Source organism: Pseudomonas sp. YY-1 (assembly GCF_002843095.1).
GTDB lineage: Bacteria > Pseudomonadota > Gammaproteobacteria > Pseudomonadales > Pseudomonadaceae > Aquipseudomonas > Aquipseudomonas sediminis_A.
This window is the reverse complement of the sequence record NZ_PJLX01000001.1, coordinates 225,729-282,835: the sequence shown is the minus strand read 5'-3', so window position 1 is coordinate 282,835 and position 57,107 is coordinate 225,729. Positions and strand designations below refer to the sequence as shown.

At 61.4% G+C, this 57,107-nt stretch carries 49 protein-coding genes and 1 pseudogene (2 of these 50 cut by a window edge); 25 read left to right on the top strand and 25 right to left on the bottom strand.

The genetic code is table 11. The features are described 5' to 3' along the window. The 3 genes from CXP40_RS01335 to CXP40_RS01325 all read left to right on the top strand — a co-directional run. On the top strand, positions 1-1,090 hold the 3' portion of the coding sequence (locus CXP40_RS01335) for a DNA polymerase Y family protein (protein ID WP_106732283.1). The gene continues 320 nt to the left of window position 1, outside the view; the window shows 1,090 of its 1,410 coding nt (coding positions 321-1,410); its start codon lies off the left edge, out of view; it ends in the stop codon at positions 1,088-1,090. Then, positions 1,087-4,155 carry an error-prone DNA polymerase gene (locus CXP40_RS01330; protein ID WP_106732282.1) on the top strand — a complete coding sequence of 1,023 codons (3,069 nt, stop codon included), beginning with the start codon at positions 1,087-1,089 and terminating at the stop codon, positions 4,153-4,155. The genes CXP40_RS01335 and CXP40_RS01330 overlap by 4 nt, the downstream gene beginning before the upstream one ends. A gap of 346 nt (positions 4,156-4,501) precedes the next feature. After that, entirely contained in the window at positions 4,502-5,755 is a 1,254-nt protein-coding gene (locus CXP40_RS01325) for an OprD family porin (protein WP_106732281.1), read from the top strand. Between the two features lie 33 nt (positions 5,756-5,788). Here CXP40_RS01325 and CXP40_RS01320 read toward each other — a convergent pair whose 3' ends face one another. Beyond that, positions 5,789-7,288 carry a PLP-dependent aminotransferase family protein gene (locus CXP40_RS01320; protein WP_106732280.1) on the bottom strand — a complete coding sequence of 500 codons (1,500 nt, stop codon included), beginning with the start codon at positions 7,286-7,288 and terminating at the stop codon, positions 5,789-5,791. 124 nt (positions 7,289-7,412) lie between these two features. Between CXP40_RS01320 and CXP40_RS01315 the strand changes: the two genes are divergently transcribed. Next, complete coding sequence (locus CXP40_RS01315) at positions 7,413-8,618, top strand: NAD(P)/FAD-dependent oxidoreductase (protein WP_106732279.1); 1,206 nt, start codon at positions 7,413-7,415, stop codon at positions 8,616-8,618. A gap of 46 nt (positions 8,619-8,664) precedes the next feature. Here CXP40_RS01315 and CXP40_RS01310 read toward each other — a convergent pair whose 3' ends face one another. The 4 genes from CXP40_RS01310 to CXP40_RS01295 form a co-directional block, all read right to left on the bottom strand. Continuing rightward, positions 8,665-9,528, bottom strand: a complete 864-nt coding sequence (locus CXP40_RS01310) for an AraC family transcriptional regulator (RefSeq protein WP_099524113.1) — start codon at positions 9,526-9,528, stop codon at positions 8,665-8,667. 205 nt (positions 9,529-9,733) lie between these two features. Then, the gene (locus CXP40_RS01305) at positions 9,734-10,237 is read right to left on the bottom strand and encodes a hypothetical protein (RefSeq protein ID WP_106732278.1); all 504 of its coding nucleotides are present in this window, start codon (positions 10,235-10,237) and stop codon (positions 9,734-9,736) included. A gap of 164 nt (positions 10,238-10,401) precedes the next feature. Next, on the bottom strand, positions 10,402-11,295 hold the full coding sequence (locus CXP40_RS01300) for a chemotaxis protein CheV (protein ID WP_106732277.1): 894 nt from the start codon (positions 11,293-11,295) through the stop codon (positions 10,402-10,404). Positions 11,296-11,351: 56 nt separating this feature from the next. Further along, positions 11,352-12,374 carry a zinc-dependent alcohol dehydrogenase family protein gene (locus tag CXP40_RS01295; RefSeq protein ID WP_024308289.1) on the bottom strand — a complete coding sequence of 341 codons (1,023 nt, stop codon included), beginning with the start codon at positions 12,372-12,374 and terminating at the stop codon, positions 11,352-11,354. Between the two features lie 217 nt (positions 12,375-12,591). Between CXP40_RS01295 and CXP40_RS01290 the strand changes: the two genes are divergently transcribed. The 5 genes from CXP40_RS01290 (at position 12,592) to CXP40_RS01270 (ending at position 21,292) form a co-directional block, all read left to right on the top strand. Beyond that, the gene (locus CXP40_RS01290; protein ID WP_106732276.1) at positions 12,592-13,506 is read left to right on the top strand and encodes a LysR family transcriptional regulator; all 915 of its coding nucleotides are present in this window, start codon (positions 12,592-12,594) and stop codon (positions 13,504-13,506) included. Positions 13,507-13,689: 183 nt separating this feature from the next. Continuing rightward, positions 13,690-14,928, top strand: coding sequence for a multidrug efflux RND transporter periplasmic adaptor subunit MexE (mexE, locus tag CXP40_RS01285; protein WP_106732275.1), 1,239 nt, complete (start codon positions 13,690-13,692; stop codon positions 14,926-14,928). A 27-nt stretch (positions 14,929-14,955) separates the two neighbouring features. Next, positions 14,956-18,135 carry an efflux RND transporter permease subunit gene (locus CXP40_RS01280; RefSeq protein ID WP_106732274.1) on the top strand — a complete coding sequence of 1,060 codons (3,180 nt, stop codon included), beginning with the start codon at positions 14,956-14,958 and terminating at the stop codon, positions 18,133-18,135. Further along, positions 18,132-19,520 (top strand): efflux transporter outer membrane subunit, encoded by a 1,389-nt coding sequence (locus CXP40_RS01275; RefSeq protein ID WP_106732273.1) that lies wholly within the window; start codon positions 18,132-18,134, stop codon positions 19,518-19,520. The genes CXP40_RS01280 and CXP40_RS01275 overlap by 4 nt, the downstream gene beginning before the upstream one ends. 446 nt (positions 19,521-19,966) lie before the next feature. Beyond that, entirely contained in the window at positions 19,967-21,292 is a 1,326-nt protein-coding gene (locus CXP40_RS01270) for a sigma-54 dependent transcriptional regulator (protein WP_106732272.1), read from the top strand. 9 nt (positions 21,293-21,301) lie between these two features. Here CXP40_RS01270 and CXP40_RS01265 read toward each other — a convergent pair whose 3' ends face one another. The 8 genes from CXP40_RS01265 to CXP40_RS01230 all read right to left on the bottom strand — a co-directional run bounded on the left by CXP40_RS01265 (position 21,302) and on the right by CXP40_RS01230 (position 28,686). After that, positions 21,302-22,516, bottom strand: coding sequence for a hypothetical protein (locus tag CXP40_RS01265; RefSeq protein WP_106732486.1), 1,215 nt, complete (start codon positions 22,514-22,516; stop codon positions 21,302-21,304). A gap of 67 nt (positions 22,517-22,583) precedes the next feature. Next, positions 22,584-23,318, bottom strand: coding sequence for a hypothetical protein (locus CXP40_RS01260; protein ID WP_106732271.1), 735 nt, complete (start codon positions 23,316-23,318; stop codon positions 22,584-22,586). A 32-nt stretch (positions 23,319-23,350) separates the two neighbouring features. After that, positions 23,351-24,034 (bottom strand): C39 family peptidase, encoded by a 684-nt coding sequence (locus CXP40_RS01255; RefSeq protein WP_106732485.1) that lies wholly within the window; start codon positions 24,032-24,034, stop codon positions 23,351-23,353. Between the two features lie 71 nt (positions 24,035-24,105). Further along, positions 24,106-24,918: a hypothetical protein gene (locus CXP40_RS01250; RefSeq protein ID WP_106732270.1), complete on the bottom strand. Its 813-nt coding sequence runs from the start codon at positions 24,916-24,918 to the stop codon at positions 24,106-24,108. A gap of 47 nt (positions 24,919-24,965) precedes the next feature. Then, positions 24,966-25,541, bottom strand: a complete 576-nt coding sequence (locus CXP40_RS01245; protein ID WP_106732269.1) for an adhesin — start codon at positions 25,539-25,541, stop codon at positions 24,966-24,968. A gap of 1 nt (position 25,542) precedes the next feature. Next, on the bottom strand, positions 25,543-25,932 hold the full coding sequence (locus CXP40_RS01240; RefSeq protein WP_106732484.1) for a hypothetical protein: 390 nt from the start codon (positions 25,930-25,932) through the stop codon (positions 25,543-25,545). 384 nt (positions 25,933-26,316) lie between these two features. Further along, positions 26,317-28,164: a diguanylate cyclase gene (locus CXP40_RS01235; RefSeq protein ID WP_106732268.1), complete on the bottom strand. Its 1,848-nt coding sequence runs from the start codon at positions 28,162-28,164 to the stop codon at positions 26,317-26,319. 99 nt (positions 28,165-28,263) lie between these two features. Further along, positions 28,264-28,686, bottom strand: coding sequence for an MAPEG family protein (locus tag CXP40_RS01230; RefSeq protein WP_106732267.1), 423 nt, complete (start codon positions 28,684-28,686; stop codon positions 28,264-28,266). 273 nt (positions 28,687-28,959) lie between these two features. Between CXP40_RS01230 and CXP40_RS01225 the strand changes: the two genes are divergently transcribed. After that, positions 28,960-29,313, top strand: coding sequence for an MmcQ/YjbR family DNA-binding protein (locus CXP40_RS01225; protein WP_106732266.1), 354 nt, complete (start codon positions 28,960-28,962; stop codon positions 29,311-29,313). Here CXP40_RS01225 and CXP40_RS01220 read toward each other — a convergent pair. Further along, positions 29,299-30,021, bottom strand: coding sequence for a cold shock and DUF1294 domain-containing protein (locus CXP40_RS01220; protein WP_106732265.1), 723 nt, complete (start codon positions 30,019-30,021; stop codon positions 29,299-29,301). The genes CXP40_RS01225 and CXP40_RS01220 overlap by 15 nt on opposite strands. Continuing rightward, on the bottom strand, positions 30,018-30,848 hold the full coding sequence (locus CXP40_RS01215) for an undecaprenyl-diphosphate phosphatase (protein ID WP_099524084.1): 831 nt from the start codon (positions 30,846-30,848) through the stop codon (positions 30,018-30,020). Before CXP40_RS01215 ends, CXP40_RS01220 begins: the two co-directional genes overlap by 4 nt. A 249-nt stretch (positions 30,849-31,097) precedes the next feature. Here CXP40_RS01215 and CXP40_RS01210 point away from each other — a divergent pair, with 249 nt between their 5' ends. Genes CXP40_RS01210 through CXP40_RS01195 form a run of 4 tightly spaced genes read left to right on the top strand, consistent with a single transcriptional unit; the run spans position 31,098 to position 34,522 of the window. Next, the gene (locus tag CXP40_RS01210; protein ID WP_106732264.1) at positions 31,098-32,732 is read left to right on the top strand and encodes a methyl-accepting chemotaxis protein; all 1,635 of its coding nucleotides are present in this window, start codon (positions 31,098-31,100) and stop codon (positions 32,730-32,732) included. 7 nt (positions 32,733-32,739) lie between these two features. Next, positions 32,740-33,354, top strand: coding sequence for a hypothetical protein (locus CXP40_RS01205; protein ID WP_099524081.1), 615 nt, complete (start codon positions 32,740-32,742; stop codon positions 33,352-33,354). Positions 33,355-33,404: 50 nt separating this feature from the next. After that, complete coding sequence (gene pnuC / locus CXP40_RS01200; RefSeq protein WP_106732263.1) at positions 33,405-33,974, top strand: nicotinamide riboside transporter PnuC; 570 nt, start codon at positions 33,405-33,407, stop codon at positions 33,972-33,974. Next, complete coding sequence (locus CXP40_RS01195; RefSeq protein WP_106732262.1) at positions 33,971-34,522, top strand: AAA family ATPase; 552 nt, start codon at positions 33,971-33,973, stop codon at positions 34,520-34,522. The genes pnuC and CXP40_RS01195 overlap by 4 nt, the downstream gene beginning before the upstream one ends. Here CXP40_RS01195 and CXP40_RS01190 read toward each other — a convergent pair. Together CXP40_RS01190 and CXP40_RS01185 are read right to left on the bottom strand one after the other, a co-directional pair. Continuing rightward, on the bottom strand, positions 34,490-34,957 hold the full coding sequence (locus tag CXP40_RS01190) for a DUF3429 domain-containing protein (RefSeq protein WP_106732483.1): 468 nt from the start codon (positions 34,955-34,957) through the stop codon (positions 34,490-34,492). The genes CXP40_RS01195 and CXP40_RS01190 overlap by 33 nt on opposite strands. A gap of 69 nt (positions 34,958-35,026) precedes the next feature. Continuing rightward, a complete protein-coding gene (locus CXP40_RS01185; RefSeq protein WP_177429607.1) occupies positions 35,027-36,238 on the bottom strand; it encodes a sigma-54 dependent transcriptional regulator in 1,212 nt (403 codons plus the stop codon). A 227-nt stretch (positions 36,239-36,465) separates the two neighbouring features. Here CXP40_RS01185 and CXP40_RS01180 point away from each other — a divergent pair, with 227 nt between their 5' ends. The 4 genes from CXP40_RS01180 (at position 36,466) to CXP40_RS01165 (ending at position 40,343) form a co-directional block, all read left to right on the top strand. Beyond that, positions 36,466-38,340 (top strand): di-heme-cytochrome C peroxidase, encoded by a 1,875-nt coding sequence (locus CXP40_RS01180; protein WP_106732261.1) that lies wholly within the window; start codon positions 36,466-36,468, stop codon positions 38,338-38,340. Between the two features lie 33 nt (positions 38,341-38,373). Then, positions 38,374-39,567, top strand: a complete 1,194-nt coding sequence (locus CXP40_RS01175) for a catalase family protein (RefSeq protein WP_106732260.1) — start codon at positions 38,374-38,376, stop codon at positions 39,565-39,567. A 181-nt stretch (positions 39,568-39,748) separates the two neighbouring features. Then, a complete protein-coding gene (locus tag CXP40_RS01170; protein WP_099524068.1) occupies positions 39,749-40,015 on the top strand; it encodes a hypothetical protein in 267 nt (88 codons plus the stop codon). A gap of 100 nt (positions 40,016-40,115) precedes the next feature. Then, positions 40,116-40,343 (top strand): DUF1272 domain-containing protein, encoded by a 228-nt coding sequence (locus tag CXP40_RS01165; protein WP_099524066.1) that lies wholly within the window; start codon positions 40,116-40,118, stop codon positions 40,341-40,343. A 50-nt stretch (positions 40,344-40,393) separates the two neighbouring features. On the opposite strand, the gene nfuA is transcribed toward CXP40_RS01165, so the two are convergent. The 3 genes from nfuA to CXP40_RS01150 form a co-directional block, all read right to left on the bottom strand. After that, positions 40,394-40,978, bottom strand: a complete 585-nt coding sequence (nfuA, locus tag CXP40_RS01160; RefSeq protein ID WP_099524064.1) for a Fe-S biogenesis protein NfuA — start codon at positions 40,976-40,978, stop codon at positions 40,394-40,396. Positions 40,979-41,048: 70 nt separating this feature from the next. Further along, positions 41,049-42,068, bottom strand: coding sequence for an acyltransferase (locus CXP40_RS01155; RefSeq protein ID WP_106732259.1), 1,020 nt, complete (start codon positions 42,066-42,068; stop codon positions 41,049-41,051). Positions 42,069-42,247: 179 nt separating this feature from the next. Then, positions 42,248-44,524, bottom strand: a complete 2,277-nt coding sequence (locus tag CXP40_RS01150; RefSeq protein WP_106732258.1) for a fatty acid cis/trans isomerase — start codon at positions 44,522-44,524, stop codon at positions 42,248-42,250. Between the two features lie 152 nt (positions 44,525-44,676). Here CXP40_RS01150 and metH point away from each other — a divergent pair, with 152 nt between their 5' ends. Continuing rightward, the gene (metH, locus tag CXP40_RS01145; protein ID WP_106732257.1) at positions 44,677-48,387 is read left to right on the top strand and encodes a methionine synthase; all 3,711 of its coding nucleotides are present in this window, start codon (positions 44,677-44,679) and stop codon (positions 48,385-48,387) included. 152 nt (positions 48,388-48,539) lie between these two features. Beyond that, entirely contained in the window at positions 48,540-48,875 is a 336-nt protein-coding gene (gene osmE, locus CXP40_RS01140; RefSeq protein WP_099524055.1) for an osmotically-inducible lipoprotein OsmE, read from the top strand. A 232-nt stretch (positions 48,876-49,107) separates the two neighbouring features. On the opposite strand, the gene CXP40_RS01135 is transcribed toward osmE, so the two are convergent. Further along, the gene (locus CXP40_RS01135) at positions 49,108-49,401 is read right to left on the bottom strand and encodes a DUF1883 domain-containing protein (RefSeq protein ID WP_074914993.1); all 294 of its coding nucleotides are present in this window, start codon (positions 49,399-49,401) and stop codon (positions 49,108-49,110) included. A gap of 139 nt (positions 49,402-49,540) precedes the next feature. Between CXP40_RS01135 and CXP40_RS01130 the strand changes: the two genes are divergently transcribed. The 5 genes and pseudogenes from CXP40_RS01130 to CXP40_RS24165 all read left to right on the top strand — a co-directional run bounded on the left by CXP40_RS01130 (position 49,541) and on the right by CXP40_RS24165 (position 53,641). Then, entirely contained in the window at positions 49,541-50,566 is a 1,026-nt protein-coding gene (locus CXP40_RS01130; RefSeq protein WP_106732256.1) for a DUF5924 family protein, read from the top strand. A gap of 15 nt (positions 50,567-50,581) precedes the next feature. Beyond that, complete coding sequence (locus tag CXP40_RS01125) at positions 50,582-51,631, top strand: RNA methyltransferase (protein WP_106732255.1); 1,050 nt, start codon at positions 50,582-50,584, stop codon at positions 51,629-51,631. A gap of 126 nt (positions 51,632-51,757) precedes the next feature. Beyond that, complete coding sequence (locus CXP40_RS23880; RefSeq protein WP_256579202.1) at positions 51,758-51,910, top strand: hypothetical protein; 153 nt, start codon at positions 51,758-51,760, stop codon at positions 51,908-51,910. A gap of 3 nt (positions 51,911-51,913) precedes the next feature. Beyond that, positions 51,914-52,783: pseudogene (locus CXP40_RS24170) on the top strand (cache domain-containing protein); the annotation flags it as partial. Between the two features lie 30 nt (positions 52,784-52,813). Further along, complete coding sequence (locus CXP40_RS24165; RefSeq protein ID WP_371916922.1) at positions 52,814-53,641, top strand: methyl-accepting chemotaxis protein; 828 nt, start codon at positions 52,814-52,816, stop codon at positions 53,639-53,641. Between the two features lie 183 nt (positions 53,642-53,824). Here the strand turns inward: CXP40_RS24165 and CXP40_RS01115 are convergent, their stop codons facing one another. The 4 genes in view from CXP40_RS01115 to CXP40_RS01100 are tightly spaced (at most 49 nt apart) and all read right to left on the bottom strand, a layout consistent with a single transcriptional unit that may run on beyond the window. Next, on the bottom strand, positions 53,825-54,901 hold the full coding sequence (locus CXP40_RS01115) for a polyamine ABC transporter substrate-binding protein (RefSeq protein WP_106732254.1): 1,077 nt from the start codon (positions 54,899-54,901) through the stop codon (positions 53,825-53,827). Positions 54,902-54,950: 49 nt separating this feature from the next. Further along, on the bottom strand, positions 54,951-55,292 hold the full coding sequence (locus tag CXP40_RS01110; protein ID WP_106732253.1) for a cupin domain-containing protein: 342 nt from the start codon (positions 55,290-55,292) through the stop codon (positions 54,951-54,953). Positions 55,293-55,326: 34 nt separating this feature from the next. Beyond that, on the bottom strand, positions 55,327-56,733 hold the full coding sequence (locus CXP40_RS01105; protein ID WP_106732252.1) for an FAD-binding oxidoreductase: 1,407 nt from the start codon (positions 56,731-56,733) through the stop codon (positions 55,327-55,329). 45 nt (positions 56,734-56,778) lie between these two features. Next, positions 56,779-57,107 carry the 3' portion of an AraC family transcriptional regulator gene (locus CXP40_RS01100; protein ID WP_106732251.1) on the bottom strand. The gene runs 493 nt beyond the window's last position, so 329 of the gene's 822 nt are visible here — the last part of the coding sequence; the start codon falls outside the window, past its right edge — the gene reads right to left on this strand; it ends in the stop codon at positions 56,779-56,781.

Genomic DNA, 57,107 nt, shown 5'->3' with positions numbered 1-57,107 from the left:
ACAGTCCAGTCTGGGGCTGTTCGGCCCATGGCCGCGTTTCGAAGCGCGCTTGCGCGCCGAGCTTTCGGCGCTGGCCTTCCAGCACCGGATTGCCGTCGCGCCGAATCCGGCAGCGGCCCGAGTGCTGGTCAATGTCGGTGATGGACTGATGGCCAGTGATGGTCAGGCGCTCATGCAGATGCTCGCCCCCTTGCCAGTGGATCGGCTCGGGCTTTCTCCTGCAGCAACCACGGCCTTCAATCGCATGGGGCTCAGGCAGTTGCGGCAGCTGTTGGCGCTGCCACGTGACAGCCTGGCCAAACGCTTTCCTGCCGAAGTGCTACGTCATCTCGATACCTTGTCTGGCCAGCGTCCGCTAGCGCTGGACTTCTTCGTGCCTGCGGATGTTTTCGATACCCGTATCGAACTGAATTTCGAGGTGGAATCGCATCAGGCGCTGCTGTTCCCGTTGCGCCGACTGACAGCCGATCTGGCGGCTTACCTGGCCTGCCGTGACAGCGGCGTGCAGCGTTTCACCCTGCATCTGGAACACCGCGCGGGTGCCGATACGCAGATACAGGTGGGTCTGCTCAGCGCCGAGCGTGATCCCGGCATGCTGTTCGAGCTGACACGAGGCCGTCTGGAGCATCAGCAGCTGCCAGCGCCGGTGCTGGCCGTGCGGCTGGAGGCACGTGAATTGCCGGTCTTTACGCCGCAGCATCAGCAACTGTTCGATGAGCGACCACAGCAGAACCAGCCCTGGGAGCAATTACGCGAGCGGCTAAGGGCGCGCCTCGGTGATGACGCCCTGCATGGCCTCGGTGCCAGAGCCGATCATCGTCCCGAGCGTGCCTGGATCAACGACTCGACCAGCCCCTTGCTGCCTCCTTGTGGCCCGCGGCCAGGCTGGCTGTTGAGCGAACCCCAGCCGTTGCGCGAGGCCTCACTGCGCATCCTCTCCGGCCCGGAGCGCATCGAGTCCGGCTGGTGGGATGGCGAGGATGTGCGCCGCGACTATTACGTGGTGCAGACCCGTGCTGGGCAGCGCGGCTGGGCGTATCGGCCAGTCGGCAGTGATGGGCCGTTGCTGCTGCACGGCTGGTTCGCATGAGCGATTACGCCGAGCTGCATTGCCTGTCGAACTTCAGCTTCCAGCGCGGTGCGTCCAGTGCGCAGGAGTTATTCGAGCGTGCGGCAAGGCTGAACTATCGCGCCTTGGCGATCACCGATGAGTGCACCCTGGCTGGCATCGTGCGCGCCTGGGAGGCCTCGAAGAAAACCGGGGTAAAGCTGATCGTGGGCAGCGAAGTAAGGATCGAGCAAGGACCGAAGCTGGTGCTACTAGTCGAGAACCTGACGGGCTATCAGGTGCTATGCGGCCTGATCACCCGGGCGCGGCGCAGGGCGGCAAAAGGTACCTACCGATTGCTGCACGAGGACCTCGTGGCGCCGCTCGATGGCTTGCTGGCCATCTGGCTCAGCGAGGGTGAAGTCAGCGCCCTGCCCTGGCTTCGCGCGCTGTTTCCCGAGCGCCTGTGGCTAGGCGTTGAGTTGCATCGCGGCCCTGACGATACCGCGCGCCTGCAGCGCCTGCTCGAGCTGGCAGGCGATCACGGCCTGCCGGCTGTGGCCTGTGGCGACGTGCACATGCATGCCCGCGGCCGCCGCGCCCTGCAGGATTGCATGACTGCCATCCGTCATCATCTGCCCGTGGCCGAGGCTGGCGCCCATCTTTTCGCCAATGGCGAGCGGCATCTGCGCCGGTTTGATGAGCTGGCCGAACTGTATCCGCCCGAGCTGCTCGCTCAGAGTCTGCGCATCGCCGAGCGCTGCCACTTCGATCTCGACCAGCTGGAGTATCACTACCCGCACGAGCTGGTGCCGGCCGGTCATGACCCCACCTCCTGGCTGCGTGTTCTGGTGGAACGTGGCGCCGCCGAGCGCTGGCACAAAGGCGTGCCGGCCGCCGCCCGCGCGCAGATCGAGCACGAGTTGGCACTGATCGCCGAGCTGGAATACGAAAGCTACTTCCTGACCGTCCACGACATCGTCCGCTTCGCCCGTGAGCAGCACATCCTCTGCCAGGGCCGGGGTTCGGCGGCCAACTCCAGCGTCTGCTTCGCGCTCGGCATCACCGAGCTAGACCCTACGGAGAGCCGGCTGTTGTTCGAGCGCTTTCTCTCCCGCGAGCGCAACGAGCCGCCGGATATCGACGTCGATTTCGAGCACGAACGGCGCGAGGAAGTCATCCAGTACGTATTTCGTCGTTACGGTCGAACGCGGGCGGCGCTCACGGCCGTGGTCAACACCTATCACGGCGCCGGGGCGATACGCGACGTCGCCAAGGCTCTTGGTTTGCCGCCTGATCAGGTCAACGCGCTGGCTGACTGCTGTGGCCGCTGGAGCAGCGGTCCGCCAGCGCCCGAGCGTCTGCTGGAGGTGGGTTTCGATCCGCAGAATCCACTGCTCAGGCGCGTGCTGATATTGACTGGCGAGTTGATCGGCTTCCCTCGCCATCTGTCGCAGCATCCGGGCGGTTTCGTCATTTCCGAGCACGCCCTCGACACACTGGTACCGGTGGAGAACGCGACCATGGCCGAGCGCACCGTCATCCAGTGGGACAAGGACGATCTGGATATGGTCGGCCTGCTCAAGGTCGATGTGCTGGCACTGGGCATGCTCAGCGCACTGCGCCGTTGTTTCAACCTGATCGAACGCTACCGCGGCACGCAGTGGACGCTGGCCACCTTGCCCAAGGAAGACCCGGCCACCTACGCCATGATCAGCCGCGCAGATACCATCGGCGCCTTCCAGATCGAGTCCCGTGCGCAGATGGCAATGCTGCCGCGCCTGCGCCCGAACACCTTCTACGACCTGGTGATCCAGGTGGCCATCGTCCGTCCGGGGCCGATCCAGGGTGACATGGTGCATCCCTACCTGCGTCGACGAAACGGCGAAGAACCGATCGATTATCCCTCTGATGAACTCAAGCCAGTCTTCGCGCGCACGCTCGGCGTGCCGCTGTTTCAGGAACAGGTCATGGAGCTGGCCATCGTCGCCGCCGACTACACGCCCGGCGAGGCGGATGAACTACGCCGCAGCATGGCCGCCTGGAAACGCCATGGTGGCCTCGAACCACATCGTCAGCGACTTACTTCGCGCATGCTGGAGAAGGGTTACACGCAGGCGTTCACCGAACGGATCTTTCGCCAGATCGAAGGCTTCGGTAGTTACGGTTTTCCCGAGTCGCACGCAGCCAGCTTCGCCCTGCTCGCCTATGCCAGTTGCTGGCTGAAGTGCCACGAGCCCGCTGCCTATGCCTGCGCTCTGGTCAACAGTTGGCCGATGGGCTTCTACAGTCCGGATCAGGTGCTGCAGGATGCACGGCGGCATGATGTCGAGGTGCGCCCCGTGGACGTGCGCTACAGCGACTGGGATTGCAGCCTGGAGCCCGATGAACATGGTGAGCCAACCATCCGTCTGGGGCTGAGGATGATTCGTGGCATGCGCGAAGACGACGCGCGCCGTATCGAACAGTCGCGCCAGTGCGGCGCATTCCGCGATGTCGAAGACCTCAGCATACGTGCAAGCCTGGATGCATCGGCGCGCGAGCGATTGGCCGATGCAGGCGCGCTCTCCGGCCTGGTTGGCCACCGCTACCAGGCGCGCTGGGCGGTTGCTGGCGTCGAGGAGCAACTGCCACTGTTCGCAGGCGTGTCTGCGTCGGGTGAAGAAATCCTGAATCTATCTGCTCCATCGCCAGGAGAAGATCTACTGACCGACTATGCCACCCTCGGCACCACGCTCGGTCCGCACCCTCTGGCCCTGCTGCGCCAGGAATTACGCACCCGGCGCTGCAAAAGCTCGCGGGAACTACAGGCAGTCGAGCACGGCCGACCTGTCAGCGTTGCCGGTCTGGTGATCGGCCGGCAAAGGCCGCAAACAGCCAGCGGGGTCATTTTCGTCACCCTCGAAGATGAGTTCGGTCTGGTCAATGTGGTCGTCTGGCACGACCTGGCCGAGCGGCAGCGCCGCGTTCTGGTGCAGTCGCAAATGCTGCAGATCGATGGCCACCTGGAGACCGTCGACGGCGTACGCCACGTGATCGCCGGGCGCCTGACGGATATGACGGCATTACTGACAGGGCTGGATATACGCAGTCGGGACTTTCACTGACCGTCACCAGAACCACCACTTACGCCATACCAACAAAGGCGAGCACAAAAAAAGGCCGCACTGGATCACCAGGCGGCCACAAGTCTTCTTAACCAAAGGAGATGAAGCGGAGCCAGAGCGACGGCTTCCGGGAGTGTTGCAAAAACCGCCGCCTATGGAATCTTCATCGGGGAGAAGCCTATCGCCGATCCTCCCGAATACCGCATCGAAGTCGTTGATAGTGATCATCGATCAGCTTGAATAGTGCATCTGCAGGCAGGGTGATAACTCTAAGCGCGCCCTCTGGGCCGGGCCTTACCTCGATGTGAGGCGCGTTGAAAACAGCACACCAACACCGGGAGCACTCATGCACAAGAAGCACTGTCTCGCGCTGGCTTGCAGCCTCGCGCTGGGCGGGCAGTTGGCTCATGCCAGCAGCCAGTCCGAAGCCAACGGTTTTGTCGAAGACGCCAGCCTCAATCTGTTGCTGCGCAACGCCTACTTCAATCGTGATTACAAAGACAACACCAACGACGCCAAGACCTGGGGCCAGGGTTTCATCGCTACCTTCGAGTCCGGTTTTACCCAAGGTACCGTCGGCTTCGGCGTCGATGCCTTCGGTCTGCTCGGGGTCAAGCTCGACAGCGGCCGCGGCCGCAACTATCGCGCCTTCTTCGACACCGATAGCGAAGGCCGTCCGGTGGACGACCTATCCCAGGCCGGCGGCGCGGTGAAACTGCGCGTCTCCAATACCGTGATCAAGTACGGCAACCAGTTCCCTTCCCTGCCGGTACTGGCTCATGACGACAGCCGTCTGCTGCCACAGTCCTTCACCGGCACGCTGGTGACCAGCAACGAGATCGAAGGCCTGGAGCTGAACGCTGGCCGCTTCACCGCCGACAGCCCGATGGGCGACTCGGCGCGCGACCCCAATCGCCTCAAGAGCATCGACGTGCTCGGCGGCAGTTACGCCGTCAGCGATGACCTGAGCCTGGCGGTGTATCACGCCGACCTCGAGGACATGTACAAACGCTACTACGCCAACGTCAATTACAACCTGGCGCTGGCGGCCGATCAGGCGCTGAACTTCGACTTCAACATCTACCGCACCAAGTACGACACCGGCTCAGTGGCCGCAGTCGATCTCGGCGGTGACGGCCAGGGTGATCGCAATACCATCTGGAGTCTGGCGGCCAAGTACAGCATCGGCGCTCATGCCTTCATCGTCGCGCATCAGCACAACAGCGGCGATGCCGGCTTCGCCTACGACTACGGTGATGGCGGCTCCAGCATCTACCTGGCCAACTCCTACTACTCGGACTTCAACCTGAAGGACGAGCGCTCCTGGCAGGCCAGCTACGAGCTGGATTTCGCCGAGTACGGCGTGCCGGGTCTGCGCTACAAGTTCGCCTATGTACGCGGTGACAACATCGATACCGGCAACGATAACAACGGCACCGAGCGCGAGATCTTCAACCAGATCGGCTACACCATCCAGAGTGGGGCCGCCAAGGATCTGCACCTGCGCTTGCGTAACTCCATCTACCGTTCCAGCACTGATGTAGGGCCAGATCTCAACGAGATTCGCGCCTTCGTCGAATATCCGCTGAGCATCCTCTGATGGTCTCTGCCCCGGCCTTGGCCGGGGCAGTTCTCAACCACGCAGAGCTTGCGCAACGGCCCTGGCGGCATCCTCGATAGCCCGTTCCTCATAGGGCGCAAAGCCCATTACCAGTCCCGCCCCTCGCGGCTTGACGTAGTAACTCGCCAGTGGCAGCGCGTCGATACCGGCAGCCTGCAAACGCGCGAAAGCGTCTCGCTCGTTCTCAACCTGCAAACGGCAGGCGATATCCATACCCGCACGAATTTCCGGCACGTCGATCAGGCCTTGCCAATGCTTGTGCGCGGCTTCGGCGAAGGCATCGGCGCGCCCTGCATAAATTTTTCGCATGCGCCGTACGTGACGATCGAAATGCCCCTCGTGGATGAAGTCGGCCAGCACCGCCTGCGCCAGGCTGTTGGCGTGGCGTGACATCAGCGCCGACGCGCGAGTGAAGCTTTCCACCAGGTGCTCAGGCAGCACCAGATAGGCCAGACGAATCGAGGGAAACAGCAGTTTGCTGAAGGTGCCAGCCATGATCACCGAGTGATCGGCGCCTGGCATCGAACGCAGTGCCGGAATGGGCTTGGCGATAAAACGATACTCGCTGTCGTAGTCGTCCTCGAAGATGTAGCTGCCCTGCTCCGCTGCCCACTTGAGCAAGGCCAGACGGCGTGCAGGCGACAGTTCACCGCCGAGCGGCGCCTGCCGTGAGGGGGTGACATACGCAAGCCGAGCGCTTGCTGCCAGGCGTATGCCCTCGTCCACCTTGAGGCCGGAGCTATCCACCGGCACGTCCACTCGTGTCACGCCAGAGATATCCATCAACTGCCGTGCACCGGGATAACCCGGATCTTCCATCCAGACCTGGGCGTCACCGGGCGCCAGCACACGCAGGCATATATCCAGCCCCTGTTGCACGCTGCCAAGTACCAGGATGCGCTGCGGTGAAACCTGTACCCCACGGGCGATGGCCAGGTAGCTGGCGATGGCCTCGCGCAACTCAGGTAACCCTGCAGGGTCGGAGTCGAGCAGCATGCTCAGGCGCGAGCTACGCAGTTGCTGCGTGTGCAACTTGCGCCACAGATCGATGGGAAAGGCTTTGATATCACCACGGTGAGGAAAGAACGGACGCAGACCGGTTGGCAACGTGCGCCGAGAGAAAATTGGCTCGATTTCGGTCAGGCGCTTCATCCAGGGCGTATCGGGCGCTGTGCGCTTTGCCTCCACCTCGGCCACCACCTTACGCCGGACGTATCCGGCATTCAGTGTCGGATCCGGTAATACCTCACTGACGCGCGTACCGCTGCCGGTGCGTGCTTGCAGATAACCCTCGGAAAGCAGCTGCTGATAAGCCGCCTGTACCGTGCCGCGCGCCAGCTTGTAGTGCTCGGCCATGGCCCGCGTGCTGGGCAGTTTACTGCCTGCTGGCAGGCGCCCGCCCAGAATCGCACCGCGCAGCGACTCATACAGCCATCCCTGCAGGCTGGCTCCCTCCTCCGGCGCTCCCAGTGGCAGAAAGATAACTTGTGGTGGAGCTTTTTCGACTGGCATAAGGGTTCCAAAGTGGACCATTTATCTTTGTTTATATTGGATCAATACCTTGATCCAAAACAACCACACAATCGATCCCGTCGACAGCCAACAGCTTTCTCTCCAACTACGGGAATTTAACGATATGAAACAGCAGATCCTGATCATCGGCGCCGGTTTTGGCGGTATGTGGAGTGCGCTGAGCGCCGTTCGCCTGCTTGACCAGCACCAGCGCCTGGATGTCGCCGTCACCCTACTCGCCCCTCAGGCCGAACTGCGCGTACGTCCGCGCTTCTACGAAAGCGACCTGGCCACTACCGTTGCCCCGCTCGGCCCGTTGTTCGATGTGGTCGGTGTGCAATTCGTGCAAGGCAGCGCTACGCGTATCGATACCGCAGGCAAGCGAGTGATCTACCGCGATGCGAGCGGCACCCAGGCCGAACTGAGTTTCGACCGGTTGATTCTGGCCTCCGGTAGCCAGGTCGCCCGACCGCCACTGGCCGGGATTGATCGCTTCGCCTTCGACGTCGACAGCCTGGAGTCGGCACAGCAACTCGAAAACCACCTGCAGAGCTTGCGCGACAAACCCGCAAGCCAGGCACGCAATACTGTCGTGGTAGTGGGCGGCGGTTTCACCGGTATCGAAACGGCCACGGAAATGCCGGCACGACTGCGCGCCATTCTGGGCAAGGAGGCCGATGTGCGGGTAATCGTCGTCGACATTGGTAAACAGGTCGGCAGCGTCATGGGTGAGCAGATCGCTTCGGTAATCGCCGAAGCCAGCGATACCCTGGGCGTGACCTGGAGGCTCGGCAGCCCGGTGTCTATGGTCGACGAGCATGGCGTGCAACTCGACAACGGCGAACGTATCGAAGCCAGCACCGTAGTCTGGACCGTCGGGGTTAAGGCCTCACCGCTGACGCAGCAGATCGATGGCGAGCGTGATGCTCTCGGACGCCTGCACGTCGACCGCAACCTGAAAGTGCTTGGTCAGGACGCCATCTACGCCACTGGCGATACTGCCTATGCCGCGGTGGATGATCGTGGCAATCATGCGCTGATGACCTGCCAGCACGCGATAGCTCTCGGCCGCTCTTCCGGCAATAACGCGGCAGCTGATCTACTGGGTGTTGAGCCGATTCCCTACAGCCAACCCAAGTACGTCACCTGTCTGGACCTGGGCGCCTGGGGGGCTGTGTTCACCGAAGGCTGGGAGCGCAAGGTAGTGCTGACCGGCAAGGAAGGTAAAGAGCTCAAGATGCAGATCAATACCCAGTGGATCTATCCGCCTGAAGCCAAGCGCGACATCGCCCTCGCCGCTGCGGACCCGTTGATTCCTGTGGTCGCCTGATCGCTGAAATATGCCCAGGGCACTGGCAGCCCTGGGCATACCATGCTCAGTCGCGGTAAATCTGCACCTGCAGCTTCGACGGCGGATCTTCCCCTTCAGCCTTTAACCATTCGCCTGGCGGTTGCCCGATTTGCTGGGCAAAGGTACGCGAGAACGACGCCTGCGATGCGTAGCCCACCGAGTCGGCGATCACCTTGATCGGCATTCCCTCACGCAGCAGATCCTGCGCTACCTTCATGCGCCAGGCCGTCACATAAGCCATGGGGGTCATGCTCATGACCTCGGAGAACAGCGCTGCGAACTTGGTACGCGACATCTTCGCCAGCTCGGCCAGGCGCTCGACGCTCCAGGCCAGTTGAGGTTCCTGGTGGATGCAGATCAAAGCAGGCCCCAGCTGACTGTCCTGCAATGCGTAAAGCAGGCCACTGGTAATACGCCCTTCGCTCACCGCGCGACGTACCAGCAAGACGAATACGTATTCGAACAGCAGGTTCAGCGCCTTGCTCCGACCTGGTGCCGGCGTGCGGAATTCGTTGACCAACGAACCGATCACCGGCCCAAGCTGCTCAAGGGCGCTCAACGGAAACACCAGGGTTTCCAAGAGGCCCAGTGGAAATGGCTGCTGCCCTGAACGCCCGAACTGGAACGAGGCGCAAATCAGATCCACCCCGCCTGGCTGGTGCGCGCGCAGCTTGTAGCAGCAGGTGCTGGGGCAGAACAGCACGCTCGGTTCACTGATCGCAATGCGCGGTTTGTCGGCATGCACCATATCCAGTGCACCGCGCTCGATCACGTGAATAAAGGCCATGCCAGGGGGCTTATCCAGCACCAGAGTACCGTCCACCGGGCCGGCGAATAACAGTCGCCCTTGCAGGCTCGTGCGCTCGAAGAACTCGGAAAGAACATCCATATTGAGAACGACCTGATCAAGATTCTTTGCGTTGGTGAAAGCTCAACCGGAGGTAACTCATGGGTTGAACTGTCGTCGATTGATAGACAGCTCAACCCGCGAAAATTCCACCGATTTTTCACCAAGGCAAAGATCATCCGTGATTTATTTCGCGGATTTTTACAGACCAAACCCAGGGATATTCGTCCACCACAGCGCACGCCGATCAGATCAGTCCATAAGAATGACCATCGTCTTCTGACTGGGCCTGCATCTTCGCTCGCTCCTCCATACGCTGGGCAATTTCTTCTTCGACTGCCTTCTGCTGCTCAGGTGGTAGCGCCTCGATCTCCTCTTCGGTCATGCCCATTTCCTTGAGGATGCTGTCGCGCATCTTTTCGGCCGGAGTCATCGCCATATAGGCCTTGAAGGCCTCCAGTGCGGCGTTACCGCCCTCGTCGCCCAGTGGCTTTTCCACCTGCCCCGAACTGACCGATGTCTCGACCTTGCCGTCTGACGCGTTCTGCAGTGCGACACGCAAGCGAGCAAAGCCCTCCTCCGTCGCCTGCCTGGCGCGGAACTCGCGCTCGGACTCGGCGTTAGCCGTGCGCGTGGTCTTCTCGACATTACGCGCCAACTGGGCCAACCCGCCCTGCTCCTCACCGGGTTTGTTGCGAAACCCCGTCAGCGATATGCCACCGTAACTGCCAATACCTCCAATCGTGCTCATGCTGTGCTCCTTGACTGAGTTGCAATTGCCAGGCGCACTCAATCAAAGCGCATGCCAATTCATTAGGCGCACTTAACCAATTGAAAGCATTGAATATTTAGATAGACAAGGAGGATGACGAGGCAAGCCCTTGCCGCTGGTGGCAAGGACTTGCAGGGGCAGGCTTAGTGCTGACCGCTCATTTGCCGGAAGGCATCGAGCAGTGCCTGACTGAGATCGACCGAGGAGAACTTGGTCAGCACCGCGTTGGCACCGACCGAGCGTGCTTTCTCGGTATTCATGGTGCTATCCAGCGAGGTGTGTAGTAGCACATAGGTATCGGCGATATCGGGGCTGCGACGAATTTCCTGAACCAGGCTGTAGCCGTCCATCTCCGGCATCTCGATGTCCGAGACCAGCAGCTCGAATGGCATGCCGGCCTGATGGTATTCATGCAGTTGTTGCAGGGCAGCCTGGGCGCTGCGCACTGCGGTGCAGTCGAGCCCCAGTTGGCGCAGCACGTTGAGGGTCTGTTGCAGCGCAACTTGCGAGTCGTCGACCAACAGCACGCGGCGGCCTTGTAGCAGGCGTGCGTCCTGGCCATCGAGCAGTTGCCCAACGGGGGCCTCTTCGAGTGCTGGGGCGATATCGTGCAGCACCTTCTCGATATCGAGAATCTGCACGATGGCGCCATCGATCTGGGTCACGCCAGTGATGAAGGCCCGGTTACCGGCCCCGGCAGGTGGCGGACGCACGTCGCGGGTGGAGCACTGCACGATGCGTTCGACGTTCTTCACGTGCAGCCCCTGACGCGAGCGGCTCAACTCGGTAACGATCAGGCAGCCGTCATCTTCTTCGGCCGCACCGCGCTCACCGATGGCACGCGCCAGGTCGATCACCGTCATTGCAGCGCCGCGCAAGGTGGCGATACCACGAACATGGGGGTGGCGGTTGGGCAGTTTGGTCAACGCCGGGCAGGGAATGATTTCGTTGACCTTGAGCAGGTTGATCCCCAGCAGACGACCGCTATGCAGACGAAACAACAACAACGATAGCGCGTCGCCGGTAACCAGACTCATGACCTTTCCTTACTGACTTGGAATTACGACTTATAGCGACCACATGGCCACGGACTTTAATCCGTGGCCAGTTTCAGGGCCACCCGCCCGCGATTCGGACAGGTTTCCATGTAGCGATGGGCCGCGACGAAGTCCTCGAAATCGAACACCTTGTCGATCACTGGTGTCAGCAGGCGGTCGGCTGTCATCTGGTTGATGTGCGTGAGCGCACGCTGCACCGCCTCGTTGTTCGGCTCGATGCCCAACTCCGGGCAACCGGTGAAATCCAGCACGCAGTGACGGAAGAACTGCAGGTGCTTCTTGAACGCCGCACAGGCCGGGAAAGCCGTGTCGTTGCCCCCGTTGATCCCGTACAGGATCAGCTTGCCGCGCGGCGCAGCGATATCGCCCAGTAGCTTCATCTGCGGGCCGGCGCACTGATCGAGAATCACCTCGACGCCCTTGCCCTCGGTGTAACGCTCGACTTCCAGGACCAGGTCCTGCTCTTCGGTGACGATCACCTTGTCGGCACCCAGACCGCGCAGGAACTCGCGATCATCCGGCGAGCCGGTGGATACGATGACCTTGGCACCCAGCGCCTTGGCCAGCTGCACGGTCTGCGGCGCCATGCAGTGGCTGGCCTCGGTGATCAGCACATGCTGCCCCGGCTTGAGGTGGGCAAGATCATTCAGCGCCAGGTAGCCGAACAACAGGCTGGTGTAATGAACGCTGGCCTCGACCGGGCTGAGCACCTCGGGATAACGGGTCAGGGCGTGGGCGGGCATCAGCACCAGATCGCCCCAGGTCGGATAGCGGTTCGGCGTGCTGGCTGGGAAACCGGCAACGGCGGTACCGACCTCCAGGTCACTTACGCCATCGCCCAGCGCTGCCACGCTGCCTGCCAGTTCGAAACCGGTGCCGGCCGGGAGCTTGGCCTGCTCGGCCGCCAGGTTCTGCCGCCACAGGACGTCTTTCCAGCCCAGGCCGACGGCCTGCACGCGCACCAGCACCTCACCAGGGCCGGGCACGGGCGTCGGAACCTCTTCGTACTGGAGCACATCGGCATCGCCGAACTTATGAAAACGGATCATGCGGGACATCGCTTACCTCGAGCTTGATCGCGGATTAACACTTCAATGACTGTGGACTCTATCCGCTGTGGGTCGGCAGCACTATCAGACTCCATCGATAGTCTTCATGCCTGGCAGTGATTCGGCGCCTTTCATTCCGTCACGCACTGCCCGTACTATTGCTCGGGCAAAGGCTCTCATTGCCGCGTCGTGCTGACAAGGCCCGTTTTCCTCGGATGGTACCCGGATGAACCGCAACGACCTGCGTCGCCTCGACCTGAACCTGCTGATCGTCTTCGAAACCCTGATGCACGAACGCAGCGTTACCCGGGCTGCGGAGAAGCTGTTCCTTGGCCAGCCGGCCATCAGTGCCGCGCTCGCTCGCCTGCGCACCCTGTTCGACGATCCCCTGTTCGTGCGCACCGGCCGCAGCATGGAGCCGACGCCGCGCGCGCAGGAGATCTTCGCCCTGCTCTCGCCGGCATTGGACTCGATTTCCACTGCTGTCAGCCGCGCCGCCGACTTCGATCCGGCCACCAGCAAGGCGGTATTTCGCATCGGCCTGTCCGATGACGTCGAGTTCGCCCTGCTCCCCGCCCTGCTTCGCCGACTGCGCGCCGAAGCGCCCGGCGTGGTGCTGGTAATCCGTCGCACCAACTACCTGCTGATGCCAGGCCTGCTGGCCTCCGGGGAGATCTCCGTAGGTGTGGCCTACACCGACGAGTTGCCGGCCAATGCCAAGCGCAAGGTGTTGCGCCGTAGCAAGGCAAAGCTGTTGCGTGCCGATACTGTGCCCGGCGCACTGAGCCTGGACGACTATTGCGCACGCCCTCATGCGCTGGTGTCCTTCGCGGGTGACCTCACAGGTTTCATCGACGACGAGCTGGCCAAGCTCGGACGCAAACGCCACGTGGTACTGGCCGTGCCGCAGTTCAACGGCCTGGGCACCCTGCTGGCGGAAACCGATATCGTCGCCAGCGTACCGGACTACACCGCAGCCGCCCTGACTGCGGCCGGCGGCCTGCGTGCCGAGGACCTGCCACTGCAGACGCAGAGCTTCGAACTGCACATGGCCTGGCGTGGCGCGCAGGACAACGACCCAGCCGAACGCTGGCTGCGCTCGCGCATTCAGATGTTCTGCGGCGACCCGGACAGCCTCTGAACATCCCATACAGGCGTCGTTCAGGTACATTCCGGAACATCGGCGCTTTCCATGAATCGAAATTGATGTAACTGCGCCCTTTATCACTCCCGATGATATTCAATTTCATGGCATTCGATTCGTAGCCTTCCAAGACTCGCAGCAGACTCCGCCAATCCACAAATCCGACTGGCGGAGTCACCCATGGAACAGCAGCACAAGAACATCTGGATATTCCCCCTGGCCCTCGCCGGCGTCCTTGCCCTCAGCGGCTGCGAGCAGGCAGCGCAGACCCAGGCGCAAATGCCTGCACCCAAGGTCAGCGTCGCAGAGGTCATCGAACAACCCATCAACGAGTGGGACGAGTTCACCGGTCGCCTCGAAGCGCCGCAATCCGTCGAAATCCGTCCGCGCGTCTCCGGTTACATCGACAAGGTCGCCTTCGACGAAGGCACCCTGGTGAAGAAAGGCAATCTGCTGTTCCAGATCGACCCGCGTCCGTTCCAGGCGGAAGTCAAACGCCTCGAAGCCCAACTGCAACAGGCCCGCGCCAGCCAGGCCCGTGCCGCCAACGAAGCCCGCCGCGGCGAACGCCTGCGCCAGAGCAACGCCATCTCCGCGGAACTGGCCGATGCCCGTGCCAGCGCCGCCACCGAGGCTCAGGCTCAGGTCGCCGCAATTGCCGCCGAGCTGGAAAACGCCCGCCTCAACCTCAGTTTCACCCGCATCACTGCGCCCATCGACGGTCGCGTCAGCCGCGCCGAAATCACCGAAGGCAACCTGGTCGGTGCCGGCGAGAGCCTGCTGACCTCGGTGGTCTCCACCGACAAGGTCTACGCCTACTTCGATGCCGATGAACGCGCCTTCCTCAAGTATGTCGAGCTGGCCCGTCAGTCCGGCTCCGACGCCCGTGGTGCCAGCCCGGTATACCTCGGTCTGTCCGATGAAGCCGACCACCCGCACCTGGGTCAGCTGGACTTTCTCGACAACCAGGTCAACCCGCGCACCGGCACCATTCGTGGCCGCGCCGTGTTCGACAACCAGGATGGCCGCTTTACCCCGGGCCTGTATGCGCGTCTGAAACTGGTGGGCAGCAAGCCCTACGCCGCCACCCTGATCAAGGACGAAGCAGTCGGTACCGACCTGGGCAAGAAGTACGTGCTGGTGCTGGGTGACGACAACGCCGTGGCCTATCGCTCCATCGAGCTGGGGCCGAAGCTCGAAGGTCTGCGCATCGTCCGCAGCGGCCTGAGCAAGGGCGAGAAGATCGTGGTCAACGGTCTGCAGCGCGCCATGCCTGGCTCCACCGTCGATCCGCAACCGGTGACCATGGCTGATGACAGCACCCTCGAACGACTGGCTCGCATGCGCCAGGCCGTCGATGGCAGCCAGGCCCCGCGCATCGCCGCCGAAAAAATCGAAGCTCGCTCGCCGCGCGGCTGATCCAGACCGCGCTCAGAGGAAAGACCCATGAATTTCTCACAATTCTTCATCCAGCGGCCGATCTTCGCCGCGGTGCTGTCGCTGCTGATTCTGATCGGCGGTGCCATCTCGCTGTTCCAGCTGCCGATCAGCGAATACCCGGAAGTGGTGCCGCCCACCGTCGTGGTGCGTGCCGATTTCCCCGGCGCCAACCCCAAGGTGATCGGTGAAACCGTCGCCTCGCCACTGGAGCAGGCCATCGTCGGCGTCGAAGGCATGCTCTACATGTCGTCGCAGTCGACCATCGACGGCCGCCTGACCCTCACCGTGACCTTCGCCCTCGGCACCGATCTGGACAATGCCCAGGTGCAGGTGCAGAACCGCGTCACCCGCACCATGCCGACCCTGCCCACCGAGGTACAGCGTCTCGGCGTGACCGTGGACAAGGCCTCCCCCGACCTGACCATGGTGGTGCACCTGACCTCGCCGGATCAGCGCTACGACATGCTTTACCTGTCCAACTACGCCGCGCTCAACGTCAAGGACGAGCTGGCGCGCCTGGACGGCGTGGGCGACGTGCAACTGTTCGGCATGGGCAACTACTCGCTGCGTGTCTGGCTCGACCCGAACAAGGTGGCCTCGCGTGGGCTGACCGCTACCGATGTGGTCAATGCCATTCGCGAGCAGAACCGCCAGGTCGCCGCCGGTGCCCTCGGCGCGCCGCCCTCCGATGCCGGCAACAGCTTCCAGCTGTCGATCAACGCTCAGGGCCGCCTGGTCTCCGAGGAAGAGTTTGAGAACATCATCATCCGCGTCGGCGACAACGGTGAGATTACCCGTCTGCGCGACATCGCCCGCGTCGAGCTGGGCTCCAACCAGTACGCCCTGCGCTCGCTGCTGAACAACCAGCCGGCCGTGGCCATCCCGGTGTTCCAGCGCCCAGGCTCCAACGCCATCGAAATCTCCGACTCGGTGCGCGAGCGCATGGCCGAGTTGAAACAGAGCTTCCCGCAGGGCATGGACTACGAGATCGTCTATGACCCGACCATCTTCGTGCGCGGCTCCATCGAGGCAGTGGTGCACACCCTGCTCGAAGCCATCGTGCTGGTGGTGTTGGTGGTGATCCTGTTCCTGCAGACCTGGCGTGCCTCGATCATTCCGCTGGTGGCCGTACCGGTCTCGCTGATCGGCACCTTCGCGGTCATGCACCTGCTCGGTTTCTCGCTCAACGCTCTGTCGCTGTTCGGCCTGGTGCTGGCCATCGGTATCGTGGTGGACGACGCCATCGTCGTGGTGGAGAACGTCGAACGCAACATCGCCCTGGGCAAGTCGCCGCTCGACGCCACGCGTCAGGCCATGAAGGAAGTGACCGGCCCCATCGTCGCCACCGCCCTGGTGCTGTGCGCCGTGTTCATCCCGACCGCGTTCATCTCCGGCCTCACCGGGCAGTTCTACCAGCAGTTCGCGCTGACCATCGCCATCTCCACGGTGATCTCGGCCCTCAACTCACTAACCCTGTCGCCTGCGCTGTCGGCCATCCTGCTCAAGGATCACCACGCGCCGAAAGACCGCTTCTCGCGCGTGCTCGACAAACTGTTCGGCGGCTGGTTGTTCGGCCCGTTCAACCGCATGTTCGAGCGTGCCAGTAATGGGTATGTCGGCACCGTCCGCCGTGTACTGCGTGGCAGCAGCATCGCCATGCTGGTCTATGGTGGCCTGCTGGTGCTCGGTTACCTGGGCTTCGCCAGCACCCCGACCGGTTTCGTGCCGCAACAGGACAAGCAGTACCTGGTGGCCTTCGCCCAACTGCCGGATGCCGCGACGCTGGATCGCACCGAAGCAGTGATCAAGCGCATGAGCGAAATCGCCGGCAAGCACCCGGGCGTGGAGAACACCGTGTCCTTCCCCGGCCTGTCGATCAACGGTTTCACCAACAGCCCGAACAGCGGCATCGTCTTCACTCCGCTGAAACCGTTCGATGAGCGCACCGATCCGTCGATGGGCGCCAATGCCATCGCCGCCGAGCTCAACGCGCAGTTCGCCGATATTCAGGATGCCTACATCGCCATCTTCCCGCCGCCGCCGGTACAGGGTCTGGGCACCATTGGTGGCTTCCGCCTGCAGATTCAGGATCGTGGCAACCTGGGTTACGACGAGCTGTACCTGCAGACTCAGAACATCCTCAACAAGGCCCGCCAGTTGCCGGAGCTGAACCCGATGTCGGTGTTCACCAGCTACCAGGTCAACGTGCCGCAGGTCGATGCCGCCATCGACCGGGAAAAGGCCAAGACCCACGGCGTGGCCATCAGCGACATCTTCGACACCCTGCAGGTGTACCTGGGCTCGCTGTATGCCAACGACTTCAACCGCTTCGGCCGTACCTACCAGGTCAACGTCCAGGCCGATCAGCAGTTCCGCCTGGAACCGGAGCAGATTGGCCAGCTCAAGGTGCGTAACAACCGTGGGGAAATGGTGCCGCTGTCGACCTTCGTCAAGGTCGATGACAGCGCAGGTCCGGATCGGGTGATGCACTACAACGGCTTCCTCACCGCCGAGATCAACGGTGCCGCCGCCCCGGGTTACAGCTCCGGCCAGGCCGAGGCCGCCATCGCCAAGCTGCTCAACGAGGAACTGCCGATCGGCATGACCTTCGAGTGGACCGATCTGACCTACCAGCAGATCCTCGCCGGCAATACCGCGATCTTCATCTTCCCGCTCTGCGTGCTGCTGGCCTTCCTCGTGCTGGCTGCCCAGTACGAAAGCTGGAGCCTGCCGCTGGCGGTGATCCTGATCGTGCCGACCGTACTGCTCGCCGCCATCACCGGGGTGATCCTGTCCGGCATCGACAACAACATTTTCACCCAGATCGGCTTGATCGTACTGGTGGGCCTGGCGTGCAAGAACGCCATCCTGCTGGTGGAGTTCGCCAAGGACAAACAGGAGGAAGGCATGGACCGCGTCGCAGCCGTGCTGGAAGCCTGCCGCCTGCGTCTGCGCCCGATTCTGATGACCTCGATCGCCTTCATCATGGGTGTGGTGCCGCTGGTGCTGTCCAGCGGTGCCGGTGCCGAGATGCGCCATGCCATGGGTGTGGCGGTGTTCTCCGGGATGATCGGCGTGACCTTCTTCGGCCTGCTGCTGACGCCGGTGTTCTATGTCCTGATCCGCGGCTTCGTCGAGAAACGCGAAGCCCGGAAAGTTGCCCGCCTGCAGGAGTCGCATGCATGAAAGCCTTTGCCCCCGCCCTCCTGACCCTGGCGCTGTCGGCCTGCGCCGTCGGCCCGGACTATCGAGCGCCCGTGACCGACCCTGCGCGCATTGCCGCGCTGGAGGCGGCCGATTACGACCGCAGCCGTTTCGAAGCCGCCTGGTGGCAGCAGTTCGACGACCCGACGCTGAACCAGCTGGTGCAGCGCTCGTTGCAGGACAACCGCGAGTTACGCGTGGCGTTCAACCGCCTGCGTGCAGCACGGGCGATCCGTGATGACGTGGCCAACGATCGCCTGCCCACCGTCACCAGCCGCGCCAGTGGCGAGTTCGGCAAGGCGCAGCAGCCGCCGACCACGGACGAGCGCATCCGTCAGGAACGCTACGACCTGGGCCTCGACATGGCCTGGGAGCTCGACCTGTTCGGCCGTATCCAGCGCCAACTGGAAGCAAGTGAAGCGCGCATCGAAGTGGCCGAGGCCGACTACTACCAGTTGCAGGTCAGCCTGATCGCCGAACTGGTCGATGCCTACGGCACCCTGCGTGGCGCGCAACTGCGCGAAAGCATCGCCCGCGAGAACCTGAAGAACCAGCAGGATTCGCGCGCCATCACCGAGCAGCTGCGTGACGCTGGCGTCGGCACCGAACTCGACGTGCTGCGCGCCGATGCCCGCCTGGCCGCTACCGAAGCCAGCCTGCCGCAACTGCAGGCGCAGCAGGTACGTGCGCAGAACCGCATCGCCACCCTGCTCGGCCAGCGCCCGGAACAGCTGCAGATCGACCTGTCGCCCAAACCCCTGCCGGTGATCGCCAAGGCCTTGCCCATCGGCAACCTGAGCGAACTGCTGCGCCGTCGCCCGGATATCCAGGCGGCCGAGCGGCAGTTGGCGGCGGCCACCGCCGAGGTCGGCGTGGCCACGGCGGATCTGTTCCCGCGGGTCAGTCTCTCCGGCTTTCTCGGTTTTACCGCCGGGCGCGGCTCGCAGCTGGGTTCGTCGGCCGCGCGCGCCTGGGGCGTAGCGCCGAGCATCAGCTGGGCGGCCTTCGATCTGGGTAGCGTGCGGGCGCGTCTGCGCGGCGCCGAAGCCGAGGCCGATGGTGCGCTATCGCAATACGAGCAGCAGGTGCTACTGGCGCTGGAGGAATCGGAAAACGCTTTCAGCGACTACGCCAAACGCCAGCAGCGCCTGGTTTCCCTGGTTCGCCAGGCCGAAGCCAGCCGTGCGGCGGCGGATCAAGCGGCGATTCGCTATCGCGAAGGCACGGTGGATTTCCTCGTGCTGCTGGACGCCGAGCGCGAGCGCCTGGCCGCCGAAGATGCCCAGGCCTCTGCGGAGGTTGAGCTGTACAGCGGTATCGTCGCGATCTACAAGGCGCTCGGTGGCGGCTGGCAGCCGCAGGCCTGACCCCTTCCCCCCTTCGCTTCGCGATTGTTTGCAATCGAGGGGGGTGTATATGACGTTGTCATATTTACTTCTTCTGATTATTTCTGACAGGCAGTCCTACTCAGGCACTCAGCATGCATCAAGGCTGCACCATAGCAATTTGCCTGCATCCAAATAAGTAACTCATCACAAGACATCAGCCATACATCGGATTGCTGGAATTTAGCTTGCCTTGCAGATGGCATCAGCTATAACACTTCAACCCTGTAAAAAATACAAAGCCAATAAACACTAAAATACTTTGCTTATAACTAGCAGGTGTTTTAAAGACATGAATTCATGCACGCTCGTGCCAGTTTAAAGCGAGTTTATTAATTGCCTGTGATGGGTGAACTGCAAACGCATTCACTCTGCCTAGAAACTACCTGCGAGCGCTGTACCTGCCTTCCAAAGGCAAAGGAGTTCGTATGCTGGGTTCGCTTGATCGTCCCAGACGTCTGTTGATCGTTGAGCCTGTAAGCGATTGCGAGCGACTAATTCCCGAGCTGCAAGCAAATAAATGGTTAGTCGACCACGCCAATCTCAGCAGCAAGATCGATCCGATTTATGATGTCTGTGTCATTTGCCTACAAGCGCACCACCTCGACTACCTGGAGCGGATAAAACAACAGATTCGTGACAGCCAGACCGAGTGGATCGCGGTAATGAGTGACAGCCTGCGTCGTAATACGGGGCTGGCAAACTTCATATATGAATGGTTCTTCGATTTTCACACGCTTCCTTTTGACTTATCCCGCCTGCATTGCACACTGGGCCGCGCCTCAGGCATGGCCCGTCTGTATCGTCGTATCACCTCGCCCCCGACACTAACGGCTGGAGAGTTACTGATCGGTCAAAGTCAGTCGACTCAAGAGCTACGTCGCTTAATCGACAAGATTTCCCCAACTGATGCATCTGTCCTGATAACGGGTGAAAGCGGCACAGGTAAAGAGCTGGTTGCGCGTCGTCTGCACAACCAGTCTCGGCGGGCCGCTGGCCCTTTCGTGGCGATCAACTGTGGTGCCATCTCCGAGCAGTTGATCCACTCCGAGCTGTTCGGTCACGAAAAGGGAGCATTCACCGGCGCCAGTCAACGCAAGATTGGTCGTATCGAGTCAGCGGAAGGCGGAACGTTATTTCTCGACGAGATAGGTGACCTGCCCCTGGAAATGCAGGCGAACCTGCTGCGCTTCCTCCAGGAAATGACCTACGAGAGGGTTGGCTCAAGCAAGAGCATGACGGCAAATGTACGTGTACTGGCAGCGACCCACATAGACCTCGAGGCGGCCATCTGTGCGGGGCGGTTTCGCGAGGATCTCTATTACCGCCTGAATGTGCTGCAGATACAGACGACCCCTCTGCGCCTGCGCAAGGAAGACATTGCCTTGTTCGTCGAGCATTTCTCTCGCCAGTACGCCAGCGAGATAGGCCGTCGTCCGCGCAAATTCAGTGACAGCGCAATGAACACGTTGATGAGCCACGACTGGCCCGGAAACGTGCGAGAGCTGGCCAACCGTGTCAGGCGTGCTCAGGTTCTCGCCGAGGGCCGCCAGATAGAAGCACACGATATCGGCCTGGCCGTAACCGCCTCCATGCCTTGCCGCCCCCTAGATGACTACTTGCTCAACGCCGAACGCCAGGCACTCGAAGATGCCCTGATGCATTACTCGACCAACATGAGTAACGCCGCACGTTCGCTGGGTGTTTCACGACCGACCTTCTACCGATTACTGCACAAACACCAACTGCGCTGACACGGCGGTTCAGAAGTAGTAGGGAAACTTGATGCTGAACGAGAAGTCCGGCGCGTCGGGTGTCAGTCCGATTGACAGGTTGGGCACGATGGTCAGCTTGTCGCTCGCCGCAAAGGTCATGCCTATGTTGAAGTAAGCGGCGTTGGCATCGCTGCCAGCGATGGTCTGCCAGCCCTGCCCTTCAGGCTTGATCTTGCTCCGCTGACTGATCAGTTCACTGAACGACATCGACATGCTTGCACGTTCGTTGAGCGCGAACGCCACACCCAGGCCGAACTGAAACCAATTGCCCAGATCCACCTTGCCCGGCACCTTGACCCCTCGCTGCGGGCTGATGTCGTCATAGCTTTCCTCAAGGTTGTAGGTGTACGAAAAATTGCCAAACACCACTGTGGGATCGAGAGTCTTGACCAGCGTGATACCGGGCGTGATGGACCACACGCCGTTGCCCGTCGGCAGATCTTCCGGGATGCTCAGGTTGTCGTTCCCCGCCACGCGGTCGAGTTTTATCCCGTAGGGTTCAACACCGGTCGGAGCCTTGACCCTCAAGCTCAGGACCACGTCCGGGCTGCCTTCGTCTTCATCCAGCAACTTGTAGGCAATGCCCATGTTGACGTCTCCGAGCCGGACATCACCTGTCACGGTCGCCTCACTGACCGATGTACTGGAACCGCCAGCGCCTGCCGACTGATAGGTACTTTCGCGGTAGATCCATGGCGTGTTGATATCCAGCTGCCAACGTTGTGCCCAGTTGTAGCGGCCGGTCAGATCGAAAGTGAAGGTGTCGGCATTGATCTGATCCACGCCGATATTGCCCAGGAAGATCGCATCCAGGGCCAGAAAACCGTTGAGAAACAGCTGGCGTGAATCGTAGTGGCTGTAGGTGATTCCTGGTTCGATGCTGAACGTACCGCCGCCGAAGAAACCACTCGCCTCCTGATACAGGTTTTCCACGCTTGCGGGAGGCTCGGCGTTATCTTTCAAGGCAGTTCCATACCCGGCCGACGCTTCTGCACTGGCTATCTGAGGGCTGCGTGACAGAGGCGCAGCCCCGCTACCTGCCGCGGCCGCCCTGCCCTCGATCTGGCGCAGCCGCTGCTCAAGCACCATCAAGGCATTCTGCTGTGTCTGATAACTGGCCCGCAGCCCCTGCAATTCCTTCTGCAGGGCCTCGACCTGGGAATCGTCGGCCGCAAAAACCGCCAGACTGAAAGAGACACTCATGCTGAACGTGACGAAGACGCCATATGCTGGGCGCATATACCGGATCCTTGTGCCGTGTGGGCACCTGTCAGAAGCCGTGAGGGCGCAAGGCCCGAATTTGCTCGATGCAGTTCTCGAGGTTGAGATTTCGCGGGTTGTCACGTAGCGCAACGTTCAGGGCCGCCAGGTTGCGGACGTTGTTCAGGGTGCCGGAGATATTGGCGTGCTGCGCCACGCCGCCACCGATTTGCTGGCTACTGGAACCCTGCCCCTGGCTGGCATTCAAGGCGATGCTGATACCGCCGGCGCGAGTGCTGACGTGAACCAGGCCGGCTGCATTGCTGAAGTCCTGGCTGCCGTTCCAGGGCTGTGCATCGGGATCGACAGGTACGTCGCCATTGCCCGTTGTGATTCGTAGCCGCAGATCATTCAGGCCGGTATTGAGATCACCCGCCGTGCGCACGCTTTGCACGATGCCTTGCACGTTTTCCAGGCCAGCACCACCAGTGATGGTGCCACTGCCTGCTGTAACGTTGCCGTTGCCATTGCCGGGCGAACTGATCTGGCGTACGTAGAGCGACGGCTGGATCTGACCATTGGCCACATTCAGGGCTACCTCAGCACCGATGACCTGGCCTGCACTGTTCTGCCAGGTAGACGTCATCACCACACCGAAACTGATGATGCGATCCGGCAACACATAACGACCCCGCAGTTGCTCCAGTTCCTGATCGCTTACCTCGACGGGCTGGAACAAGGTGCTGGCGCCAACCGGCAGACTGGCGGCGAGAATGCTCGCCGCTAGCCATAGTTTTTTGTGCATGACCAACCTCCTGGGCAATCGGCCCAAGTTGGTTAAAAGAAGTCACTCTGGATGAAACCGAACTCCATCAGTTCGGCGTCCCTGACGGGACTGAAGTGATCGATGCGGCGCTTCGCCGTCAGTGGTTCCGGTGGCGTCAGCAGGGCATTTTCGCGGTCGTAGCCAGGGCCGATCAGCGCGAAAACGATACCGTTCCATCCCTTGCTGAACTCGCTGAGCCCCATCTTCTTGTGCCCCAGCACGGGGTCGCCGATATAGACGTAGCCGCGGTAGGTACGCTGCAGCACGACAAAGTGCTTGTAGCCACGGACATCGAGCAAAACAATGGCGGGAATCTTGATGCTGTCCAACTGCTGGGCATCAATGCGATAACCACGCGCCCTCAGTCCCAGGGTGGCGGCGTAGTTCTTCATGTCGAGCATGGAGAATCCTTGAGTGCGTACCAGATCGGCATCCGCACTGGCCAGCATGCCCCTGATCACATCCTCTTCGCGCAACGCCAAGCCGTAAGCCTGGTTGAGAATCGTCGCCATGGCCGCTGCACCGCAGCTGAAATCAGTTTGCTGCTCGACCAGGTTGGAAAAGCGCCGCTCACGGATGCTCTCCACCTGTATGTGGGCCAAACCACCATTGGGCAGCACAGCAAGGCGTAGTTCTGCAGCACCGGCCAGCGAACAGAGAGCCAGGCAAAGGCAGCAGGTAAAAAATCGAGACATGGAGCCGAACATGGTGCCTCCAGCAGAAGGAGGCGGCGCTATCGATACAGAACGGCAGCGCCGCCATTTCCCTACTGAGCTACACAGGCGTTGCAGCCGGCGGCGATAGCCAGGCTGTTGCTTTGCTGATTACCACCACCGGCGGCAATGTTGACGCCCACGTTGCCCGAGGCATTGGCCAGCGAATCGCTCAGGCTGGCGTTATTGACCACCGGGGTCTGTGGAGTGCGCGGGTTATAGCCGCCACCGCCGAATCCGAAGCCGCTGGCTACAGTGGGCAGGGCTGCATCGACCTCGAACACGTCGCCAAGTTTGTTCTCCGTCTCGTTGCCGCTGGAGGTCTGGGTAATAGTCGACGCCGCAGTAGCGACCAGGGCGTTCTCCGACGCGGCGATCGACATGTCGTTTTTCTGTTGGTTGTAGTTGCCGGCTGCAACGTTGATCGCAACGTTGCCGGTCGCTTCGTTGGCACTGCCCAGCACGCTGGCATTGTTGGGGTTGCCGTAATTGGTCAGGGTGTTGTTATAAGCCTGCTGATCCACACCAATGCTGGCACTGGCACTGCTGGAGGCGAGACCTCCGAACACGAACGCGGCATCGGCGGTCGCAATGGCTGCGGCGTTGGCCTGCTGGTTGTTGTCACCGGCGGCCACGTTGACACCGACGTTACCCGCTGCACCATCCAGCGATCCATCAATGCTGGCCGTGTTCTTGGTCTCGTTGTTGATCACATCGTTGCTGTGGTTGATTTGCGTGTCGTCGACGCTCGCGTTGGCGCCATTGGGGTTACCGTAGCCACCTCCGAAGCCTTCGGCCTGGACAGCGGTTGCCAACATCGCGGCCAGAGCAAAAGCCAGAGGGCTTAGCAGTACTGAGTGTTTCATGGTGTTCTCCTTGCGGTTTTGGGTGTTGACCTTTGTTGCGGCAGGGCTCAATCCACCACCCTGATGCTGAGGTGATTGGCAGAACGGTTGCCAATACCAGCACTCTGGTTCAACTGCACCACGCCACGGCTACCGGCGAAGGCCTCGTTGCTCATGTCAACTCGACGCTCGCCAGCCAAGGTGGATACGGTTGAAGCTGAATCGTTGGGGCGCGTTACGCTCTGAGCGAGAACGCTGTCATCCAGGCTCTCCGGCGCGGCAATCAGCGCCACGCTTGCAGAATTGATCTGCTGGTTGGCGATGCCAGCGGCCTGGTTGATGCCGACAATGCCGCTGCCATTGCTGAAAGAATCGCCGGTGATGGAGGCTTGGGTATCAAGTGGCAATGTGCGCTGGAGGAGGTTTTCCTGCCGCTGCACCACGGTGTTCGTTGCCACGCCATCCACCCCCACAGCAAGGGTGCGAGTGTTTATCTGCTGCTGCAGATGGCCCGCAGCCTGGTTGACAGCCAGATTGCCCTGGTAGGTCTGGCCACTGGCGTCGATGCTGGCGTTCATGCTGTCGGCCTCCGCCGACAGGCTGAGCAGCAGCACCGCAATGGAAAACAGCCAATGCTCGCGCATGTCAGCGCCCTCCTATGCTCTGCAATGGGCGCAAACCTTGCTGCACGCTGCGATTGACCTGATCGGCAATGCCGTTGCTGCGTGCACCTCCCGCGTGGCCCGAGCCGAGAACGGGAATACCTTGGTGGGTAGCGGAAGGGATTGGTGTGCCGAGACTTCCCTGGAGCACTCGCTGCGGAAGTGCAAGGCCGCTGGAAACACCGGCGAAGTCGCTGTCACCGAGCTCGCCAGTGACCCTTGTGGCGATGCTGCCGGGATTGATCACGCGCGGATTCGGATCCGGGACTATTGGATTGACCGTGGCCACGCGCATCTGCACATCGCGGCTGATGATCACGTCGCGATCACCCGCCTGGGCTGAGCCCACCAGCGTGGTTACCAAGACCAACATGCAGCAACCCGGCTTCATGCTCGGCATCCTCACAAGGGTGTCACTCAATGAACACAACACTCTTGAAGACAAAGCATGGCTCGAGCCAATATCTACTTATGTTTTTAGAACAATGACTTACGAAAACCTCTTAACCCACATGAGAGCGCTTTGTTAAGCACCTGAGACAGTCCAGGCCGCACAAAACGTCTGATAAAAGCGTCGCGACCGCTCAAGCATGAGGATTTCTGCGGGAAAATTGGGGGTGTTAAGCGTCTGATGCAGATCAAGCCGGCACAGCGCCATCCGCTGGCCGAGCGAATCGACCATTAGGGCGAATAAACCCTGCTGCCGTTCGTTAATGGCGCATAAAACCGCTAGTTCGCGAACTGACAACACACCTGGCTAGCCGACCTCAACGCAGTTACGCCCCAGCGCCTTGGCGCGATAAAGCGCTGAATCAGCTCGCTGCAACAACGTCTGCGGGGGAAGTTTTGCATCGGCCTGCCTGGCGGTAACACCGACACTGATGCTGACATGCCCCAGGGGTGAGCGAAGGTGCGGCAAGGCCAGCGCCGCCACTGACTGCACCAGTTTCTCTGCCATACCCTGTGCATTGGCCAGGCTGGTGGCCGGCGCCAGGAAGACGAACTCTTCGCCGCCATAGCGTGCCACCAGATCGCTGGAACGGCTGATGGCCGACGCCAGCGTCTGCGCGACCTGTTGCAGGCAGCTGTCGCCCGCGAGATGGCCATAGTGGTCGTTGTAGGCCTTGAACCAATCGACATCCACCACCGCCAGGGCTAGCGGCTCGCCCATTCGCTGGGCGCGTTTCCACTCCTTGGCCAGCACCTCGTCGAAGTGACGACGGTTGGCGATACCGGTGAGGGCATCGGTCAGGCTCAGGGTTTCCAATCGACTGTTGAGCACCTGCAATTCTTCGGTTCGCTGGACTACCCGCTGCTCCAACTCCCGCTCCGAACGCTGTAAGGTTTCCACCAGTTGCTCCTGCGTCTGCAACAACCTGGCCTGCGCCTGGAGCTTTTCCTGGCGCATGACGTTGATACGGTCAGCCAGGGCGAAGGCCAGCAACAGCATCTCCAACGACGAGCCGATCTGCAGACCGTCCACGGTAAAGGCGTTGGTCGGCAATATGCCCATTGCCCGCAAGCTGGTGGTGGCCCCACCGAGAATCAGCAGGCCGAATGCAGCAAGGAAGAAGTAGGCGCTGCGCTGTCGCTTGAGGGCGCAGGCCAGCCCTACCCCCATCATCACGAAGGCGGTCAGCAAATAAACGAAGATGGCCACCCGTGAAACCTGTGGCAGGGCCACGGCGTAGATCAGCGGGGAAACCAGGTACAGGACCACCAACGCCAGCAAACCGCGGTCTACTCGCGGCAACAGGCGTGTGGTCTGCAGCATGCTGCGCATGAACAGCAACATCCCGCTCAGCGCCAGCGATGCGCCTGAGTAGTACACCACATTGGAGTTGAGCGGCAGGCCGAACAATGTCCAGTCGGGCGCCATGCCGTTCTTGATCGTCAAAGCGCAGACGGCGCAAAACACGAAGGTCACATAGAGCAGGTAAATCCGCTCACGCAGGGCGATGAACAGCATCAGGTTGAACAGGATCATGGCAATGGCGATCCCCATGTAGCCGGCACGCGCCATGTAGTCTTCGCGCTCGTAAGCATGGAACGCCTGCACCGACCAGAGCTGTAACGGCACCAGCAGGCCTATGCTCGACTCGACCCGCAGGTACACCTCTTGCTGAGAGTGCGCAGCCAGGTGCAGCGGGAAGACGAAGTTGCGATTGTCGTAAGCCTTGCCGCTCTGCGGACGGTCAGCCCCGGTGAACCAGGCGCGATAGCCGCCCTGCCCGTCTGGCACGTAGGCATCGACCAGGGATATACGTGGATTGTCGACCACCAGCAGGCGCGTCACCGACTGGTCGCTGGCGTTGCCGACGTCAAGACGAAACCAGTAGGCGGAACGGGTGAAACCCAGTGCGAAGGATGAGCTTTCGACGCGTTCATATCGGAAGCGCTCGCTCACTTCGCGCGAGCTTACGTCCTCCAGCGTCAGCCCTCGCGCGGCATCCTCCAGCATTCCGACATGTGTAGTCAGCGACAGCGGCTGCGTGCCCAGCTGCGCGACGTCGAGATAGCCGACATCGGCCCTTGTCGAGAGTGACAGCAGCAACAGGCTCAGTAGCAGCCAGGGAGAGAACCGAAGACGGCGATGGGCTTTCATGGAGGTATAGACTGGGGCTCGGATGAGCTCCGGCTCGCGTGTGATCACGGGGAGCAGAGTCTACAAGACTCCCCTGAGCGGCGCCAAAACGCCGGATGATCACAGCACTGCAACGCCAATCATCGCCGCCAGCATGAGCAGGCAAACCAGTGCCACCCCGTAAGCAATCGTGCGCCAGGGCTGCCAGCCACCGAGATAGGCCACCGTGTGCAGAACGCGCGCCACCACAAACCCGAGGAACGCCACGCTGGTCACCCCACTCGGTGTCTGCAGCACCACTGCAAGGGCGCCGAGCACGAAGAACAGCGGGATGTTTTCCAGGTCATTCGCCCAGGCTTTGGCGGCACGCTGTACCTGCGGCAACTCCTGCGTGCGCCGCGCACGCCCTACGAAAGCGGCATCTTCGGCATTGGCGAAGGCGAGGTTTCTCAAGCGGAAGTACCCCTGATAGCAGGAGATCGCCAGCATCTTCAGGAACAGCACCAGAACGCAAAGGCTATAGGCATGCAGAAGGTTGCTCATACCGGCACCTCGCTGAAGACGTCGACGGTGATGACCGCCCAGTTTGGTTGTGCAGCCAAGGTCGGCAATGAGCAAGGCGTTAGGCTGAGTCCGTTCATGAACGTTTCCTGATCGATGGTGCGCGCACATTAGCTAATGCCTGCCAGTCGCTCAATTACCTGACAGGTCATCGACATTACTCGGCTGGTACTGCATTGCATTCGCCCGACAGCCCCTACTCACCACCCATCGGTGTCCAATAGACTGTTCAGCGGAATCGCCAAGGACATATCCATGACTGCAGACCAGATCGCCGCTTTCTGCCTCGCCCTACCCGGTGCCTGTGAAGACCTCAAATGGGGCAGCAACCGGGTGTTCTCGGTAGCGGGCAACAAGATGTTCGCGATCCTCGACTTTCTCGGCGAAGACTTGGCCTTCAAGGTCGATAACGACCTGTTTCTCGGTTACGTCGATCGTCCGGGCATCCGCCCTGCCCCCTATCTGGCGCGCGCTCACTGGGTCAGCATGAGCGCTCGGCAATTGCCGTTGGGTGACGACGAGCTGCGCCAGCTACTGACTCGCTCGCATCAACTGGTGGTGCTCAAGCTGCCCAAACGCCTGCAACCCGGCCTGCTACTGGACGAATAAGGGGATATGACGGGCGATGTAGGCGCCATCGAGCAACAGCAGATCGATCCAGAACAACTGATGACCGGCGACGATCAGCCAGAAAACCGCCTGATAGGACGCCTTGCGCGTTTTGTGCCGAAACGCCTGCTGAGCGATCAGCGCGCCTGGCCAGCCACCGGCCAGCTCAACCAGGTGCAGGGTGTTTTCCGCCGTGCGCTGACCACCGCTCTGAGCGCTGCGTTTATCCAGCCAGTACTGCATAAAGCTCAGCAGGCTGGCCAGCAGATAGAGCGGTAGCACCCACCAGAGGCCCTTGCCGAACAGTGTCACGCAGCCGAGCAATGGCAAAACGCAGAGCAATGCGAACACCGCGGCCTTGCCGGAGAAATTCTGGATAGAGCCCTGCGCCGCTGAACGCTGCGCGGGTTTGGCAACAGGCTTTCGCGTTGCTGGCGCGGCCTTACCAGGCGCTTTCGGTTTACGCCGAATCGCCTGGCGATCGAGGCTGAGCTCACCAGCCAGGCGCAAGTGCTCGGCACGTGGCCGCCCTCGCTCGTCACGCCCCGCGATGAACAACACCTCGTCACCTGGCTGCGGGCGGCGATCGCCGCGCATCACAGAGATATGCGCGAAGACCTCGCTGCCTCCGTCCTGCGGCTGGATGAAGCCAAAGCCTTTGGCGTCGTCCCAGCTTTTCAGACGCCCCTTGCGCTCGTTACCAATCACGGTTGCGCCGTACTCCAGTCGATCAGGTGCAACTGCCAGGTGGCGAGAATCACCAGGCCGAAGGCGATGCGGTACCAGGCGAATACCGCGTAACTGTGGCTGGTGATGAACTTGAGCAAGGCGCGCACGGTGATCATCGCCACGATGAAGGTGCTGACGAAACCGATGGCGAAGATCGGCAAGTCGCTCATCTGCAGGATGTCGCGGTACTTGAACAGCGAATAGACCGTGGCCGCGACCATGGTCGGCATGGCCAAAAAGAACGAGAACTCGGTCGCGGCCTTGCGCGACAGCCCGAATACCAGGCCGCCTATGATGGTAGCGCCTGAGCGTGACGTGCCCGGAATCAGCGCCAGGCATTGCGCGAAACCAACCTTGAGCGCCAGTTTCCAGGTCATGTCGTCGACCGACTCGGCCTTGATCGCGTGTTCGCGCTTCTCCGCCCAGAGCATGATGACACCACCGATGATCAACGCCATGGCCACGGTGATCGGATTGAACAGCCAGTGCTCGATCAGATCGGCGAAGGCCAGGCCGAAGATCACCGCAGGGATGAACGCCAACAGCAGATTGAAGGTGAAACGCTGGGCTTTCGGATCACTGGGCAAGCCCACGACCACGCCGAGTACTTTCGCTCGAAATTCCCAGATAACGGCCAGAATGGCGCCGAGCTGGATGATGATCTTGAACGCCGTCGCGGTTTCGCCATTGAAGCCCAGCAGGTCACCGACCACGATCAGGTGTCCGGTACTGGAAATCGGCAGGAACTCGGTCAGGCCTTCCACTATGCCCAGAATCAGGGCCTGAAAGGCCATCCAGATATCCATCAAATCCCCCAAAGCGTGGCGACTACCTACGCGTAAATTTAAAACGTGGAGCTTGGCCCCGGCCGTGGGACACAAGTCAGTTGTGGAGGTTCCTGGCAACGGTCTAACGCGGTGCTATTCAGGTTCTTTGCCGGGGTGCCGAAATGCTATCAGACAACTAGAGTGAATAATGCCTCGTTGTGCCAGTATTGCCCTGTGCCACTCGAAGCAGCCCTGAAGCCGACAATTACAACAATCAGGAATTCGTCCATGAACAGCTTGCGTAGTCTTCCCATCAGCCGACGTCTTTGGCTGATTCTCGCGTTGGCCATCCTGACGCTGATTTTGCAGGGCGCCTATATGCTGCGCCAGATCCATACCGACCTGTACCACGGCAAGTCGGAAAAGACCGAGCATGTGGTGCAGAGTGCCGCCGGTATCCTCAAGCACTTTCACAGCCTGGAAAGTGCCGGCAGCCTGAGCCGCGAAGAGGCACAGAAGCAGGCAATGGAGGTTATCCGCGGCTTGCGTTACGCCGGCCAGGAGTATTTCTGGATCAACGACCAGACCCCGGTCATGCTGATGCATCCGATGAATGCCAAGCTCGAAGGCCAGAATCTCGGTGGCTTCAAGGACCCGGATGGCAAGGAGCTGTTCAACGAGATGGTCGCTGTGACCCGTAGCAAAGGCGCGGGTCAGGTCGATTATCGCTGGCCCAAACCCGGCGCCACTGACCCGGTACCGAAGATTTCCTATGTCGAGCTGTTCCAGCCCTGGGGCTGGATTATTGGCTCCGGCGTCTATGTCGATGATGTCCAGGTGGAGTTCCGGGCTCAGGCGATCAAAGCCATGAGCATCGGTTTGCTGATTGCCGTGCTGCTGGCGGTTCTGGTCGTGCTGATCACGCGCAGCATCGTGCAGCCATTGCAAGCTGCAGTGGACGCCATGGCCAGCATTTCCAGCGGTGAAGGCGACCTGACCCGTAACCTCGACACCCACGGGCGTGACGAACTGACTGCCCTGGCAACCTACTTCAATGCCTTTACCGCAAAGCTGCGCCATGTGATCCGGCAGATGCTCGATTCAGCCGGTTCGCTCGATCAGGCCGCCCGCTCGCTTGGCGACATTTCCAGTGAGGCGCAGCGCCACAGCCAGCAGCAGGCGCAGCAGATGGAGCTGGTCGCGACCGCCGTCAACGAGGTGACCTACGGTGTGCAGGACGTGGCAAAGAACGCCGAGCACGCCTCCAGCGAAATGCACACCGCCGAGGACCAGGCCAGACATGGCCAGCAGAACATCGAAGCGAGCCTGCGCCAGATCGATCAGTTGTCGGGCACCATCGACAAGGCCGTCGAGGTGATCCAATCACTGGCCAGCGAGAGCACGCAGATCGGCAGCGTGCTGGAGGTGATCCGCTCCATCGCCGAGCAAACCAACCTGCTCGCCCTCAACGCTGCCATCGAGGCTGCCCGCGCTGGTGAGCAGGGTCGCGGTTTCGCTGTGGTTGCCGACGAAGTGAGGCTGCTGGCGCAACGTACGCAAACCTCCACCGCAGAAATTCAGGGCATGATCGAGCGTCTTCAGGGCAACTCCGAGGCCGCGGTCAAGGTGATCAACGAAAGCAGTCGCGCCTCCCAGCTGACTGTGGAGCAAGCCAGCCAGGCCGGCGAAAGCCTCGCCCAGATCGCCCAGTCGCTACGCAACCTGACCGGTCTCAATGCCTCGATCGCCAGCGCCACCCTGCAGCAATCCCACGTGGTGGAGGACATCAATCAGAACGTCACGCGGACGGCAGCGCTGGCCCACAACACCGCCGAGGCTGCCGAGCAGTCGAGCGCGGCCAGCCAGCACCTGAAACAGCTGGCCGACCAGCTCAGTCGTCTGCTTGGGCAGTTCCGCGTATGAGTCGACCATGAGCAGCATGCAGCATCAGGAGGTCGATTTCAGTCGACCACAGAACCAGGACCTGATCTGGGACCTGGACAGCATGGCCCGCCGCGAGCTGGCCGAGCGTTTCATCAAGCTGTTCGAGAACCGCTTGTGCGTCTATTCCGAGTCGGTGGGGCAGCTGTACACCAACTACAGCCTGCACTTCCCCACCGATCTCGGGCGCAAGATGGTGGTGCTGCCCAATCCCTACGCCTTCCACGACACCCTGCACGGCATCGATAGCCAGGCCATCCGCAAGACGGGCCTGTGCGTGTTGCCGGGCAAGGTTCTGGGTAAACCGGGCCTGCTGCTCAGCACCCAGATCAGGGATGGCGGGCCGGCGCCCAAGACCATGCCCTTCAAACCGGCCCTGGCGCAGATCATCAGCAACCAGAAGAAAATCGGTGATCTATTCCTGCCGGTGCTGATGAAGGGCGACCTGCGCGAGTTCGACCAGCAGATGCCCTATATCCACCTGCATCGCCTGCAGCTGGCACGCCTGGAGCGACTGTCGAGCTTCGAGCGTGACGACATCCAGCAAACCATTACCCGCAAGCTGCTGATGCTCTATCGACAAGCCGACAGCCTGGTGTGCTGAGCCGCGTGCATCAGTACAATCGCCACCCTTTCATGATTTGAGGGCGCCAGATGTCCTGGCTCGAACTCGTTGCTGCCGGGCTCGGCATCGTCGCAGTCTGGCTGACGGTCAGACAGAACCCCTGGTGTTGGCCAATCGGCCTGATCATGGTGCTGCTCTACGCCTGGCTGTTCTACGACTGGCGGCTGTATTCCAACTTGCTCTTGCAACTGTTGTTCGCCGCGCTGCAGCTCTACGGTTGGTGGCAGTGGACCCGTGGTGGAGACCGCCACGATGGACGCAAGGTCAGCCGCCTGGGTGTGATCGCCGTTCTGACTGGATTGCTGATCGGCGCGCTCGGTGCCGGGTTGCTCGGCTACCTTATGGCCACTTACACCGATGCCAGCTCGCCCTGGCTGGATTCAGCACTGACCGCCTTCAGCCTGGTGGCGCAGCTGTGGATGGCGCAGAAACGCCTGCAGTGCTGGGCGCTCTGGGTAATGGTCGATATCTGCTACGTGGCCTTCTTCCTGTATAGCGAGCTGTACCTGACTGCAGGGCTCTACGCGGCCTTCACCGCCCTGGCCATCAGTGGCTGGCTCACCTGGCGCCGCGATCCGGCGTTGCAGCACGCGTCATGAAAGTCCTGGTGCTGACCGGCCCCGAGTCCAGTGGCAAGAGCTGGCTGGCAGCGCAAATACAGGCGCGCTTCGGTGGCGTGGTGGTGGGCGAGTACGTGCGCCACTTCATCGACGAACAACAGCGCGACACCTGCTATGCCGACATCGCCGAGATCGCGCGCGGCCAATTGGCCTGGGAGGATGCCGCGCGAGCAACCAGGCCGCCGCTGCTGATTCTCGACACGCACCTGCTGAGCAACATGCTCTGGAGCCAATTCCTATTCGGCGATTGTCCGCACTGGTTGGAGGCCGAGTTGCTGGCGCGTCACTACGACCAGCATCTGTTACTCGACCCCGCAGGCGTACCCTGGGTCGAAGACGGCCAGCGCTGCCAGCCTCAGTTGGTCGAGCGCCAAGCCTTTCATCAGGCCTGCCGGGATTGGCTGCAGGGTAACGGGCAGCGTTTCTGCGAACTGTCAGGTGGCTGGGACGAGCGGCGCCAGGCTGCGCTGGCGCAGGTCGCGACGATGCTCGGCTCAGCGAATCAACACGCTGGCCCAGGCCACTAGCAGGCTCAGGCAGACCACCAGGGTCAACGGCGTACGCAGGGCCGGATACCATTGCGGCGCCAGCCCTACGCGTACTGCGTGCATATCTGCCAGGTACAGGCCGATAAAGGCAAAAAGGAAAATCGGCAGGGACAAGCCAATCGGCAGTCCACCAGCCAATGCGGCCCAGCCCAGCAAGGGCGGAATCACCGACAGCCCTAGTTGCAGCTTGGCCTTTTCATCGGTCTCCTCCGCACGCATCGCCAAACCCCAGTGAATGGCGCCCATGAAGGCCAGAATCACCGCAGCAAAATCCAGCAACGCGTCCAGCACGAAAGGTCGCCAGCCCAGGGGAATCACCCAGATTCCCAATGCACCACCAACGAATGGCACCAGCCCGGCATATCCCAGTAATCCGGCCAGTTGCGGCGGCTTCTCGGCGTCGAACGGGTGCATGACGATCTCCTTGACGATGGGGTTGCCGAGCACCTTAGCAGTGTTTCTCCAGCGTTACAGCCATGACCCTCAGCGCAGGCGATGCTTGTGCAGCAAGCGATAGAAGGTTGGCCGCGAAATCCCGAGCGTGCGCGCGGCCTGGCTCATGTTGTTGGCGTAGCGGCCCAGCACGTCGTTGAGCGCCTGGCGTTCGGCCCGCCGTATGTAGTCTTCCAGCGTCACTGGAGCATCGATGCTCGCCTGTGCCGGGCGCAAACCAAGATCGGCTGCAAGAATCTGCCGACCTTGAGCCAACACCAGGGCGCGTACCACGTGATTGCGCAACTCACGCACATTGCCTGGCCAAGGATGGCTGATCATGGCATCCATCGCTTCATCGCTGAAATGCCGATGATGCCGTCCGATCACCGCCCTGTGTTGTTTGGCAAAGTGCTCGGCCAGCAGCACCAGATCACCAGGATGCTCACGCAGATTCGGCGTTTGCAGTTGCTGCGCCGCTAATAGATGAAACAGATCCGATCTGAAGCGCCCCTGCTGCAGGGCCTGTACCAGCTCGCCTCGGTCCAGGGTCAACAGATGTGCTCGAGGATTACACTGCAGGTAGTCCAACAACTTTTGCTGGTCGACCGCAGAGAGCCGAGATGCGTTTTCGAGCAGCACGTTGGTGAAGCTCGACGCGGCGAGAGACTCGGTGTCGAGAGACTCGGTGCAATCGATAGCGCGCATGGCCTGCGCAGCAAAAGATGAACGCTGGTGGAGCAAGCGCGCCAGCAGATGCTTGCCACTACCGCGCTCCCCACTGATAAACAGCGGACCATCGATACGGCTGAGGCGATCCAGCTGCCGTCGCAGGCTACGCGCTGCAGCACAGTTGCCGAGAAACTGCGGCACCTGTCGTGCGCTTTTCAATCTGCGCAAGCGGGTGCCTGTCTGCGCCAGTTGCAAGGTTTCCAGTAACCGGGGCAATTCCACCGGCAATGTCAGCGCGGCGAAGCACCATTCGCCGACCAACTCTTCGCTATTGATCTGCTGCACTCGCTCGGCATCCATCAGCACGATGCAACCAAGCCCTGTCAGTTGCAGTTGCTTGAGCAGCGCATGACTAGGCTGCTGATTGAGGTAAAGCAGGAGTGCATCACCTGCATGGCCGTTGAACGTTTGTGGCGTGCAGCGCTGCACGCTCCAGCCAGCAGCCTGCAATGGCTGAAACAGCGCTTCACACGCCTCGAATGGATCGAGCACCAGTAGTTGCCGGGGTGCGACGGAAACAGCCTCCAACATACTCCATCCTTGGCGCCATTATTTTGTAACCCCAATAAAAACAACAATTTGGCGCTCGCAAACGTAAAGCTAGCAAGAACTTTGACGCTTAATGGATCATTTCGCTATATGCGTCGTTCCTGCTGGTTATTGCAGAGTTTTCATAATCACCGCGATGGCATCTTGCCAACAGCCTGCAGTGTTGGCATAACAGGCCGATTAATAAGAACGCTACAAGGAAGTCTCTGATGCGTCTGCTCCGTCGCACCTTGAAACTCGTCATATTGCTGGCACTGATCGGTCTGGCGGTGGTGCTGTATTACATCGCCAACCCCAATCTTCCCACCTATCAGCAGCCCAGCGACTTGCACTACCTGGACCAGTGGAGCGAAGAGCAGCGTCAGACTTATTACTACACGCCGCAGGGCACGACGGTAAAAGGCCTGCGTTATGACTGGATCAGCGCGCTGGAGATGCCGTTCGGCACCGAGAAATTCGCCCGCCTCGATTATCTGGCCCGCTTCGGCTTTCTTACCGATCCCAAGCAGCAGCCAAGCGCTCTGAACCCGGCAAATCTGCCGGTCGGCTTTACCCGTCATCAGGACAGCGAAAGCGGCGAGCATTTTCTCGATATCAGTTGCGCCGCCTGCCATACCGGCGAACTGCGCTACAAAGGCCAGGCCGTGCGTATCGATGGCGGTGCCGCCCTGCACTCCCTCGCCTCTACCGTACCGACCCTGCGCGGTGGCGGCTTCGGCCAGGCGCTGGGCATGAGCATGGCCTTCACCTATTACAACCCGCTGAAATTCCGTCGCTTTGCCCAGGAGGTCCTTGGCGAGCAGTACCCGCAAGGTCGCGACCAACTGCGCGAGGATTTCAAGCAAGTGCTCGACCGGCTGTTGGCGACTGCCTTCAACGACTGGCACCGCGGCCTGTATCCGACGGAAGAAGGCTTTGGCCGTACCGATGCATTCGGTCGTATCGCCAATACTGTATTCGGCGATGTTCTCGATGAGGCCAACTATCGCGTTGCCAATGCCCCGGTCAGCTACCCGCAACTCTGGGACATCTGGAAATTCGACTGGGTGCAATGGAATGGCTCGGCCATGCAGCCGATGGCACGCAACGTTGGCGAAGCCCTTGGCGTCGGCGCCAGCCTGCATCTGCTTGACGAACATGGCAAAGGTGTCACCGAGGCTGATCGCTACGCCTCCAGCGTGCGCCTGCATGACCTCTACACCCTCGAGGAAACCCTGAAACAACTGCAGCCACCTAAATGGCCAGAAGCCGTATTCGGCAAGGTGGACCTGCCCCTGGCAAGCCGTGGCAAAGCGCTCTACACCGAGAATTGCGCCTATTGCCATGCCCCCGATCCCAAGCCGCGTGATCAGCGCCTGGCGCCGTCACGCGATCCTGAATGGAAGATGCGCGTGGTACCGATCAGCATCGTCGGCACCGACCCAACTACCGCCGACAACATCGCCGACCACCGTTTCGACATCAGTCGCCTGGGCTGGACCAAAGCAGAGCTATCCAAGCTGGACGTGCGTCTGTACGGTGCCAGCCTCGATGAGGTCGATTTCAAGAGTATCTCCAGCGCCAAGGGCCTGGCCTACATCACCGCCTACGTGGAGAACCGCGCCTATCAGGACGCCGGCATAGGCCCGCGCCAGCGCAAGGAGATGGACGGTTATGGCCTGCCCATCGGCGTTCAGGAAAAGCGCGGCTACAAGGCCCGCCCTCTCGACGGCATCTGGGCTACACCGCCCTTCCTGCACAACGGTTCGGTGCCCAACCTGTTCGAGTTGCTCTCCCCCGTATACGAGCGGCAGGCCCAGTTCTGGGTCGGTAACTTCGAATTCGATCCGGAACGCGTGGGTTATCGCAGCGACAAGTTCCCAGGCGGTTTCCTGCTCGATACCCGTGTGACCGGCAACGGCAATGGCGGTCATGAGTTCCGCGATGGTTGCCGCCAGGAAGGCGTCATCGGCCGTGCTCTATCGCCGGACGAACGCCTGGCACTGATCGAATTCCTGAAAGTGCTGGGTAACGCCGAGCTGGAAACTCAGCTCACTGACGTGCCGGTACGAGCCTGGACGCCCGGCCCGAACTGCGAAGGCTGATTTCAACCGATATCTAGAACAAGGATTGCAACGATGTTGAAACGCTTCTGGCTCTGGCTCGGTCGCCTGCTCGGCAAACTGCTGCTCACCGTCGCCCTCGTAGGTCTGGTTGGCTGGGGCCTGGGCGAAGCCTATTACGCCTGGAAATTCTCCGGCCCGGTCTCTACGCAAGAACAGATCGAGCCGGATGAGGCTGCGCTCACCAGGCTTATCATCGAAGACGCTGTACGTATCGTCGAGCAACACCGCGATAACACCCGCGTACTGCGTGACGCCCACGCCAAGGCCCATGGCTGCGTGAAAGCCGAGGTACAGGTGCTGGATACGCTGGATGAGTCACTACGCCATGGCGTCTTCAGCGAACCCGGGCATACCTGGCAGGCCTGGATGCGCCTGTCCAACGGCAATGCCTACCCGCAGTTTGATCGTGCCCGCGATGCACGTGGTATGGCCATCAAGCTGCTCGACGTACCGGGCGAGAAACTCATGAAGAGCCCTGCGCATGCTGGCGAGCAGGACTTCGTGATGTTCAACCATCCGGCTTTCTTCGTTCGCGACGTGGCCGAGTACCGCACCAATTTCGCTGCTCAGGCAGATGGCAAGAAGGTCCAGGCCTTCTTCCCCAGCTTGGACCCGCGCACCTGGGAGGTGCGTCATCTGGTCATCGCCCTGAAAACGCTGGCTCCGGCACCAGAAAGCCCCGTGGCCACCACCTACAACTCCATTGCACCGTTCAAGCTCGGCGAGTCGAACATCAAATACCGCGTGGTACCGGCACCGCAGAATTGCCCGCCCTATGAGTTGCCGGAACAAAACAACGCCCTACCCAACTTCCTGCGCAATGCGCTTTACCAGCAACTGTCACTGGACCGTGCTCCGGCGTGCTTTGAATTGCAGGTACAAAAACAGAACGCGCAGTACTACATGCCCATTGAAGACCCGAGTGTCGAGTGGAGCGAAAAGATATCGCCCTTCGAAAGCGTTGCCCGTATTACCGTGCAGCCTCAGGACTTCGATAGCCGGGAACAAAACCTGTTCTGCGACAATTTGTCCTTCAACCCCTGGCATGCACTTCCCGAACACCGCCCTATCGGTGGCATAAACCGTTTGCGCAAGTCGGTATATGAGGCAGTAAGTGCCTATCGCCATCAGCGAAACGCTCCAGCCCCCGCTAGCGTTGCGCCGCAGCCGACCCAGCAGGAAACAGAGGTGGAACTTTCGCAGTAGAAAGTTGTTGTCGGCGAGACGCCAGAAGTTTTCATCAGGGCACACTGCGCCAGTAATAAAACTTTTTTCAGCCATGTGTGACTTATGGATCTACTGAGTTCATCAACACTATTGAAAGGCCAACACCAATAACCCGTTGGCCGCAATTAATTGTTGGGATCAACTCGGAGAAACCGACCCCATGAACACACCGCTGCGTTTCAACGAAGCCCTGCTGATTGCCGATCGCGCCTTCCGCCCGTTCCAGTGCGTAGCCTGGGCTCCGCAGGACGGCACCGGCGTCGTCAGCATCAGCGTTATCGACCGCACCAACACTCGCCTGCTCGGCCGCCAGCTTTCCAGCGCCACCTACAGCGACCCGCAACAACTGGAAGACGCGCTGCAGCGTTCCCGTGATGAGCTGAGCAGCCAGGGTTTCGACCTGGCCCCGTGGAGCATGCCGGAGTAAATCCTGTCGGGGCGCATTGTGCGCCCCTGGATGCGCCCGTTGCGCCTGGCCTGCGGCGACTGCAGACTACTGCGATCCCCACTGAACCGAGCCTAGCGCCATGCTTGAACTGCGACCTAATTGCGAGAACTGCGACTGCGACCTGCCTGCAGCCAGCAGCGACGCTTTGATCTGCTCCTTCGAGTGCACCTTCTGCCGGTCCTGCGCCGAGTCCGTGCTGGCGCTACGCTGCCCGAACTGCAGCGGCGAACTGGTGAAGCGCCCCATTCGCCCGGCCGAGAAGCTCGAACGCTTCCCCGCTTCCAGCAAACGCGTGCTCAAAGCCTGAAATGAAAACGGGGCGACCTAGTCGCCCCGTTTTCCTATGCACTGCACCTGTCAGTAGTAGGCGTTCTCGCGATTGCTGTGGTCAGTCACGTCGCGCACACCCTTGAGCTCCGGAATGCGCTCGAGCAGGGTTTTCTCGATGCCTTCCTTGAGGGTGTAGTCGGCTTGGCCACAACCCTGGCAGCCGCCACCGAACTGCAGCACGGCGATGCCCTCTTCGACCACGTCGATCAGCGTCACCTGGCCGCCGTGGCTGGCCAGACCGGGATTGATCTCGGTCTGCAGGTAGTAATTGATGCGCTCGTTCAGCGGGCTGTCTTCGTTGACCATCGGCACCTTGGCGTTCGGTGCCTTGATGGTCAGCTGGCCGCCCATACGATCAGTGGCGTAGTCGACGACAGCGTCATCCAGGAAAGGCTCGCTGACGCCATCGATCCAGGCGGTGAAGCTGGCCAGGCCAACGGCGGTGTCTTCAGGTTTCTGCTCACCCGGTTTGCAGTAGGCAATGCAGGTTTCCGCATAAGGCGTACCTGGCTGGGTGATGAAAACGCGGATGCCAATACCCGGTGTGTCCTGCTTGCTCAGCAGCTCGGCCAGGTAGTCTTCGGCAGCTTGAGTAATGATGATGGCGCTCATGGCAACTCCTCACGGTCATGCGGCGAATTGTACGCCAAGTGACGGCCTGAATATAGTCCTACTAATTTACTCAGGATAACGACTGCAGCTTTCCCGAGTCGGTTCGCTGCCCTATCCAGAGCTTGGCGCGCACGAAAAAGCGCTTTTCGATCAACTCGTAGCTGCCCCAGGCGGCCAACGCGATCACCGGTATGCAGGCAGCGATGACCAGGGCCGGGGCGAGCCCCAGACGGGCCTGCAGGTACCAGCCCAGCGACAGTACGATCACGTGCAGCAGATACACCGAATAGGAGCAATCGCCCATATGACTGAGCAGGCAATTGCCCCGGAAACAGGGCTCCATCGCAATGCAGGCAGCTACGATCAGCGCACTCGGCACGCCCCAGTGCAGCAGGCGCATGGAGTTGTCGAAGTGGTAGATGGTCAGCAGCGATGCGGCGATGACCAACAGTGGCAGCCAGAAGCCCTGACGAATCCAGCCACGCGTGTAGATCACGCCCAGTCCCATGCCGAAGACGAACTCATAGACGATGCTGTTGCGGTAGAAGTCGCTCATCCATGGCTGCGTGGCCAGCAGGCCGAACACCGTCAGACTGAGGACGATGAACACCAGGCGCAAGCGCTCGGTGAAGATGCAAGTCAGGGCGAACAGCAGGTAGAAAAACATCTCGTAATTCAACGTCCAGCCGACATTGAGCGTGGGATAGAGACCGAACCCTCCCGGGTTCTCGGCGGGAATGAAGAACAGCGAGAGCAGCAGATGATGCAGGTCGAATTCCTGCACCGGCATCACCGGGTTGGCAAAGGCGATGATCAGCGCTGCCATCAGCGAGTAGAGCCAATAGGCCGGGACGATACGCAGTACGCGATTGAGCATGAAGCGCCAGGGCGTGATGCGCTTGCCTTGAGTGGAGAGATAGATCACCAGGCCGCTGATGACGAAGAAGATGTCGACACCAACGGCGCCCCGCTCGGCAAACAGACGACCGACGAAGCTGTCGGCCTGAAAATCGAAGAACACCTGCATGACATGATGAAAAACCACAACCCAGGCTGCCAGCGCCCGTAAAGCCTGTACTGAAACCAGCATGGAACCGCTATTCCCCCTGTCGCCAAGATCGAAACCGAGCGGCCTGGAATCAGGCAGCCTCAGCGTCCGACCGCAGCGGTAGGCGAAAGGTCGATGGCACCTAACCGGGATCGACGGGCGGGCCCCAAGCAGCGCCGCAGAGACATCAATCCCTGCGGCGCCTGGCTTTCGGGGCGCGGCTAGAAGTTCTGGTAGCGATTCATGTCCAGCACCCCGGCCTCGAACGGCTGGGTTTCGCGGATGTGCTCGGCCAGGTCATGGAAATAGCGCCAGAACTCCGGATGGCTACGCCGCACACCCCAGCGCTCGACGATACGCTCGAAGGATTTTGCGTCGCTGACACCTTCCATCTGCTTGACGAAGGCATCCACTTCACTCGCTTTGACCGTGAACAGGAAATTCGGGTAGCTGCTGAGCACTTCCGGGTAGATGGTCAGGGTGTCGAGGCGCGGTTGATAGCGCAGCTCCTCTCCCAACATGAACGCCACGTTGCTGTGCGCGCGGTTGCGCAGCAGGCTGTAGATCTCGCGCGAGCCGTCGCTCAGTTCCACCCGCAGCATGGTCGCTTCCGGCAGTTCATCGATCACCCGCAAGCCGCCCGCCGGGCGACTGGCCAAGCGCGCCAGCGTCTGCTCGACATCTTGCAGCTCCTTGGGCAAGCCGTCGCGATAACAATGCGCGCCCGTGCAGCGGTTGATTGGGTCAGGGCGTGCATTGAGCTTGGTGTAACGCTGCAGGAGCTGCTCGGCGAACTGCTTCTTCGGATCGTTGCCGCTCAGGCCAATGGCGCTCGGCGAACGATGGTCGACCGAGGTGTAGTCCAGCAGCATCTTCAACTTGCCGCTGTTCTGATACCAGTCGTCCAGATAAGCCTCACGCGAGCGCGCCGGCAGCAGACGCAGGAAGTTCACTTCGGCGCCATTGCGGATCAGATCGAAATACAACCGCGTCTGTGCCTGGTGCGAGACGTTGCCGAACACGTCGAAATTGACCACCAACTGGTAGTAGGTGCGCTCGAGCAGCGGATAGTCCAGCCACCAGAGGGTTTGCGGAATCTCGCCGAGCAGGCCTTTGCGTACCGAAGCGCTGTCGTGTTGACGGAAGATCGACAGCAACGCGTTGTCGTTGCCGCTCCAGATATGCGCCCAATCGGCAGCAGGAGCGTCGGCGTAGGCATCCTTGCGCAAGTCCTCGTAATCATTGCGCTTGTTGCGGTAGTCGCGCCACAGGCCCAGCAGATCGCCGACATCATCGAACTGACCCGGCATGGCCAATAGCGGCGTAGCCTCGCGCTGGTACTTGGCATCGGTGATATAGAGATCGTGCTCCGGCGCCTGGAACACGGCCCAGAAGTTGTCGCGAATCACGTCAGTGGCGATCTGCCCGCGGCACACCGGACCACGGATGAAGGTGCGCACGAAGTACTCGGCGTTATCCAGCATGAACTGATAGCGCGCGCGCGCCGGAATCGCGGCGAAGGTTTCGAAGGGGTTGGCGCGGCGTTGTGCGCCATAACCGGGGACAGCATCCAGCGTCCAGTCCTCACCGAAGAACAGCTCCTTCACCCGCGCCAGCTTGGCGTCGCCCAGCGGATAGGTGATGTGCGTCTTGTGCACGATCACACCCTGGATCGGCCATAGGCGGTAATAGAACTCGGTGCCCGGATCATCATTGGGACGGCGCGTTGCGATGGGGTCGATGGGTTTGCCGCTGGGGGTACGAGAACGCACCATCTGGAAGAAATGCCCCGGCTCACCGCCCTCGAAATGCAGGTGGGCAAGGAACAGGTGCTCATACAACCAGCGCGAAACCAGATCCTCTCGCGCCCCGGGAGCGTTGAGGAAGTTCTCCCACTGCTCGACCTGGCGCAACTCGATGGCGCTGGGCTTCAGGGGCTGCTCGGCGACCGGTGCACCCTGCGCCAGCCACTGTTCAAGGGTGGCATATTCAGCATCGTCCAGGCCCGTCACAGCGAACGGCATACCGCCATGGGGATTCTTCTGCGCGTAGGCGGCGAACTCACCCGGCAATGGGCAGCTATTGCTGCGGGTGATGGCGATATCGAGCGTGTCTGGGAGCTTGGCATTGGGCTCCAATGGCTGACTGCGGCCCAGCTCCAGCATGCGCTTGATCAGTGCTGCCTGGCCGTTCTCGTCATCGAGCACCGAATGAAAGTCGCGCTTACGCCAGGCCGCCTCGCCCTGTGCGTCCAGATAAAGTCGGGTAGTCGCTTGCGCCTGGCTGCGCGTGCCATCGTAGACTGGCTGTTTGCTGGCACCGCGCAGGATGCCTTCAGCACTGCCGAGATTGAGCTGGCACGGCGCGTCGTAGCAGGTATGGCAGGCTACGCACTTGTGGGTGAGGATCGGCTGAACATCGTCGATATAGGAAATCGCTTCCGCGCGGGCCAGGCCGGCTGCGAAAGAAAGGAGAAACAGAGCAGCGGGCTTGAGCATGGCCACGTCCTTGATTGCAATGCTGGCAATTCTAACGAGACGGCGAGCCTAGCAACATGAATGAAATTCATGGAAAGCCCGCTGACGCTCCAAAACCCTGCAGCTTTGCTATCATCGCGCACCTTTGTTTCCGCTTTGCTCAGGTAGTTCTCATGTCCGATCGCAGCGCCCGCCTCCAAGCCCTCCAGCAAGCCCTGAAGGAGCGCATCCTGATCCTCGACGGCGGCATGGGCACCATGATCCAAAGCTACAAGCTGGAAGAGGCCGACTACCGTGGCGAGCGCTTTGCCGACTGGCCGAGCGACGTCAAGGGCAACAACGACCTGCTGCTGCTCAGTCAGCCGCAGATCATTGCCGCCATCGAGAAGGCTTATCTGGATGCCGGCGCCGACATTCTGGAAACCAATACCTTCAACGCCACCCAGGTGTCGCAAGCCGATTACGGCATGGAGTCGTTGGCCTATGAGCTGAACCTGGCCGGTGCCCGCGTGGCCCGTGAAGTGGCCGACGCCAAGACCCTGGAAACCCCGGATCGCCCACGCTTCGTCGCCGGCGTTTTAGGCCCGACCAGCCGTACCTGCTCGATCTCCCCGGACGTCAACGACCCTGGCTACCGCAACGTCACCTTCGACGAGCTGGTCGAGAACTACACCGAAGCCACCCGCGGTCTGATCGCTGGCGGCGCCGACCTGATCCTGATCGAAACCATCTTCGACACCCTCAACGCCAAGGCGGCGATCTTCGCCGTGCAGCAGGTGTTCGACGAAGACGCCGTCGAGTTGCCGATCATGATTTCCGGCACCATCACCGATGCCTCCGGCCGCACCCTGTCTGGCCAGACCACCGAAGCCTTCTGGAACTCGGTACGGCACGCCAACCCTATCTCCGTCGGCCTGAACTGCGCCCTTGGCGCCAAAGACCTGCGCCCGTACCTGGAAGAGCTGTCGAACAAGGCCGACACCCATGTGTCCGCCCACCCCAACGCCGGCCTGCCCAACGCTTTCGGTGAATACGACGAGAGCCCGGCAGAAATGGCCGCGGTGGTCGAAGAGTTCGCCGCCAGCGGCTTTCTCAACATCATCGGCGGTTGCTGCGGCACCACCCCGGCGCATATCCAGGCGATTGCCGAAGCAGTGGCCAAATACCAGCCCCGCGCCATTCCAGAGATTCCCAAGGCCTGCCGTCTGTCGGGCCTCGAGCCGTTCACCATCGACCGCAAGTCGCTGTTCGTCAACGTCGGCGAACGCACCAACATCACCGGCTCGGCCAAGTTCGCCCGCCTGATCCGCGAGGAAAACTACACCGAAGCGCTGGAGGTCGCCCTGCAGCAGGTGGAAGCCGGCGCCCAGGTGATCGACATCAACATGGACGAGGGCATGCTCGACTCCAAGGCGGCCATGGTTCGCTTCCTGAACCTGATCGCCGGAGAGCCGGACATTTCCCGCGTGCCGATCATGATCGACTCCTCCAAGTGGGAAGTGATCGAGGCGGGCCTGAAGTGCATTCAGGGCAAGGGCATCGTCAACTCGATTTCCATGAAGGAAGGCGTCGAGCAGTTCAAGCACCACGCCAAGCTGTGTAAGCGTTACGGCGCCGCCGTGGTGGTGATGGCCTTCGACGAGGTCGGCCAGGCCGACACCGCCGCGCGCAAGAAGGAAATCTGCCAGCGCAGCTACGACATTCTGGTCAACGAAGTGGGCTTCCCGCCGGAAGACATCATCTTCGACCCGAACATCTTCGCCGTGGCCACCGGCATCGAGGAACATAACAACTACGCCGTGGACTTCATCGAAGCCTGCGCCTTCATTCGCGACAACCTGCCCTACGCCTTGAGCTCGGGCGGCGTGTCCAACGTGTCGTTCTCGTTCCGTGGCAACAACCCGGTGCGCGAGGCGATCCACTCGGTGTTCCTCTATTACGCGATCCAGAACGGCCTGACCATGGGCATCGTCAACGCCGGCCAGTTGGAAATCTACGACGAGATTCCCAAGGAGCTGCGCGACCGCGTCGAGGATGTGGTGCTCAACCGCACGCCAGGCGGTACCGACGCCCTGCTGGCCATCGCCGACAATTACCGTGGCGGCGGCGCGACCAAGGAAGTCGAGAACGAAGAGTGGCGCTCGCTGCCAGTCGACAAGCGCCTGGAGCATGCGCTGGTAAAAGGCATCACCGCCTTTATCGTCGAAGACACCGAGGAGTGCCGCCAACAGTGCGCGCGGCCCATCGAGGTTATCGAAGGCCCGCTGATGAGCGGCATGAACGTGGTCGGCGACCTGTTCGGCTCGGGCAAGATGTTCCTGCCCCAGGTAGTCAAATCTGCGCGGGTGATGAAGCAAGCAGTTGCGCACCTGATCCCGTTCATCGAAGCGGAAAAAGGCGATAAGCCGGAAGCCAAGGGCAAGATCCTGATGGCCACCGTGAAAGGCGACGTGCACGACATCGGCAAGAACATCGTCGGCGTGGTGCTGGGCTGTAACGGCTACGACATCGTCGACCTCGGCGTGATGGTGCCGGCGGAGAAGATCCTGCAGACCGCCATCGCCGAGAAGTGCGACATCATCGGCCTGTCCGGGCTGATCACCCCGTCGCTGGACGAGATGGTCCACGTCGCCAAGGAAATGCAGCGCCAGGGCTTCACCCTGCCATTGATGATCGGCGGCGCGACCACCTCCAAGGCCCACACCGCGGTGAAGATCGACCCTCAATACAGCAACGATGCCGTGGTCTACGTCACCGACGCCTCGCGCGCCGTGGGCGTGGCCACCCAGCTGCTGTCCAAGGAGCTGAAAGCCGATTTCGTGCAGAAGACCCGCGACGAGTACGTAGTGGTGCGCGAGCGCACCGCCGCCCGCGCGACCCGCACCGAGCGCTTGAGCTACGACAACGCCGTCGCCAACAAGCCGACGTTCGACTGGACCGGTTATAGCGCACCGAAACCGAGCTTCACCGGTGTCAAGGTGCTCGACGATATCGACCTCAACGTACTGGCCGAGTACATCGACTGGACGCCGTTCTTCATCTCCTGGGATCTGGCTGGCAAATACCCGCGCATCCTCACCGACGAAGTGGTCGGCGAAGCAGCCACCACCTTGTTCGCCGATGCCCAGGAACTGCTGAAAAAACTGATCGACGAGAAGCTGATCAAGGCCCGCGCGGTTCTGGGCTTCTGGCCTGCCAATCAGGTGCGTGACGACGATATCGAGGTTTACGGGGACAACGGCGAACAGCTCGCCACCCTGCACCACCTGCGCCAGCAGACCATCAAGCCGGACGGCAAGCCGAACCTGTCCCTGGCCGACTTCGTTGCGCCGAAAAGCAGCGGCGTGACGGACTACGTGGGCGGCTTTATCACCACCGCTGGCATCGGCGCCGAGGAAGTTGCCAAGGCCTACGAGGCCAAGGGCGACGACTACAACGCAATCATGGTCAAGGCCCTGGCCGACCGTCTGGCCGAAGCCTGCGCTGAATGGCTGCACGAGCGCGTGCGCAAAGAGCACTGGGGCTACCAGCCGGACGAGCACCTGAGTAACGAGGAGCTGATCAAGGAAACCTACAAGGGCATCCGCCCTGCGCCTGGCTACCCGGCCTGCCCGGACCACACCGAGAAAGGCACGCTGTTCAAGCTGCTCGATCCCGAGGCGGACTACAACAAGGCCGGCAAGAGCGGCGTGTTCCTCACCGAGCACTACGCCATGTTCCCGGCAGCAGCAGTCAGTGGCTGGTACTTCGCCCACCCCGAGGCTCAGTACTTCGCTGTCGGCAAAGTCGACAAGGATCAGATCGAAAGCTACAGCGAGCGCAAGGCGCAGGACATCAGCGTCAGCGAACGCTGGTTGATGCCCAACCTGGGCTACGACGACTGACGCAAAAGAGCCCGCAATCGCGGGCTCTTTTCATTCATACGGCAGCGAACGCGAGTCGACTCGCGCCGATTGTCAAAAAACACGAACTCCCAAGCCTGATCAATGCTCCAAGACTTACCGAGCCACTTCGGCTCGTTCGACGGAGCGATGACATGTACAAGCACAGCCTTGCAGTACTGGCAGTGGCAGCCGTGATGAGCGGTTGCTCGACTATCGAGAACCCAGCCGATTACGTGACCTTTCGCAATGAGCCACTGGTCAAGCAGGTCGACCACGGCATGACTCAGGAGCAGGTACGCACCCTCGGCGGGCCACCCTCTTCGGACGTGCGCAATAGCGTCACAGGCGGCACCTGCAACAACTATGTGCTGAATGTAGATGGCCTGGAGCAGCCCTATTACGTGGACTTCGACGTCAACGGCCGGGTCGACAGCAAGGGATTCATGACCTGCGAACAGCACCAGGGCAACCTGCGCAAGCGGCTCTGAATGCGTTCAGCCCCGCTGCGCGCAGCGGGGCTGACAACTGCCTAGAAGATCAGTGAGAGCAATCCCACCACCACGATCAGGCCGATGATGAAAATGATACCGACGGTGCCTCCGAGAAACTTCAGCATGCTGACTCTCCTTCTTGTGGGTTCATCAGCTCTGACCTCTTCCGGCGTGGCCGCGTTTAGTCTTTTTCTTCAGCGTCTCGCCTGACATGAGGTTCGCATCGGAATCAGGCGCCCGGGCGACGAACGATCTTGATGCTGTATTCCATCTGCGGCTTGCGCGTCACGCTCACCGCACGACGGCTGACGGTATCAAGCGTGATGTTCCAGAAACCACCGGAGGGCACGCGGATCTTCGCTGGGAACTTGATAAAGGCGCCGCCGTGATAACTGTGACGACCACGGTTTCTGAAGGCGCGAAAGTTGGCATCGTTCATCAGGCGGATGTTGCAGGGTTGCGAACACTGGATGACCACCAGATCGCCCTCTTCCAGATGCTCACGTTGATGGATGAATTTCATCGTTTTCGGACTCGGTGGTGAAACGGGGGCGCAATAGTGCCGCAAGCAGCCCGGCACCGCCAGCGCAGCTGACGACTCGCTTGCAGCCAAGGCTCGGGCTACCTAGGATGCGCGCCCAATACTGCCATTTGCTGCTGCCATGAAAGTCGTACTCGACCGCATCCCCACGCTGATCGCCCTGCTGCGCCGTTACCCAGGCCTGGTCGCCCTGTTCGGCTTCTGCTCGGGCGTGGCCAGTTTTCTTCTGGTCGACCGCCAGGCGCATCTGGCCAAGGTGCTCGGCGTGGTATTGCTGGTCAGTTGGGTCTGGCTGATTCTCGAGAACCTGTTGCGCGAACGAATTGCCCGGCGCTTCGGCTTCGAACTGCCATTGCCGCTGCTGCGCTACGGCACGCAGATGATCCACCAGGAAAGTCTGTTCTTCGTCTTGCCGTTCTTCTTCATCACCACCACCTGGAACAGCGGGCAGTTGCTGTTCAGCGGCCTGCTGGCGGTCGCCGCACTGGCCTCGATCACCGACCCGATCTATTACCGCTGGCTGGCGCCGCGGCGCTGGCTGCTGTTGATCCTTCACAGCCTGGCGCTGTTCACAGTGCTGCTTACCGCGCTGCCGATCATCTTTCACCTCAGCACACCGCAGAGCTACCGGATCGCCCTGGCGGTTGCCACGGTACTGGCGTTACCAAGCCTGCCCGGCTTGATCGGGTTCGCTGGTTGGCGACGCATTGTGTTGCTGGCTGCCCTGCCTCTGGCGATGGCCAGCGCCGGCTGGATGGCGCGAGTCTGGGTGCCACCGGCAACGCTGTGGCTGACCGAGGTAGCGATCAGCGATCACTTCGATGGCGCGCAGCGCACGCCAGGCGAAAGCTTGCGGCAGATCAGCCCTGAGCAATTGCTCAATGACGGGCTCTACGCCTACACCTCGATCAATGCTCCACGCGGCCTCAACGAGCGCATCTACCACGTCTGGCAGCACAACGGTCAGGAAGTCGACCGCATTGCCCTGGACATCAACGGTGGGCGCAAGGAGGGCTATCGCGCCTGGACGCACAAACTCAACTTCCCCGCCTCGCCCGAAGGCCGCTGGCAGGTGCGGGTAGTCACCGAAGCCGGGCAGATGATCGGCGCGCTGCGCTTCGACGTGGTCGCCCCCACGGCCAAGTGATAGCATGCGCGCCCCATGCAGCTCACCGAACTCAACCAACGCCTCGCCGACCTTGGCGCCAAACCCCAGCATATCGGGCGGATTACCCGTGCCTGGCTGCAGGGCAAGCCGTTGGACACCGGCACCAAGCATCAGAAGACCGAAAACTTCCTGCCGCTGACAGTACGTGAAGGGCTGCCAGTTATCGCCAGCGAACTGGACGCACTGGCCCGCCTGCGCTCCGAACACCCTGGCGCCGACGGCTCGGCTCGCTTGCTGGTGGAGCTGGCGGACAAACAGATGGTGGAAAGCGTACTGCTGCCGCGCGATGGTCTGTGCATCTCCAGCCAAGTCGGCTGCGCCGTGGCCTGTGTGTTCTGCATGACGGGCAAGAGCGGCCTGCTGCGCCAGCTCAGCAGCGCCGAGATGGTCGCTCAGGTCGCCCTGGGTCGACGCTTTCGTCCGGTGAAGAAAGTGGTGTTCATGGGCATGGGCGAGCCGGCGCACAACCTCGACAACGTGCTTGAGGCCATCGATCTGCTCGGCACCGAGGGCGGTATCGGTCAGCGCAACCTGGTGTTTTCCACCGTAGGCGACCCGCGGGTATTCGAGCGCCTGCCCAAGCAACGCGTGCGCCCTGCCCTGGCGCTGTCGCTACACACCACTGACGCCGAACTGCGCCAGCGCCTGTTGCCCAAGGCACCGCGCATCGATCCTGAAGAGCTGGTAGAGCTGGGCGAAGCCTATGCTCGCACCATCGACTACCCGATTCAGTATCAGTGGACGCTGCTCAAAGGCATCAACGACAGCCAGGAAGAAATGGATAACATCCTGCGCCTGTTCAAAGGCAAGTTCGCCGTGCTCAACCTGATCCCCTACAACAGCCTGGAAGCCGACGACTACCAGCGCCCCGACGGCGAGCGCATCGTCGAGATGGTGCGCTACCTGCACAGCCGTGGCGTGCTGACCAAAGTGCGCAACTCGGCTGGCCAGGATGTCGACGGTGGCTGCGGTCAACTGCGCGCCCGCGCGGTGGATGTGATCAACACCAGCCGCCTGCACAGAAAGCTCAAGAACGGCACCTGAGCGCCGATACAAAAGCGTACAGAGAGACCACACGTCCCGCTGGCGAAAAGCCGGCACTGTATTTGCCTGTAGACAACTGCCTTGCATGGATGCAGCCCCGTCGTCTTGGTGCCCAGGAGCCCATTCATGAAAATCGCCCACAAGGTCGGTATCGCGGCCGCTACCGTGCTGTTCCTTACCACCAGCCTGCTGTCGCTATCCCAGGTCAGCCAGGTTCGCGACACCCTGCGCAATCAGGTTGAGTCGAGCATTGCCGAATCGAGCAATGCATTGGCCTGACAGATCGAAAACTGGCTCAACGCCAAGTTGCGCCTGATCGACCTGATGTCGCAGACAATCGACAGCAACTACAGCCCTGAAGAGAACCAGCGTGTATTCGATTCACCGCTGCTGAAAAGTGAATTCATCCTGGTCTTCGGCGCGCTGGAAGCCGATGGCAAGCCCATCAAGAACAGCGCCGACTGGAAACCCAGCGCCGACTGGGACGGCCGCAAGCGCCCCTGGTATGCAACCGGCAAGGCTGGCAGCCAGGCAGTGCTGACCGAACTCTATGTCGACTCCACCACCAATGAAATTCTCATCTCTGCCGTGGCCCGGATCAGCGACGCTGGCCAGTTCCTCGGCGTGTTCGGTGGCGACATCCGCCTGCAATCGGTGGCCGATGCGGTCAACACCCTGGACTTCAATGGTGCCGGCTACGCCTTCCTGCTCAGTCGCTCGGGCAACATCATTTCCCACCCCAATGCCGAGTTCAACGGCAAGTCCTACAGCGCGCTGTTCGATGGTCAGAGCCCGGCGCTGGGCAAGGAGCTGCGCGAAGTAGATGCCGGCGACAAGAGCCTGCTGGTTTCCTTCACCCCGCTGCCCAACCTGCGCGGCATGGACTGGTACATCGGCGTGGTGCTGGACGAGAGCGTGGTGATGGCCGAAGCCAACCGCCTGACCTGGCTGGCAGTGGTCGGTACCGTGGTCGGCGTGGCCATCAGCCTGGTGGTGCTGGGCCTGCTGATGAACAGCCTGCTCAAGCCGCTGAGCCTGCTGAGCACCTCGCTGCGTGAGATCAACAGCGGCGAAGGTGACCTGACGCGCCGCCTGGCGATCACCAGCAATGACGAGATCGGCGAGCTGTCGCAGGAATTCAACCGCTTCCTGCAAACTCTGCAGACGTTGATCGGTGACGTCATGGGCAGCTCGCGCCAGGTCCGCGAAAGCACGGCCCTAACCTCAAACGAGTCGGAACAGGCCGCGCGCCGCCTGCAGGAACAGCTGCAAGAGCTGGATCAGCTGGCCACTGCCATGCAGGAAATGGCCTCGACCGCCGAGGAAGTGGCGAGCAACGCCCAGGCTGCCGCCCAGGCCGCCGTTGCCGCCAACGAAGAGACAGAGAATGGCGTGCGCGTGGTGTCGCAATCCAGCGCAGCGATCCGCCATCTGGCCGACGAGATGGATGGCACCAGCCACGCCATCAACGAGCTGGCCAAGCTCAGCCACAACATCGAGTCGATCCTGCAGGTGATCACCAGCATCGCCGAACAGACCAACCTGCTGGCATTGAACGCTGCCATCGAAGCGGCGCGTGCCGGTGAATCGGGTCGTGGCTTTGCGGTGGTGGCCGATGAGGTGCGCTCGCTGGCTTCGCGTACCCAGCAAGCCACCCAGGAAATCCGCCAGATGATCGACCAGTTGCAAGGCGGTGTGCGTCAAGCTGAGAGCCGCATGCAGCAGAGCCGCGATACGGCCAGCAAGACGGCCGAAGACGCTGGCGCAGCCAACGACATGCTCGGCCGCATCCGCGAGGCGATCACCCGCATCAATGACATGAACCTGCAGATCGCCACCGCAGCCGAGGAGCAGAGCGCGACCACCGAGGAGATCAACCGCAACACCACCAACATCCGTGACATCAGCCACGAACTGGCTGGCGGCGCCGAACAGCAGGTGCGTCAGTGCGGCTCTATGGTGGAACAGGTTGGCCAGCAGGATCGCCTGCTGGGCCGTTTCAAGGTCTGATGCCGGGATGATCTTGTCGTAGGAGCGAGGCCTGCGCTTTTTGTTCGCGAGCAGAGCTCGCTCCTACAGGAAAAGATAACGCCGCGAACCTGCAAAGGCTTGCGGCGTTTTTTTTGTTTCAGAGCTGCATCAGGAGGTTCTGAAAAACTCACGGTCACTCCCGCGAAGGCGGGAGCCCAGCGCTCATACGCCGCTCTTGACCTTGCTCCAGATGCGCGTGCGCACCCGGTCGATCTTCAGCGGCATGGCCTCCAGGGTGTACAGCTTGTCCATCACCGCCTCCGGCGGGTACACGGTCGGGTCGGCTTTCAGCGCCGGGTCGACCAAACCATCGGCCTTGGCATTGCCATTGGCGTACTTCACATGATTGCTGATGGCCGCCATCACTTCTGGCTGCAGCAGGTAGTTCATGTAGGCATAACCACCCTCCTCGTTGCCGGCATCGACCGGCATGGCCACCATGTCGAACCAGATCGGCGCGCCTTCCTTGGGAATCTCGTACTGGATCTTCACCCCGTTACCCGCCTCAGCGGCGCGGGCGCCAGCCTGCATGATGTCGCCGGAGAAGCCGACCGCCATGCAGATCTCGCCGTTGGCCAGGTCACCGACGTACTTGGATGAATGGAAGTAGCGCACGTTCTTGCGCATTTCCATCAGCAGCGCTTCGGCGCGCTTGTAGTCCTCGGGGTTCTTGCTGTGATGTGGCAAGCCCAGGTGATGCAAGGCGATCGGTAGCATTTCCGGACCGTTGTCGAGGATGGCGACGCCACACTCATTGAGCTTGGCCAGCTTGGCCGGGTCGAACAGGACGTCCCAGCTGTCCATCTTCACGTCATCGCCCAGCACCGCGAGCACCTTGTCGACGTTGTAGCCGATCCCGGTACTGCCCCAGAGATAAGGGAAACCATGCTCGTTGCCCGGGTCGTTCACTTCCAGCGCCTTCATCAGCACCGGATTGAGATTGTTCCAGTTCGGCAGCTTGCTGCGGTCGAGTTTCTTCAGTGCACCGCCCTGGATCTGCCGGGCCATGAAATGGTTGGAGGGGAACACCACGTCATAACCAGAGCGACCGGCCATCAGCTTGGCATCGAGCGTCTCGTTGCTGTCGTAGACGTCGTAATGGGTACCCCGGCCGCTGCTCTTTTCGAACTGCTTGAGGGTGTCCGGGGCGATGTAATCGGTCCAGTTGTAGATGCGCACGCTATCAGCGGCATGAGCGGTGCCGACCAGGATCAGGCACGGCAGGAGTTTCTTCAGCATGGGATACCTCGTGAGTTGTTGTTCTAGGCAGTACTGAAAAGGGGCTGATTCAGAAGATCAGCACATAGGTCTTGCGCACCGTTTCTTGTATGTCCCAGATGCCAAGGGTATTGGCCGGCATCATCAGGGCGTCGCCGGCGCGAATCTCGATGGGCTCGCCGCCGTCCGGGGTGAAGGTGCAACGTCCGGCGACGAAGTGGCAGAACTCCTGCTGCAGGATCTGCCGGCGCCAGCGCCCCGGCGTGCACTCCCAAATACCGGTTTCCACGCCATCACTGCGCTCGACACTGGTGGTCGACGTGATCGCCACCGGCTCGCTCAGGAGGACGGCGACCGGATTGGACTCATCCAGAGCGACGTTGGGGGTGTTGCGAAAATGGGTGATGTTCATTGGTACTCCGGATAAAGGAACGGCTGACATTCACTCAGCCCATCAGGCTTTCCATACGCGCCGCCACCGCTTGCGCCAGACGCCGGCGCCAGGCTGGGCTGCGCGGGTTGGCGAGGACTTCGTCCTCATGGACGAAACTGCGGATGATGGCGTTGTAGCCAAGCCAGCGGCAGGGCTCGGGCTCCCAGCGCCTCAGGCTGGAAATCGGGCTATCACTCAGCACCCAGGGCTGGCGCAGCAGTTCGCTGTCCCGACCGAGAATGAGATCGGCCAGGGTGCGCCCGCCCAGGTTGGCGGCACCGACGCCCTCGCCGCCATAACCGCCAGACAGCGCGATGCGGTTGCGGGTGTCGCGCAGCATGTGCGGCTGGAAGCGCCGCGCCATACCCAGGTTGCCGCCCCAGGAATGGGTGAAACGCACGTTGCGCAACTGCGGGAAGATTTCCCCCATCAGGTAACGGCGCAGACCCAGTTCGTCGTCGGTGAGGTTGAAATCGCTGCGCAGGCGCCCGCCAAAGCGGTAGCCGCCACGTGCCCCGAAGATCAGACGGTCATCGAGGCTGCGCTGGCCGTAGGTGACCTGACGGCTGAATTCGCTGAACGCCTGCCCGCGCTCCAGGCCGATACCGGCCCAGACATCCGCCGGTAGCGGCTCGGTGGCAACGATCAGGCTCTGCACCGGCAACTGGTGGTTACCCAACGGCGGCAAGCTGGCGGCGTACCCCTCGATGGCCGGCACCACCCAGTCAGCCGTGACCAGGCCGTGAGCGGTACGCACCAGGCCGGGCTGCCAGTCGATCACCGGGCTGCGCTCGTAGAGTTCGACACCCAGGTCCTCGACGCAGCGCGCCAGGCCCCGCACCAGCTTGGCCGGCTGGATCGTCGCGCAATGCGGGCTGTACAGCGCGCCGTAGGCATTGGCCACGCGCAACTGGGGGGCCAGTTCGCTCGGCGGTAGCCAGCGGTAGTCGTCTTCGCTCAGGCCTAGCGCACGCAGTTCCTTGAGATAATCACGCAGACGCACTTCCTGCTCCGGGTAGCGCGCCGCGCAATACAGCACGCCGCCCTTGCGCAGATCGCAGTCGATGCCTTCACGGGCGACCACCGAGGCCACTTCATCGGGGATGCCGTGCAGCAGGTCGAAGCCCGCCTTGCGCTCTGACGCTGGCACACCGGCCAATAGACGATCCTCGCCGAGCAGGTTGCCCATCAACCAGCCGCCATTGCGTCCGGACGCACCGAAGCCGGCGGTCTCGGCCTCGACGATCACCACACGCAGCTGCGGCGCCTGGCGCTTGAGGTAATAGGCCGTCCACAGGCCGGTGTAACCCGCGCCGATGATCGCCACGTCGGCGTGCAGCTGGGCTTGCAGGCTGGGCCGCGCCTGCAGCGGATCATCGAGCTGATCCATCCACAGACTGATGTTGCGCCAGGAATTCATCCACGCCTCCGTCATCAATCGATGACACAAGGCTAGTTGGGGCGATCAGTCGCTGTCTTGCGTGCGTGCCCGCGAGGAAGCCTGCTTGAGGTAGGCCGTGGGCGATAGCCCGGTGTGGCGCTTGAAGCAGCTGTAGAAGGCCGACAACGAGTTGAAGCCGGCGGCAAAGGCCAGCTCGTCGATACGCTTGAGGTCGCTTCCCGCCTGCAAGCCATCGAGCAAGTACTGCAGGCGGGCGCGGTTGACGTAGCGGTAGAAGCTCTCGCCCAGCACCTGATTGAGCAGATGGGATATCTGGTTGCGGCTGTAACCCGTCGCTGCCGCCACCTGCTGCAGATCCAGTTCGGGGTCGAGAAAGGGCTGGCTACGCTGAA

What these genes read in the sequence shown, in the direction of transcription:
- CXP40_RS01330 (WP_106732282.1), top strand. Translation starts at nt 1,087, where the DNA reads ATGAGCGATTACGCCGAGCTGCATTGCCTGTCGAACTTCAGCTTCCAG.
- CXP40_RS01325 (WP_106732281.1), top strand. Translation starts at nt 4,502, where the DNA reads ATGCACAAGAAGCACTGTCTCGCGCTGGCTTGCAGCCTCGCGCTGGGC.
- CXP40_RS01320 (WP_106732280.1), bottom strand. Translation starts at nt 7,288, where the DNA reads ATGCCAGTCGAAAAAGCTCCACCACAAGTTATCTTTCTGCCACTGGGA.
- CXP40_RS01315 (WP_106732279.1), top strand. Translation starts at nt 7,413, where the DNA reads ATGAAACAGCAGATCCTGATCATCGGCGCCGGTTTTGGCGGTATGTGG.
- CXP40_RS01310 (WP_099524113.1), bottom strand. Translation starts at nt 9,528, where the DNA reads ATGGATGTTCTTTCCGAGTTCTTCGAGCGCACGAGCCTGCAAGGGCGA.
- CXP40_RS01305 (WP_106732278.1), bottom strand. Translation starts at nt 10,237, where the DNA reads ATGAGCACGATTGGAGGTATTGGCAGTTACGGTGGCATATCGCTGACG.
- CXP40_RS01300 (WP_106732277.1), bottom strand. Translation starts at nt 11,295, where the DNA reads ATGAGTCTGGTTACCGGCGACGCGCTATCGTTGTTGTTGTTTCGTCTG.
- CXP40_RS01295 (WP_024308289.1), bottom strand. Translation starts at nt 12,374, where the DNA reads ATGTCCCGCATGATCCGTTTTCATAAGTTCGGCGATGCCGATGTGCTC.
- CXP40_RS01290 (WP_106732276.1), top strand. Translation starts at nt 12,592, where the DNA reads ATGAACCGCAACGACCTGCGTCGCCTCGACCTGAACCTGCTGATCGTC.
- mexE (WP_106732275.1), top strand. Translation starts at nt 13,690, where the DNA reads ATGGAACAGCAGCACAAGAACATCTGGATATTCCCCCTGGCCCTCGCC.
- CXP40_RS01280 (WP_106732274.1), top strand. Translation starts at nt 14,956, where the DNA reads ATGAATTTCTCACAATTCTTCATCCAGCGGCCGATCTTCGCCGCGGTG.
- CXP40_RS01275 (WP_106732273.1), top strand. Translation starts at nt 18,132, where the DNA reads ATGAAAGCCTTTGCCCCCGCCCTCCTGACCCTGGCGCTGTCGGCCTGC.
- CXP40_RS01270 (WP_106732272.1), top strand. Translation starts at nt 19,967, where the DNA reads ATGCTGGGTTCGCTTGATCGTCCCAGACGTCTGTTGATCGTTGAGCCT.
- CXP40_RS01265 (WP_106732486.1), bottom strand. Translation starts at nt 22,516, where the DNA reads ATGAGTGTCTCTTTCAGTCTGGCGGTTTTTGCGGCCGACGATTCCCAG.
- CXP40_RS01260 (WP_106732271.1), bottom strand. Translation starts at nt 23,318, where the DNA reads ATGCACAAAAAACTATGGCTAGCGGCGAGCATTCTCGCCGCCAGTCTG.
- CXP40_RS01255 (WP_106732485.1), bottom strand. Translation starts at nt 24,034, where the DNA reads ATGTCTCGATTTTTTACCTGCTGCCTTTGCCTGGCTCTCTGTTCGCTG.
- CXP40_RS01250 (WP_106732270.1), bottom strand. Translation starts at nt 24,918, where the DNA reads ATGAAACACTCAGTACTGCTAAGCCCTCTGGCTTTTGCTCTGGCCGCG.
- CXP40_RS01245 (WP_106732269.1), bottom strand. Translation starts at nt 25,541, where the DNA reads ATGCGCGAGCATTGGCTGTTTTCCATTGCGGTGCTGCTGCTCAGCCTG.
- CXP40_RS01240 (WP_106732484.1), bottom strand. Translation starts at nt 25,932, where the DNA reads ATGTTGGTCTTGGTAACCACGCTGGTGGGCTCAGCCCAGGCGGGTGAT.
- CXP40_RS01235 (WP_106732268.1), bottom strand. Translation starts at nt 28,164, where the DNA reads ATGAAAGCCCATCGCCGTCTTCGGTTCTCTCCCTGGCTGCTACTGAGC.
- CXP40_RS01230 (WP_106732267.1), bottom strand. Translation starts at nt 28,686, where the DNA reads ATGAGCAACCTTCTGCATGCCTATAGCCTTTGCGTTCTGGTGCTGTTC.
- CXP40_RS01225 (WP_106732266.1), top strand. Translation starts at nt 28,960, where the DNA reads ATGACTGCAGACCAGATCGCCGCTTTCTGCCTCGCCCTACCCGGTGCC.
- CXP40_RS01215 (WP_099524084.1), bottom strand. Translation starts at nt 30,848, where the DNA reads ATGGATATCTGGATGGCCTTTCAGGCCCTGATTCTGGGCATAGTGGAA.
- CXP40_RS01210 (WP_106732264.1), top strand. Translation starts at nt 31,098, where the DNA reads ATGAACAGCTTGCGTAGTCTTCCCATCAGCCGACGTCTTTGGCTGATT.
- CXP40_RS01205 (WP_099524081.1), top strand. Translation starts at nt 32,740, where the DNA reads ATGAGCAGCATGCAGCATCAGGAGGTCGATTTCAGTCGACCACAGAAC.
- pnuC (WP_106732263.1), top strand. Translation starts at nt 33,405, where the DNA reads ATGTCCTGGCTCGAACTCGTTGCTGCCGGGCTCGGCATCGTCGCAGTC.
- CXP40_RS01195 (WP_106732262.1), top strand. Translation starts at nt 33,971, where the DNA reads ATGAAAGTCCTGGTGCTGACCGGCCCCGAGTCCAGTGGCAAGAGCTGG.
- CXP40_RS01190 (WP_106732483.1), bottom strand. Translation starts at nt 34,957, where the DNA reads ATGCACCCGTTCGACGCCGAGAAGCCGCCGCAACTGGCCGGATTACTG.
- CXP40_RS01185 (WP_177429607.1), bottom strand. Translation starts at nt 36,238, where the DNA reads ATGTTGGAGGCTGTTTCCGTCGCACCCCGGCAACTACTGGTGCTCGAT.
- CXP40_RS01180 (WP_106732261.1), top strand. Translation starts at nt 36,466, where the DNA reads ATGCGTCTGCTCCGTCGCACCTTGAAACTCGTCATATTGCTGGCACTG.
- CXP40_RS01175 (WP_106732260.1), top strand. Translation starts at nt 38,374, where the DNA reads ATGTTGAAACGCTTCTGGCTCTGGCTCGGTCGCCTGCTCGGCAAACTG.
- CXP40_RS01170 (WP_099524068.1), top strand. Translation starts at nt 39,749, where the DNA reads ATGAACACACCGCTGCGTTTCAACGAAGCCCTGCTGATTGCCGATCGC.
- CXP40_RS01165 (WP_099524066.1), top strand. Translation starts at nt 40,116, where the DNA reads ATGCTTGAACTGCGACCTAATTGCGAGAACTGCGACTGCGACCTGCCT.
- nfuA (WP_099524064.1), bottom strand. Translation starts at nt 40,978, where the DNA reads ATGAGCGCCATCATCATTACTCAAGCTGCCGAAGACTACCTGGCCGAG.
- CXP40_RS01155 (WP_106732259.1), bottom strand. Translation starts at nt 42,068, where the DNA reads ATGCTGGTTTCAGTACAGGCTTTACGGGCGCTGGCAGCCTGGGTTGTG.
- CXP40_RS01150 (WP_106732258.1), bottom strand. Translation starts at nt 44,524, where the DNA reads ATGCTCAAGCCCGCTGCTCTGTTTCTCCTTTCTTTCGCAGCCGGCCTG.
- metH (WP_106732257.1), top strand. Translation starts at nt 44,677, where the DNA reads ATGTCCGATCGCAGCGCCCGCCTCCAAGCCCTCCAGCAAGCCCTGAAG.
- osmE (WP_099524055.1), top strand. Translation starts at nt 48,540, where the DNA reads ATGTACAAGCACAGCCTTGCAGTACTGGCAGTGGCAGCCGTGATGAGC.
- CXP40_RS01135 (WP_074914993.1), bottom strand. Translation starts at nt 49,401, where the DNA reads ATGAAATTCATCCATCAACGTGAGCATCTGGAAGAGGGCGATCTGGTG.
- CXP40_RS01130 (WP_106732256.1), top strand. Translation starts at nt 49,541, where the DNA reads ATGAAAGTCGTACTCGACCGCATCCCCACGCTGATCGCCCTGCTGCGC.
- CXP40_RS01125 (WP_106732255.1), top strand. Translation starts at nt 50,582, where the DNA reads ATGCAGCTCACCGAACTCAACCAACGCCTCGCCGACCTTGGCGCCAAA.
- CXP40_RS23880 (WP_256579202.1), top strand. Translation starts at nt 51,758, where the DNA reads ATGAAAATCGCCCACAAGGTCGGTATCGCGGCCGCTACCGTGCTGTTC.
- CXP40_RS24165 (WP_371916922.1), top strand. Translation starts at nt 52,814, where the DNA reads ATGGGCAGCTCGCGCCAGGTCCGCGAAAGCACGGCCCTAACCTCAAAC.
- CXP40_RS01115 (WP_106732254.1), bottom strand. Translation starts at nt 54,901, where the DNA reads ATGCTGAAGAAACTCCTGCCGTGCCTGATCCTGGTCGGCACCGCTCAT.
- CXP40_RS01110 (WP_106732253.1), bottom strand. Translation starts at nt 55,292, where the DNA reads ATGAACATCACCCATTTTCGCAACACCCCCAACGTCGCTCTGGATGAG.
- CXP40_RS01105 (WP_106732252.1), bottom strand. Translation starts at nt 56,733, where the DNA reads ATGAATTCCTGGCGCAACATCAGTCTGTGGATGGATCAGCTCGATGAT.